This is a genomic window from Microcoleus sp. PH2017_05_CCC_O_A (assembly GCF_020738785.1).
In the GTDB taxonomy this organism is placed as follows: domain Bacteria; phylum Cyanobacteriota; class Cyanobacteriia; order Cyanobacteriales; family Microcoleaceae; genus Microcoleus.
The window spans coordinates 1-42761 of the sequence record NZ_JAEQCB010000028.1 but is presented as its reverse complement, the minus strand read 5'-3'; the positions used below and the strand labels follow the sequence as shown (position 1 = coordinate 42761).

The 42761-nt window shown below is 45.3% G+C and carries 34 protein-coding genes and 1 CRISPR repeat array; of the genes, 18 read left to right on the top strand and 16 right to left on the bottom strand.

The features are described from left to right. Positions 1 to 113 precede the first annotated feature (113 nt). Complete coding sequence (locus tag JGK20_RS08785) at positions 114 to 965, top strand: M48 family metallopeptidase (RefSeq protein WP_293230107.1); 852 nt, start codon at positions 114 to 116, stop codon at positions 963 to 965. Positions 966 to 1318: 353 nt separating this feature from the next. After that, positions 1319 to 2914: direct repeats of the CRISPR family, unit length 36 nt; unit sequence GTTTCAATCCCCTTGCGGGGAAGTCGTTTGGGAAAG. A gap of 103 nt (positions 2915 to 3017) precedes the next feature. Next, positions 3018 to 3170: a hypothetical protein gene (locus JGK20_RS08780; protein ID WP_293230104.1), complete on the top strand. Its 153-nt coding sequence runs from the start codon at positions 3018 to 3020 to the stop codon at positions 3168 to 3170. 135 nt (positions 3171 to 3305) lie between these two features. Here the strand turns inward: JGK20_RS08780 and JGK20_RS08775 are convergent, their stop codons facing one another. The 6 genes from JGK20_RS08775 to rfbF all read right to left on the bottom strand — a co-directional run bounded on the left by JGK20_RS08775 (position 3306) and on the right by rfbF (position 8750). Next, the gene (locus JGK20_RS08775; protein WP_293230101.1) at positions 3306 to 4085 is read right to left on the bottom strand and encodes a metallophosphoesterase family protein; all 780 of its coding nucleotides are present in this window, start codon (positions 4083 to 4085) and stop codon (positions 3306 to 3308) included. 528 nt (positions 4086 to 4613) lie between these two features. Next, the gene (locus JGK20_RS08770) at positions 4614 to 5360 is read right to left on the bottom strand and encodes a DUF1995 family protein (RefSeq protein ID WP_293189677.1); all 747 of its coding nucleotides are present in this window, start codon (positions 5358 to 5360) and stop codon (positions 4614 to 4616) included. A 147-nt stretch (positions 5361 to 5507) separates the two neighbouring features. Next, positions 5508 to 6251 (bottom strand): cyclase family protein, encoded by a 744-nt coding sequence (locus JGK20_RS08765; RefSeq protein ID WP_293230098.1) that lies wholly within the window; start codon positions 6249 to 6251, stop codon positions 5508 to 5510. Further along, positions 6235 to 6399 carry a hypothetical protein gene (locus JGK20_RS08760; protein ID WP_293174698.1) on the bottom strand — a complete coding sequence of 55 codons (165 nt, stop codon included), beginning with the start codon at positions 6397 to 6399 and terminating at the stop codon, positions 6235 to 6237. Before JGK20_RS08760 ends, JGK20_RS08765 begins: the two co-directional genes overlap by 17 nt. Positions 6400 to 6440: 41 nt before the next feature. Beyond that, complete coding sequence (locus JGK20_RS08755; RefSeq protein ID WP_293230095.1) at positions 6441 to 7523, bottom strand: acyl-CoA dehydrogenase family protein; 1083 nt, start codon at positions 7521 to 7523, stop codon at positions 6441 to 6443. 450 nt (positions 7524 to 7973) lie between these two features. Then, entirely contained in the window at positions 7974 to 8750 is a 777-nt protein-coding gene (rfbF, locus tag JGK20_RS08750) for a glucose-1-phosphate cytidylyltransferase (protein ID WP_293174692.1), read from the bottom strand. 498 nt (positions 8751 to 9248) lie between these two features. On the opposite strand from rfbF, the gene JGK20_RS08745 reads away from it, so the two are divergent. Further along, complete coding sequence (locus tag JGK20_RS08745; protein ID WP_293174689.1) at positions 9249 to 9788, top strand: RNase A-like domain-containing protein; 540 nt, start codon at positions 9249 to 9251, stop codon at positions 9786 to 9788. Continuing rightward, entirely contained in the window at positions 9785 to 10084 is a 300-nt protein-coding gene (locus tag JGK20_RS08740) for a contact-dependent growth inhibition system immunity protein (RefSeq protein WP_293174686.1), read from the top strand. Before JGK20_RS08745 ends, JGK20_RS08740 begins: the two co-directional genes overlap by 4 nt. A 285-nt stretch (positions 10085 to 10369) precedes the next feature. Here JGK20_RS08740 and JGK20_RS08735 read toward each other — a convergent pair whose 3' ends face one another. Beyond that, entirely contained in the window at positions 10370 to 11698 is a 1329-nt protein-coding gene (locus tag JGK20_RS08735) for a beta-xylosidase (RefSeq protein ID WP_293174683.1), read from the bottom strand. 207 nt (positions 11699 to 11905) lie between these two features. After that, positions 11906 to 15430: a glycosyltransferase gene (locus JGK20_RS08730; protein ID WP_293230092.1), complete on the bottom strand. Its 3525-nt coding sequence runs from the start codon at positions 15428 to 15430 to the stop codon at positions 11906 to 11908. Positions 15431 to 15885: 455 nt separating this feature from the next. On the opposite strand from JGK20_RS08730, the gene JGK20_RS08725 reads away from it, so the two are divergent. From JGK20_RS08725 to JGK20_RS08715, 3 genes are all read left to right on the top strand, one after another. After that, entirely contained in the window at positions 15886 to 18204 is a 2319-nt protein-coding gene (locus JGK20_RS08725; protein WP_293230090.1) for a tetratricopeptide repeat protein, read from the top strand. A 582-nt stretch (positions 18205 to 18786) separates the two neighbouring features. Beyond that, entirely contained in the window at positions 18787 to 20079 is a 1293-nt protein-coding gene (locus JGK20_RS08720) for an ATP-binding protein (RefSeq protein ID WP_293174674.1), read from the top strand. Between the two features lie 578 nt (positions 20080 to 20657). Beyond that, on the top strand, positions 20658 to 25850 hold the full coding sequence (locus JGK20_RS08715; RefSeq protein ID WP_293216357.1) for a PAS domain S-box protein: 5193 nt from the start codon (positions 20658 to 20660) through the stop codon (positions 25848 to 25850). Between the two features lie 150 nt (positions 25851 to 26000). Here the strand turns inward: JGK20_RS08715 and JGK20_RS08710 are convergent, their stop codons facing one another. Next, positions 26001 to 26564 carry a Uma2 family endonuclease gene (locus JGK20_RS08710; protein ID WP_293174668.1) on the bottom strand — a complete coding sequence of 188 codons (564 nt, stop codon included), beginning with the start codon at positions 26562 to 26564 and terminating at the stop codon, positions 26001 to 26003. Between the two features lie 164 nt (positions 26565 to 26728). Here JGK20_RS08710 and JGK20_RS08705 point away from each other — a divergent pair, with 164 nt between their 5' ends. Beyond that, positions 26729 to 28123 carry a lipid-A-disaccharide synthase-related protein gene (locus JGK20_RS08705; protein ID WP_293174665.1) on the top strand — a complete coding sequence of 465 codons (1395 nt, stop codon included), beginning with the start codon at positions 26729 to 26731 and terminating at the stop codon, positions 28121 to 28123. 474 nt (positions 28124 to 28597) lie between these two features. On the opposite strand, the gene JGK20_RS08700 is transcribed toward JGK20_RS08705, so the two are convergent. Then, positions 28598 to 29347: a 2-phosphosulfolactate phosphatase family protein gene (locus JGK20_RS08700; protein ID WP_293174662.1), complete on the bottom strand. Its 750-nt coding sequence runs from the start codon at positions 29345 to 29347 to the stop codon at positions 28598 to 28600. Between the two features lie 222 nt (positions 29348 to 29569). Here JGK20_RS08700 and JGK20_RS08695 point away from each other — a divergent pair, with 222 nt between their 5' ends. Beyond that, on the top strand, positions 29570 to 30463 hold the full coding sequence (locus tag JGK20_RS08695) for an EI24 domain-containing protein (RefSeq protein WP_293174659.1): 894 nt from the start codon (positions 29570 to 29572) through the stop codon (positions 30461 to 30463). Between the two features lie 131 nt (positions 30464 to 30594). Here the strand turns inward: JGK20_RS08695 and JGK20_RS08690 are convergent, their stop codons facing one another. Next, positions 30595 to 30870, bottom strand: a complete 276-nt coding sequence (locus JGK20_RS08690; RefSeq protein ID WP_293174656.1) for a hypothetical protein — start codon at positions 30868 to 30870, stop codon at positions 30595 to 30597. A gap of 546 nt (positions 30871 to 31416) precedes the next feature. Here JGK20_RS08690 and JGK20_RS08685 point away from each other — a divergent pair. The 4 genes from JGK20_RS08685 (at position 31417) to JGK20_RS08670 (ending at position 36189) form a co-directional block, all read left to right on the top strand. Continuing rightward, positions 31417 to 32928 carry an MBOAT family O-acyltransferase gene (locus JGK20_RS08685; protein WP_293230087.1) on the top strand — a complete coding sequence of 504 codons (1512 nt, stop codon included), beginning with the start codon at positions 31417 to 31419 and terminating at the stop codon, positions 32926 to 32928. 10 nt (positions 32929 to 32938) lie between these two features. Further along, positions 32939 to 33841 carry a hypothetical protein gene (locus tag JGK20_RS08680; RefSeq protein WP_293230084.1) on the top strand — a complete coding sequence of 301 codons (903 nt, stop codon included), beginning with the start codon at positions 32939 to 32941 and terminating at the stop codon, positions 33839 to 33841. 216 nt (positions 33842 to 34057) lie between these two features. Beyond that, positions 34058 to 34789, top strand: a complete 732-nt coding sequence (locus tag JGK20_RS08675) for a hypothetical protein (RefSeq protein ID WP_293189697.1) — start codon at positions 34058 to 34060, stop codon at positions 34787 to 34789. A gap of 461 nt (positions 34790 to 35250) precedes the next feature. Then, entirely contained in the window at positions 35251 to 36189 is a 939-nt protein-coding gene (locus JGK20_RS08670) for a serine/threonine-protein kinase (protein WP_293230081.1), read from the top strand. On the opposite strand, the gene JGK20_RS08665 is transcribed toward JGK20_RS08670, so the two are convergent. The 5 genes from JGK20_RS08665 to JGK20_RS08645 form a co-directional block, all read right to left on the bottom strand. Next, on the bottom strand, positions 36167 to 36406 hold the full coding sequence (locus tag JGK20_RS08665) for a hypothetical protein (RefSeq protein ID WP_293174641.1): 240 nt from the start codon (positions 36404 to 36406) through the stop codon (positions 36167 to 36169). The genes JGK20_RS08670 and JGK20_RS08665 overlap by 23 nt on opposite strands. 78 nt (positions 36407 to 36484) lie before the next feature. Next, complete coding sequence (locus JGK20_RS08660) at positions 36485 to 36742, bottom strand: hypothetical protein (RefSeq protein WP_293230078.1); 258 nt, start codon at positions 36740 to 36742, stop codon at positions 36485 to 36487. After that, the gene (locus JGK20_RS08655; RefSeq protein WP_293230076.1) at positions 36711 to 37337 is read right to left on the bottom strand and encodes a DnaJ domain-containing protein; all 627 of its coding nucleotides are present in this window, start codon (positions 37335 to 37337) and stop codon (positions 36711 to 36713) included. The genes JGK20_RS08660 and JGK20_RS08655 overlap by 32 nt, the downstream gene beginning before the upstream one ends. 252 nt (positions 37338 to 37589) lie before the next feature. Next, positions 37590 to 38183: an ATP-dependent Clp protease proteolytic subunit gene (locus JGK20_RS08650; RefSeq protein WP_293174632.1), complete on the bottom strand. Its 594-nt coding sequence runs from the start codon at positions 38181 to 38183 to the stop codon at positions 37590 to 37592. Positions 38184 to 38398: 215 nt separating this feature from the next. Continuing rightward, positions 38399 to 39058: an ATP-dependent Clp protease proteolytic subunit gene (locus tag JGK20_RS08645; RefSeq protein ID WP_293174629.1), complete on the bottom strand. Its 660-nt coding sequence runs from the start codon at positions 39056 to 39058 to the stop codon at positions 38399 to 38401. A gap of 223 nt (positions 39059 to 39281) precedes the next feature. Here JGK20_RS08645 and JGK20_RS08640 point away from each other — a divergent pair, with 223 nt between their 5' ends. The 5 genes from JGK20_RS08640 to JGK20_RS08620 form a co-directional block, all read left to right on the top strand. Continuing rightward, positions 39282 to 40517, top strand: a complete 1236-nt coding sequence (locus JGK20_RS08640) for a VWA domain-containing protein (protein WP_293230073.1) — start codon at positions 39282 to 39284, stop codon at positions 40515 to 40517. Positions 40518 to 40659: 142 nt separating this feature from the next. Further along, complete coding sequence (locus JGK20_RS08635) at positions 40660 to 41226, top strand: Uma2 family endonuclease (RefSeq protein ID WP_293174623.1); 567 nt, start codon at positions 40660 to 40662, stop codon at positions 41224 to 41226. A gap of 4 nt (positions 41227 to 41230) precedes the next feature. After that, positions 41231 to 41707, top strand: a complete 477-nt coding sequence (locus JGK20_RS08630; protein WP_293174618.1) for a tetratricopeptide repeat protein — start codon at positions 41231 to 41233, stop codon at positions 41705 to 41707. Positions 41708 to 41817: 110 nt separating this feature from the next. After that, on the top strand, positions 41818 to 42198 hold the full coding sequence (locus JGK20_RS08625) for a Uma2 family endonuclease (protein WP_366038676.1): 381 nt from the start codon (positions 41818 to 41820) through the stop codon (positions 42196 to 42198). Positions 42199 to 42287: 89 nt separating this feature from the next. Further along, on the top strand, positions 42288 to 42761 hold a 474-nt coding region (locus tag JGK20_RS08620; RefSeq protein WP_293230070.1), incomplete at its 3' end, for a homoserine kinase.

Below are 42761 nucleotides of genomic sequence, written 5' to 3'. Positions count from 1 at the left end.
CTTCTTCCTTCTTCCTTCTTCCTTCTTCCTTCTTCCTTCTTCCTTCTTCCTTCTTCCTTCTTCCTTCTTCCTTCTTCCTTCTTCCTTCTTCCTTCTTCTAGGGCGTATAAATCATGTTAAAAGGTTTTTGGTTAACTTGTCGGCATAGTTGTGGCCGGGGGATTTATCTATTTCTGTCGGTGATTGTGGCTGCGGGTATCTGCGTGATTTCCCCACAACCGACTCAAGCATTTTCTTTGCCGGAACTGATTTTGCGGGGGATTCAAGTTATTCAATTGTCGAATATGTCCGATCGCCAGGAGGTGACTGTTGGCCGACAAATCAATCAGCAGTTGACGAGTAGGGAGTTTAAGATCGATCGCGATCGGGCTACTACAGCATACATCAACCGCATCGGTCAGCGGCTGGCCCAAGAAAGCGATCGCCCGGATATTCCTTATACTTTTCAGGTGATTGACGATAACAATATTAATGCTTTTGCGACGATGGGCGGTTTTGTTTATGTGAATAAGGGTTTGATGGCGGCGGCGGATAATGAGGCGGAATTAGCAAGTGTGATCGCGCACGAAATCGGGCATATTAGTGCTCGCCATTCGATTAAGCAAATGCGTCAAATGGCGATCGCCTCTGGTGTAGCTTCGGCGACTGGGCTGGATGGTTCTAAGGCGGTTCAGATTGGGGTGGAGTTGGCTTTGCGTCGCCCTCACAGCCGTCAAGCTGAGTATGAGGCGGATCAGTTGGGTTTGCAAACTATGGGGCGATCGGGCTACGCTCAATCTGGGATGGTTGATTTTATGAAAAAGTTGCTAAATAAGCCTTCTCCACCGAGTATTTTGAGCACTCACCCGGCGACTAGCGATCGAATTGCTGCGATTTCCCAGGCGATCGATCCGGATCTGGCTAGCGGTGAGGGTTTGAATAATGCGGCTTATAAGCTGGAAATGCGTCGGTTGTTGCGATCGTAGTTTTTGGTAGGGTGGGTGAGTTGCGTTGAAGTGCGATCGAACCCAAGCTGACGCATTCTATACAACCCATTTGAGATCTATTTTGCGTAAATCTGAGAAACCGGGTTTCTTTCTATATTTCTCGTCACCCAACCGAAAAACTCGTAGAAACCCGGTTTCTTGCCCCTTGCCTAAATCTGAGAAACCGGGTTTCTTTCTATATGTCTCGTCACCCAACCGAAAAACTCGTAGAAACCCGGTTTCTTGCCCCTTGCCTAAATCTGAGAAACCGGGTTTCTCTCTATATTTCTCGTCACCCAACCGAAAAACTCGTAGAAACCCGGTTTCTTGCCCCTTGCAAGAGGACAAATACCGTTTCAATCCCCTTGCGGGGAAGTCGTTTGGGAAAGAAACCGAACCCCTCCGAAGGTAAAGGTTTTGGGTTTCAATCCCCTTGCGGGGAAGTCGTTTGGGAAAGTAGATGAAATAGACCATTACCGAGCAATCGGTTGGTGGTTTCAATCCCCTTGCGGGGAAGTCGTTTGGGAAAGCCAAGTCGAACCCTTGCCGTTTTTGCACCAAAGTTTCAATCCCCTTGCGGGGAAGTCGTTTGGGAAAGGAGATTTTTCCCTACCAGGAGGTAGCGACGGCAGTGAAAGTTTCAATCCCCTTGCGGGGAAGTCGTTTGGGAAAGACACCGGTACCTCTGGTCGCTGGATTGTTTGACTTCGGGTTTCAATCCCCTTGCGGGGAAGTCGTTTGGGAAAGAAAAACTGGCGAGACAGTCTGTCCGCCAAAAAGTGGTTTCAATCCCCTTGCGGGGAAGTTGTTTGGGAAAGATGGAGTTTCCATTATTGTCTTTGACCTTCTTAGAAAGGTTTCAATCCCCTTGCGGGGAAGTTGTTTGGGAAAGAATTTTAGGGTAAAAAACATGGCTAATTGCAGTAAAGGCCGTTTCAATCCCCTTGCGGGGAAGTTGTTTGGGAAAGGCTAAGCCTCACTTCTACGATGAACAATCAAGAAAGCGTTTCAATCCCCTTGCGGGGAAGTCGTTTGGGAAAGTTGCCCAACCTGCAACGGAAAGGGTACCGTTCCCCAGATAGTTTCAATCCCCTTGCGGGGAAGTCGTTTGGGAAAGAATGCCATTTCTACAAGTTTTAAGAGTTTTGGTCACCCTAAGTTTCAATCCCCTTGCGGGGAAGTCGTTTGGGAAAGTTTGACAGAATACCTAACGATAAACGGAGTATTTACGTTTCAATCCCCTTGCGGGGAAGTCGTTTGGGAAAGCAATATCTATGCCTGAGTGCAAGATAGTACCTTTCCCGTTTCAATCCCCTTGCGGGGAAGTCGTTTGGGAAAGGGTGGTGGATAGTGGGCTACAACTCGTCTTCTGGAACCGGCAAAAGTTTCAATCCCCTTGCGGGGAAGTCGTTTGGGAAAGTGGGAAGATTGAGCTTGGATTAGTGTGTGTTTTTTGAACACATGTCATGGTTTCAATCCCCTTGCGGGGAAGTCGTTTGGGAAAGTTATCATGAAGATGAAGAAACAGTTGTCCATTTTGTGTTTCAATCCCCTTGCGGGGAAGTCGTTTGGGAAAGCCTGGATCGTATGATCTAGACCCGAGAAAGGGCCCAAAAATGTTTCAATCCCCTTGCGGGGAAGTCGTTTGGGAAAGTGTGGTGGTTTTTCCACCAGTGGCACCGCCGCCAACAGCGTTTCAATCCCCTTGCGGGGAAGTCGTTTGGGAAAGAATTACTCTAGGAGAATTTATGAAGTCACTGAAGAAAGACGTTTCAATCCCCTTGCGGGGAAGTCGTTTGGGAAAGTCTATATTTTAAAGGTTTGAAATTTAATTTTGTAATGTTTCAATCCCCTTGCGGGGAAGTCGTTTGGGAAAGCCTAGTGATACGCCTGATGAAAACGTCGTAGTTGAGGTTTCAATCCCCTTGCGGGGAAGTCTTTTGGGAAAGAGTTCGGCTACAAACCCTTACCCAGAGAGCGTTCCAGACGCCAAATCGACGCACTGTTTTTTCACTCTCAATAGATGGGGGGTCATCTTCAACAAGCATAGGATTGAAAACGCTCAACCCCAGACTACAAACACAATCGACGCACCTCAACGAAAAAATTAGGGTTTCACCGATCGCCCTAGGTGCGTCGAAATCACTTGCGGCAATGAAACCCACCGCAGCCGATCGCCACCTAGATCAAAATCGCTTGCAGTAATGAAACCAACCGCAGGCGATCGCAAAATCTATTCAATTTTCAAAGTTCCGCGTGAAAAACCCTTGCTTTCCACTACTACAAACAATAGAGACTCAAGAACAGATTGTCAAGTTTTTCCCAGCACTTCGTTAGGAATTAAGCCTCTTGTTGAACAACTGAGCTCAACTGAGCTTTCAACTGAGCTTTTGGAGGTGGAATCTGCGGCTTCAATTGTCTGACAACTTCATCAAACGGCAAAATCCGCACTTGATTGTTAAACACATTTACCTGATAAACTCTGCGATAACTCAAGTCAAATCCAGTCAGCCAGCCACTTTTTGGATGATAAGCCCCCGTGTCAATATCCAGCCACCCTTGGCCCCTGACTAATTCCCCAGGCCTCACACCCTCAAAGGTAAACGTGATCGTGTGACCGGTAATAATTAATTTATCGGGAAAATACGGTTTCGGTATCGCGTGAAATTCCTTGCGAATCCAGCACAATTGTTCGATCGACTGTTTGTCAATTGGCATAGTTGGATGCACACCCGCGTGCACCAGCCAGATATCCCCTAAGTCTAAATGCGTTGGGAGCGATCGCAACCACTCTAAGTGTTTGTACGGCATCATCCCTGTATCCTTGTAACTAGCGACAGTCGCATCCCCACCGCTGTACAGCCAAGACTGCCACGCCCGCATATCCACTGACGGCCCCGACAAAGCATCTAACATCAGTTGTTCGTGGTTTCCCAGCAGCGTTTGATACGGGCTTTGCTGCACAAAATCTAATACCTGAGCGCTTTTCGGCCCGCGATCGATTAAATCTCCTAAAAAATATACGCGATCGTCCGAACTCGGGGCAAGTGCCTCTAGCAAAAGCATTAACCCGTCGTAATGCCCGTGTACGTCCCCAATAACAATGCGCCGCTGGTTCACTGTATTTATCCGCTTTCCTGAATCGAAACCTTAATTACTCGCTTATAGCATCTGATTTAGCTGCTATTTCCTCCGATCTTTCGCTGAGGAGGGGTGTCACCCATTATACTACTTTTATAAACTTTTGGTAAAGTTCACAATTTTATTTGCGTAGTTACAGATCGCAACACTGAGAAGTTATCCCAGCTTTCGGTATAAGTGAAGTACAAAGATACCCTAGAAACACGGGAGTGCCCTCTCCTGCAAGTCTTTCAGAGAATTGATAACCGCTGTTAATTCTGCTGTGGCAATTACTACTATCGAGTCAGTCGATTTTAGATTGACTCAACAATGATTTCACCGAATAGCATGGGTTTGAAGCCCCAGCATGAAGGCAGATTGTGATAATAGCGGAGTTTAAATCTCCGTTCTTATCACTTCGCTGTCAACTGTCAACTGTCAACTGTCAACTGTTTAAGGTGCAGGATGCGCCAGCGATGAGTCGATCGAGCAAATCGAAAATAACTCTAGCTAACGCACTCTACAATACTACTGAGTCAAAGCCTTGAGGAAAGTCTGCATTTCTGCTAACAAACCTTTCTTTTTTAGCGGTTTTGCCGGTGCAGTCGAATCCGGATCGGCGACTCCCATAGCTTTCGCTAAAATCCGTTCTAAATCGTCTCCCACAGGTTTTTGGGCAGTTTCCGAAATTAATTTGTATTCGTCGTTTATTTCCAGCCAGACTTGCCACGGTTGCGGATAGCAGCGGAATAAAGCTGCCGTATCTAGCGGCCTGATGTAATAGCAAGATTCGATTTTGCTCAGGAATCGATCGCGCAACTGACGGCCTGCATACCCTATACCTATAGTAGCAACATCTTCCAGGCGCGGGTTGAGCAAGATCACAGGGCGGCCCGCCGCAGCCATATAAAGTTTTTCGACTTGCGATACCTCTACCGCCGCCGGATTCACCAGCAAAAACAGTTCATCTTCCGGTGCTATATTATCTTCAACAGGAGTGCGGCTGCTGCCCAAATCACTTATTTTAAAAGGTACTTCTCCCCAATCGCGGCGGGCGAGGGCGGCTGCACCAGCATCGGGAAAAAAGACTTTCATCCCGGAGTGGCTTTCCTCAAATTCTGGTAAGAATTGTTGCGTGATCGACTGTGCTTGCAGGGCGATTTCGGGAAAGACTAATTCGACTTGCAGGAGATTCATGCCATCCGAGAGGGCGGCGGCGGTGGCTATGCGCGATTGGGCGATCGCATCATTGAGATCGTTAGGCAGTTCTGTCATTAATCTTATTATTCGTACTCGACTTCTCTCAATCCAATTTTACCGCATTAAGCTAATCAAAATTTAAATTAGACTTAATAAATAATCAAAATCTTGTGGGGTGGGCTTCCAGCCCGCCCGAAATATGCAATTCAAATATGCCACAGCTTAAGCTACAAAAGCTAACACGGACACGGGCGAACCGCAACCTCCCAAAAGGTGCAATATTCCGATCGCCAAAGTGAAGTCTGCCGCAGGTAAAAAGTGGAGATTTGCCAGATTTTCCAGCACAATTCGCTGCTGTTGCAATACCATTTTATTCACAGCAAAACTTTCATCTTGTCCAGGATCGACTCCGTGAGTGTCAATACCAATTCCCGCAATCGATCGCTCTTCCAGCAAAAATTGAGTTGCAGCTTGACCAAATCCCGGAAAGTGGCAAACTCCGCCATCGTCAGGATTGAAAAATGCTCGCTCATCATTCCATTTAGCTTGCCATCCAGTATATAATAGAACTAGATTTTCCGGTTCAATAAATTTGTGCTGGCGTTCCCAATTCAATATATCATCTATCGTTAAAGTGTAATCGGGATTGGCAAGACATTGCTCCCGAAGGTCGATCGCAATTCCGGGCAAAACTAGAGACTGCGGCGCATAACTATCAACACTCGCGCCTGCTGGATCGAAGGTATTCGGTGCGTTGATGTGAGTGCCGCTGTGTTCTCCCATGGAGAATTTTCGCAGGAAATAGCCGTTTTTGTCTATTTCAGATACTATTTCAAATTCCGGCGCTGGATCGCCCCGCCAGATGGGAATCTGTGGATGAATTGCATGGGTTAAGTCTATAATGTCGCGGTAGGCGATCGTTTTTAAATTATTTGAGTTACTGTTTGAGTTAAAGTTGTTTGTCATCGACACAAAAACTCAGGTTAGCTGATATACCTACAATATTAGGACGGGCAAGATGCCCATCCCACATTTTTTTTTCTTCTTGTGGAATGGGCATCTTGCCCCTTCCAGATGCCCATCCCACATTTTTTTCTTCTTGTGGAATGGGCATCTTGCCCGTTCCAGATTCAAATCAAAATCAACCTAGCTGAATCACTCTAGAATGCGATCGAGCGTCGCTGCCATCACATCCTTTGTTTGCCCGGAAACAGTATACACCAAAGCCTCTCGATAAACTCTTCCAGCCGGGTGCAGCCTACCGTTAGCCGCACCGCTGGAAACCACCACCGCAGCGTGCCCGCACCGCACCGCCAAATCAATAGCTTCCGCTCGGAGCGCTAATTGTTCGGCTTTTGAGCTATGTTGAGATTGTAGGAAATGCTGTTTTAGCCGATCGAGCTTCTGTTCCAATTTTGTGCAAGCCGCCACAATCGCAGGCGAATCTTTAACTATCGCCGCCGCTACAATTACATCCAATCCCGCGCGAATACAGCCAAAAGTAACCGGCACAAAATTCAGGATATTTTTGCTGTCATTTTCCGCAATCCAACCGACAGCTTTAACCGAAATTATTTCCGATTCATGCAACAACCAATTATTAAGACTTGCTGTCACAGTATTAGTCGAGTTCATCGCGATTAACGGCATGATTTCGCTGACAGCTATTTTACCAGATTCCCGTTCAATATTAGCAAAAGGCAGCAAACCAAAAACCGCGCGATTGTCTGGAAGTACCGCAGCCACAATAAACTTTTCAAACAAGCCAAAACCAGTAATCCAAGGAACATTCCCCGACAGTAGATAGCCATCTTTTACGGGAGTTGCGGTGACTGCCGGATTGCCCGTTAGCGAAGCCCTCGAAGAGGATCGCCTCAAATGCGAAAACCCAACACCCAAGCGTAACTCTTTTTGGGCGATCGCGCGCAAGTATCTGCCTTTGAGCATTTCATTGTCACTGCTAGCAATCATCGCAGTTGCGCTGTGGTGCTGAGTTTGCAGGAAAGACAAAGCCCCAGAATATCGCGCCGTCAATTCCTGATATTGGTAAAAAAGCTCCGGTGGAATGTCCGCACCGCCCCATTTTTGGGGAATTCGCAGCGCCAAGAGCGATCGATTTTCCAATCCTAAAAGTGCTGTTTTCAGCGCTTCCGAGTCACTGTCGATAATTTCCGCGCGGGGTGCAACGCACTCTTTTAGGTAACTTTCCGCGCTGTTTAGAATATATTGAAAATCCATTTTTTATGATGATTTTATAGAAGACTGGGCGGTTGAAACCGCGTCTATAGAAACAAAACCCACCTCCGTGGGTTGAATCTTCAGACTCGGCGGTTGAAACCGCGTCTACACAAACAAAACCCACCTCCGTGGGTTGAATCTTCAGAAACGGCGGTTGAAACCGCGTCTATAGAAACAAAACCCACCTCCGTGGGTTGAATCTTCAGACTCGGCGGTTGAAACCGCGTCTATAGAAACAAAACCCACCTCCGTGGGTTGAAGACAATGCGATTAAAATTATATTAGCTTCTTCAGTCTGCGGAGGCAGACTTCCTTTGTGTAGACGCGGTTTAAACCGCCGTTTCTTCAGTCTGCGGAGGCAGACTTCCTTTGTGTAGACGCGGTTTAAACCGCCGTTTTCCTGGTTTAAACCGCCGTTTTCCTGGTTTAAACCGCCATCTTAATTAATCATTATTCCCAAACTTTCCAAGGAGCCTTCCCTTCATCCCAAAGCTCGTTTAAATACTTATATTCCCGATAAGTATCCATCGCATAAAAGAAGCCTTCATGGCGGTAAGCCATCAACTGTCCATCTGCTGCCAAACGCTGCATTGGCTCCTGTTCTAAAACACAATCATCCTCACCCAAATACTCAAATATCCGGCGGTTAAATATAATATATCCAACACTAATCCAGCCGTCTATTTGAGGTTTTTCAGCAAATTCTCGTACTTGACCTTCACTGTCAACATCCAAAATCCCAAAACGTGAAATCGGGCGAAATGTAGTTACAGTTGCCAGCTTACCGTGAGACTTGTGAAACTCCATCAATTTATCGATATTGACATCAGCAACTCCATCACCATAAGTCACCATGAAATTCTCGCCATCGATATATTTTTCGATCCGTTTTACCCGCCCTCCCGTCATGCTTTCTGCACCAGTATCAGCCAGCGTTACATGAAAATTTTGTTCGCGATGTTCCTGCTGATAAGTGATGGTATTTTTCCGTCCCAGACATATCGTAAAGTCATTGTTCATGGCTTCATAATTCAGGAAATATTCTTTAATCATGTTGCCGCGATAGCCCAAGCAGACAATGAAGTTTTGGAAGCCGTAGTGGGCGTATATTTTCATGATGTGCCAAATAATCGGGCGCCCGCCGACATCAACTAAAGGCTTGGGGCGAAATTCTGTTTCTTCTCTCAGACGAGTACCAAGACCGCCCGCTAGGATGACTACTTGCATTTTTTCACCTTTTGAAAACTTATCAATTAATCTATCATCAATTATCTGGGATTTTTTCAAAGAATTATTAATAATTTCTCAGATTGAGTGAAGCTTTGTAAACCCTAAAAAAATCCTATTCTAAATACAATGTAGGGTGCGGACTGTGCATCGCGCACTTAAATGCTGCGTGCAATTCCTAACTCACTCAGTCCCGGACGCATCAACCTCAAAAAAACCTGGTTTTTAACCTAATTTGTGGGTGAGAGCGGGGTGCATCTCAATTTTGAAGAGGGCGAAGCATGACCGCATATAAGTTATTAGTTATAATCCTATATTGACTACGGTCATGCTTCGCCCCTACAAACATATTTTCCTTGCGTGAGATGCACCCTGAGAGCGCATAATTTTCGTAAAAAATTTGGTTTCTAGGCACCTGTGCGTCCAGGACTATCACTAATGCTAAACTAGGAAACAGACAAAAACATTAGACAACTATACTGAACATCAAAAACAACAATGAAAAGTCAACTCGATCGCCTAAAAAGATTTTTAGGTATAATCTGCGCGATCGCCTCAATCACAATCTTATTGCACTCGGCAATATCCGCTGTTGGTGGCGCTGTTTTTGCAGGGGAAATCTCAAATATACCACAAACCACCATAGCCTTTGTCCCTAAGATACCGGGCGGCGGATTGGATGTTCACGAAGCCGCAGGAGGACACACTTTAGAGAGACACGTTGGTAAAACAGAAGGAGAATTAGCACAGCGACTCGGACGAGAAATGGAAATTGCTGCTGCATCTTCCTTTGCTAACCGTTCCGTCGCTGAAGCGGCGATTGCGGAAGCAATGTCCAAAAATCAAAGTGCGATCGCCTCCTGGGTAAAAAAAGGAGGCAATCGTTATACGATCGACTACAACGCCAACAGAACAATTGGCATTACTCTGCGCCGCCGCTCATCCAAAGCAACTCCAGTCTCTCGCCTGAAAATCGTCCTCCAGCGCAGCAATAAATTACCTCCCGGATACTTTATTCTCACAGCTTATCCCCAATGATCGATCAATTTCCTAATTTAACCCAATTTTTCAGTTCCTACTTTCACCAAGAGTGGGCGCTAGAAGCTGACACTCCCAGTGATGTAGTCAATAACTACCTGAACAGCGAACCCCCCGCAAGTATTGAAGCTGCATCGCAAGAACTTAGTCAACTGCTAGAAATGTCGATTTCCGAACCAGATTTAGAAACCTTCGTCCTGGATGAATTAGGCTGTTACTATGACCCACAATCGAAAAATCAAACTGTCAGAGAATGGCTGGAATCCGTGCAGCAATCGTTGATAAATCTCCGATGATTCGGCGGTTGGAAACCGCTACTACACAAGCCAAGTCTGCCTCCGCAGACTAAGAGATAGAGGAGTATTTAAGCCTGATTTTTTTGTAGATACTGCCTACTATTTAGTCTCGCGTTGCGCGGACTTCGTTTGTGTAGTCGCGGTTTCCAACCCCCGGGTTTCTAACCACCTCGGATTTAAAATTAGATCGCACATTTCTCTCAAATCCCATCCATATTTCTTCGTCCGCGGAGGCGGACATCGTTTGTGTAGTCGCGGTTTCCAACCGCCGACTCTTGAGTGATTTTACTTGGTAATAGTCAACAAATAACCTTCATGAACTTTGACATTAGGAACAACATAAGTCAAATTATTTCCACCAACCGAAATACTTTCTTCTTTAACCGTAACCAGCTTTTGCACAGCGCCTTCGAGATTGTTAGGAATCTTCTCTAATTTGAGACTAACTTTTTGACCGTTTTTAATCCCAAGCTGCTGCAAATTTACAAGATTCAAGGTAACGGTTGTGGCTGACGAATAATTGCGATCGAAATAACCCAAAAGTACCTGTGCTTTACCTTCGGGATTTGACTTGCTAGCTAAGGCCACAAGACGATCGCTATCCGATCGACTCAGCACCCGCGAATTCACTCCATCAGCATAAGCTTTGTAAGTCCACCAAGCAGCCCTCGGCTCAAAAGTATTCGGCGTAACCATCCCAGTCAGCGTATTGTTGAAGCAATTACTAACTTTTTTACCTACTGTTGTATCCCAACAAGCTCTGCAAGCACCATCAGCTCTTGCATACTCCAAGTTAGACAAATAACCTAAAATTTCCCCCGGCTGATACTGCGCTAATTCTCCGACAATTTCGTTGACATAAATCTTTTGCAATTTTAGTTCCTTGTAAAAGGGACTTTGTTGGAAATTGCGTTTAGCATCAAATACGTGATCGTCAACAAATAAAATTATGGTATCATTGAGTTCGTGCCAAGCTAGGAAATTTACTTCCAGTTTGTTCGCTTTGCAGTAATCCAAAAAAGCGGCGAGATATTCTTTGTTGTAAGTGCTGATGCTCGGCCCGCCAATCATCGCTGACGGCCCCAATTCTTGCCGCAAGATTTTGTAAGCCCTTTTGTAAGTTTCAAAGAATTGTTCTCTGCTTCCCTTCCAAAACGGATTTACTAAATCTGGTTCGTTCCAGATATCCCAAATAATTTTTTTGCCCTTATTCTGTTGGGCTAACTGTCGGATGAAGGCTTCCCATGCGGGGTAATTTTGATAGGGCCAGCCTTTGGGGTTGCTGCCGTAGCCCCAGAGGTCGCTAACTAATAGTTGAAATTCGGCTCCGCTGGCGATTACTCGATCGTAAATATCGAGTCTTCCGGCGCGCCACAGCTTGGGCTGCAAGGGCTTAATGGAGCTATCGGGGGGCTTGCTGGGGTCGATTCCGTGCAAGAAGCCGCTCATGGAGGTGATACCGGTGGCTGGCTGTCCAAAATCGACTGTGACGTTCGATCGCATTTGGGCAATTGTTGGCTGCTGCCCAAAATACGCGATTAACAGGATTGTTACCAAAGCTAAGCAAATTGGCAGCAGCTTATTAATAGGTTTGAACTTGAAGGTGAATTGCATATTGTATGTGGTTGCAAACAGAAAAAGACTTCAATTCAATCAAGGTATGTAGTTGCGCTTCAGCGCTCTTTGTTTATATATTGAAAGAGCGCTTTCATCGCAACAACGTACCTTAAAATGAGTTCTTTCCAAGGTATGTAGTTGCGCTTCAGCGCTCTTTGTTTATATATGAAAGAGCGCTTTCATCGCAACAACGTACCTTAAAATTTAACGAGACAAGGCGAGTTCAAAACCCTGTACTAATTCCATCAATTCTTGCCAAGCTTCGGAATTAATCAGCGCACAAGTATCGAATTGCTCCCCTTTCTCTGAAGATAAGGCAACAAAATTTACAATCCAACTCAAGATAGTTTCGCTTGTCAACAATGGCGTGCATTTCCAAGCTGACTGCAACTTCTCCACCATCCCGGACATATCCCCGCGCTCCCAAGCTTGCCAAGCCTGCCATACTAGATAATAGTAATGGAGCATACTGTCAACTTTTTCAATCTGCTTTTGGACTTTGGGCGCGATCCTCTTCGAGGGCTTCGCTAACGCAAATTTGTCTCGATTCCCACTAGCAGACAAGACTTCGGCGACAACTTCTGAGTATTCCAACAGCATCCGTTCTTCCTTAAAAAGCTCTTGGGCTCGCAGTTTGCAAGCTTGTCCTGCAAGCCTCCGCAATTCGGGATTTTGGGCCCATAGTTCTACCGTTGCGGCTAACTCTTGTGCTGTCTGTTGCGCGTCAATTGTCGGATCGGCGATTAACTTTCCGGTATCTCCCAACTCTTCGGGAATCCCGCTGACTGCTGTAGCAATTACGGGTAATCCCTTCGCCATTGCTTCCATTACTGCTAGCGGCATTCCCTCTGCTTTGGATGATAAAATAAAGATGTCGCTGGCATCCAACCAATCGGCAATATCCCACCGCTGGCCGATGAATTTAACTTGTTCGGTGACTCCTAATTGGCTGACAGTTGCTCTCAATTCCGGTTCCATGTTGTCGTGAGTGGTGGAACCGGGGCCGGCCCAAACGAAATATAGCTGGGGCCAAATAGGCAGATTTTTCAGTTTGGCGATCGCCTGCAATTGATACTGATATCCTTTAATTGGAGTCAGTCTCGCCGCCGTGAAACAAACCACAGCCTCTTCGGGAATGCCTTGTTCTTGGCGCAGGCGTTGGCGGGTTGAGAGATTGGGCGGTTCAAAGTAATTGTTCGGCCTGCCGTAATAAATTACTTTCCCCCATTCCCGAGGCATTTTGAACAAACTCTTGAACAAGTTTAAATTCTCGTGGGAAACAGCTATCACCGCTTTAGCTAAATTGTACTGATAGGCCACTGCATCGAAATAGGGAACCTGATCTCCACGGTTAAAAGTCTTATAAGTGCGATCGATATAACCCAGAGTAATTACATAAGGTATGTTCTGTTTGAGTGCAACTTGTTTCGCAGCAAAATTTGCCATCGGCCAGCCATCGCTAAATATAATTAAATCCGGTTTAGCTTCCGCGTAAATTCTTTCAGCATCGCTACAATTGTAGGCAATTCGCAAAAACTCCCTCATCGTATCGAACTCCAGCCAAATATGCTCGATACCTAGTTGTTGCTGTTCGGTAATTAAAGGATTAGAAGCTTTAGTTTGCACGCTAGTAACTCGGTAGCCGTCGGCTGCTAATTTGGAAAGTAGCGAGTGGTTGAACTGCGCCAAACCGCCGATTCCGTGGTCTTCTGCATAGACGAGTACGTGCGGTGCAAGCTGGCGGCCAATTGAACTAGGCTCTGATTTAAATTGATAGGTATTGTTGACTGCCTCCGCCACCATGTCTTGCCATTCTTTTAAATTGGTTAAGGCATAAGCATCAAAGTTGTTCGTGTATTTTTCCGAAGAAACTCTAAAAGTTTCCAACCATTTAAAAACTGTTTCTGTGCCATTATAAGGAGTATAGTACAGGGATTTTCTCAAACACTCGACCATCTCTGGCAAATATCCGTCGCGGTACATCCGCCACGCTATCCACACTAAAGACTTGTAACGTTCTGCCTTTTGTAATTGGCGTATGCGATCGGGCAAATTGGGTTGGGCGAAGAATTGCTCCATTACAATTTCCATGCTTTTCATCACTTTTTCCCCACCGGACATGAGATTGCTATCGTGCTGGCGGTAGCAGGTTAATATCTCTTTTAACCACGCACATTTGCAGCCTTTTAAACCCAAACGCAAAGCAAAATCTAAATCTTCTGTTGGCGGAAAGCGATGGTCAAAACCGCCCAGACGTTCCCACCACTCGCGCCGCACCATCATTGCACTGGGACGCACGCTTTTGTGCAGGACAAAGCTTTCTAAATCTAAGTTGGGCGTGTCTTCCCAAGGCATGACTGGGTAGATGTCTTTTCCGGTTTCATCAACCATCAACCAGCCGTTTTGTACCATCCCTAAAGTGGGGTCAGCTTCAAAACAAGCAATTTGTTTGGCGAGTTTTTCTGGCAGGAAAAAGTCGTCGGCATCCAGAAATGCTAAAAATTCGCCTTTGGCCATTTCGCAAGCGCGGTTTCGAGCTTTTGCTGCTCCTTGATTTTCTTGATATACGTACTGAATCACATCGCGGTACGGCTCTAAAGTTTGCCTCGTATTGTCTGTAGAACCATCATCTACGACGATAATTTCCCAGTTTTGGTAAGTTTGATTTACAGCGCTCTCCACAGCTCTAGTAATGTAGTGTTCGCAGTTGTATGCCGGGATAATTACGCTGACTCGCGGTGTTTTTGAGGTAGGTATGCTAGCCATTATTTTTTTCCATTCTGGTAAGTTTCTTAACGATTGAAAATCGATTGTAACTCCGTAAGTTTGAGCGATCGCACTCAGACGCTTCTGCCAATCGGTGACTGTTGGCCTTAGAGGATAAGGACTGTACTGGATAGATTTTTGGAAAAATTCAACCGCCTCTACTGGATGGTTACTATAGTACAATTGCCAAGCCATCCAAGTCAATGCTTCGTAAAAAGCCGGATTTTCTAACTCGCGGATGTGCTGCGGTAAATCTGGTTTGGCGAAAAATTGCTGTTTTAAGGTAATAAAAAGATTGGCTTGTTTGAGAGCTTTTTTTATTGATACATTTTGATCGTGCTGGCGGTAGGATACTGTCACTTGAGGCAGCCATGCTGCTTCGCAACCCAAGAGGGCTAAACGCAGAACTAAATCTGAATCGTCTACTGAATCAAATTCTGAATTAAATCCGCCTGCAAGTTCCAGCCACTGACGTGAAAACATCATGGCGCTGGGAAGTACGGGCATTTGTACTATCCAAGTTTCTAAGTTCAATTTTGGGAAATATTCCCAAGCTTTGATATCGGAAATTTTGTCGCCTTGCTGGTTGACAATGCGCCAGCCGCTGTTAACAATTCCTAAGGAGAGTTGCTGGCGAAATAGGGATATTTGTGCTGCTAATTTATCTGGCAAAAAGAAGTCATCTTGATCTAAAAAAGCGATGAATTCGCCTTTGGATTCCTGAATTCCTCGGTTGCGGGCTGCTGCTACTCCGGCATTTTCTTGATATACGTAGCGAATTCTGTCGAAATAAGGCTGCAATACCTGATGTGTCTCATCTGTCGAACCGTCGTCTACAACGATTATTTCTAAATCTGTAAAAGTTTGGCACAACACGCTTTCTACCGCTTGTACGATGTAGCGAGATCCGTTGTATGCTGCTATAATTACGCTGACTTGCGGTGTGCGTGTGGCTGCTGACATTGTTTACCTGGTTGTTCAGTAGAAGGAAGAGGGAAGAGGGAAGAGGGAAGAGGGAAAAAGATATACACAACAAGCTTAAGCGCGAGCCGTATTTTGAGTTTTATTAGGTGGGTTTACTTAACTGGTTGCTATCTTAGTTTAATCGAAATATGTGTTTGCTCGACTTGCGTACAAATTAACTTAAACAGTCCTCGACGCACTCCGACAAAGAAACCGGGTTTTTTCCCAAATTTGCGAATCACAGCGCGTCTTCTCAGCAAAAACCCGGTTTCTGGCAACCTGTGCGTAAGTCCTATTAAAGTTCGTTAGCGTAGCCCTCGATGACGATCGCATAAATGCCATCCAGGTACTCGGTATTTACAGTCAGGCTGATGTCGGTGCACGATCTGGAGGATATTAGAGAGGTTTTGCTCTACAATTACACAGGGAATTATTACTAAACAGGAACGTTAAAAGTGAATTCAGAAACAGCCGCGGTTGATTTGCAACAACAGGCAGAAATATATTTAGCTTTAGGGAAGTTGGATCGGACGATCGCACTTTGCCACCAAATTCTCGAATCCCACCCCGATTCCGCCGAGACTTGCAAAACCTTAGGAAAGGCGCTGCAAGCTCAGGGTAAGCTAGAAGACGCTCGGTATTGGTATAAAGTTGCGATCGCCCACAAACCGGATTTTGCCGAAGCTTTTGCTAACCTCGGCACCCTCTGCGCTAGTTTGCAACAATGGCAAGAAGCGATCGACTGTTACCAAAAAGCGATCGCCCTACAACCAGACTTTGCAGGATTTTACCGCAATTTGAGCCGGATATTTACCGAAGTCGGTCAACCTGAGCCAGCAGCCGACTGTTGGTATCAATCACTCAGCGTGGAACCGATCGACATACCGGAAGAATATCTAGATTTGGGCAATACTTTGTTGGCGCAAAACAAGCCACAAAAAGCTCTAGTTTGTTACCACCGCGCTATTTATTTAAACCCTAGTTGTTGTGAAGCTTACACCAAATTAGCCGAAGCTGCTAGCGCCCTAAAACAGTGGGACGAAGCTATTGTTAACTACCGCAAAGCTATCAAGCTGCAACCGGATATTTCGGAGTTTCATTACAAATTAGGCAATGTTTTGCAAGCCAATAAACTCTGGCGCCAAGCCGAAGCTGCCTACCGCGAAAGTATTGAGCTGAATCTGAATTCTTTTTGGTCTTACTACAATTTAGGCAGCGTTCTGCTCGAATTAGAACAATGGCAAGAAGCTATTATTGTCTACCGCACGGCTGTGGCAATTGACCCAAATTTTTCTTGGTCTTACTACAGCCTCGGTGAAGCTTACGGTAAATTAGAAAAATGGTCGGAGTCCGCCGCAGCATACCAGCAAGCTGTTGACTTAGATCCGAATTTTTCTGGTTCTTGTCACAAGTTGGGAGATGCGCTTTTTCAATTAGAAAACTGGTCGGAAGCTGCGACAGCTTACCAGCGGGCGATCGCTCTTAATTCAGATTTTTTTTGGTCTCATTATAATTTAGCATTAACTTTAGTTAAACTCCAGGATTGGTTGGCAGCAATCTTGGCATACCAGCGGGCGATCGAACTCAATCGAGACTTTTCTTGGGCTTACCACAATTTAGGAGAACCGCTGTTAAAAACCGATCAGTGGAAAGCAGCAGCTACTGCTTATCAGCGCGCTATTGAACTCAACCCCAATTTTTCTTGGTCTTATTATAATTTAGGCGATGCTTTGACTGAGATCCACAACTGGAACGAAGCTGTTTCTGCTTACCTTTGTGCGCTGCAAATCGAACCGGATCTCCCCAACATTTACGCCAAGTTAGGCGATGCTCTCATCAAAAGAGTGCCGTCAGGTTTAGATCCGGCAACGAGTTACTATCACCACGAATTGCAGCCGCTGCACGCTCCTGAATTTTACTGCGAAACAGCCCAAAAGTTTGCCGAGAGCGATCGCCCCGACGCAGCTACAGTCTTGTACTTGATGGCGTTAGAAATTCGGCCGCAAGATGCCGCAATATCCGGGAAATTGGCGGAAATTTTGCAGAAAAAGGACTTGGCGGGCGATCGCAGTATATTATCAGAGTTGGAGAATGACGATATTCGCGATCGCTACATTGCCCGAGTCGTCAAAAATCAGACTTTTGCAGAAGTCGGGGGATTGTGGGGCACAGTCAACGAAAAAGTATCCGTAGCAAGCAAATACGGTGCAGTTTCTCTGACAATGATTGATGTCACGCCGGCATCCGCACACATTTGGGATGATTTTCGCGATCGCATGGCAAGTTTAAATATTGCTAATTATAATTGTATCAGTCAAGATATAACTCAGATTCAGCTTGCAGAAATTGGTGAGCCTTACGATGTCGTCCACTGTGCAGGAGTTTTGTACCATCACCCCCACCCTTTGCAAATTTTAATGAGCTTGCGTCAAATAACAGGGCAGTATTTAATCTTAACTTCAGCAATTACCCAAGAACTTATAGAAAACGAGCGGGGACGCTACGAAATTCCAGCTTCTGGGGTAATCTTCATTCCCGCTTTGGGCGAAGCAGAACGAGCTATCTTAACAGCTTACTGGCAGCAGTACACCTACGGCACACCAATTCTCGGAGTAATTGATAAAGCCGTTTTTGACATCAACGACTTTGGCCCTTGGTGGTGGCTGCCTACAGCTTATGCTTTAGAATCTATGTGTAAAGTAGCTGGCTTTAAGGTTTTAGATAAAGGATTGACTTGGTACAATAACGCTCTGACTCTATTGCTGGAGATTTAAAGATTGTTCATTCAGTTGACAGTTGACAGTTGACAGTTGACAGTTGACAGTTGACAGCTTGAGGGCGACCTCTACCTAGAAGGAAGAGGATTGGAGTAATGAATCGTCTAATTTTAATTTCTTCCAAAAGGGAGAGGATTTAAACCAATTCTTTCTGGTAAACGAACAATTCCAAAAAATCCGCACAAACAAATGATAGAAAATTCTATGTCTGAGATGATTCCTAGTTCTATTTCCCCAATATTCCTACTAGAACCCAGTCTGTTTTTAATTACGAAATAAAATATACGAACCGCACCCGAGGGTTAGGATTTTATTAATTACCGAAATCCTTGCTTTATTGCTTCTGACTTCTCTTCTACATATAGCGGTTCTCAAAAAAGTGAGGTATGCGCTATGCGCTATGCCCTATGCCCTATGCCCTATGCCCTATGCCCTATGCCCTATGCCCTATGCCCTATGCCCAGTCGTACCTCATCTTTCTCAGAAAAGCTATAACTAAGCCTTATTCCATCCGTTACATCTTGTGTTACATAATCCATTGCCGAACTTCCTTCTTCCTTTATATTGGGAAAACACTCAATGAACAATCAGCAACCAGAGACGCCATTAGGAAACATTTTAGTAGTAGACGATACGCCAGAAAATCTGCGCCTGTTGTCTACAATGTTGACTCATCGGGGGTACGCGCCCCGCTGCGTGATTAATGGGCAAATGGCTCTGAGAGCCTGCAATTCTAATCCGCCCGATTTGATTTTACTCGACATAATGATGCCGGAAATGAACGGCTACGAAGTGTGTCAGCATCTAAAATCTGAACCTAAAACTCGCGAAATTCCGGTAATTTTTATCAGCGCTAAAGATGAAGTTTTCGACAAAGTAAACGCATTTGCAGTAGGAGCAGTTGACTACATCAGCAAGCCATTTCAGTTTGAAGAAGTGCTCGCCCGCATCGAAAGTCACCTTACCCTGCGGAACTTACAAAAACAGCTAAAAGAACAAAATGTGCTGCTTCTAGAAGAAATCACCAGCCGTTTAGCCGTTGAAAAAACTCTTTACGAAAAAAACCAGATTTTGCAAGAAGAAATCAGCAACCGCCTCGCCGTTGAAAAAGCCTTGCAAGAGCAAAATTTGCTCCTCCAACAAGAGATATCGAACCGCAAGCGCGCTGAATCTGCCCTCTTAAAATCTAACCAAGAATTGGCGCGGTCGAATGCCGAACTAGAACAATTTGCTTATGTAGCTTCTCACGACTTGCAAGCGCCTTTAGCAACTATTGCCAGCTACGCTCAACTTTTAGAAAAACGCTACAAAGACCAACTCGACAGCCAAGCTATTAAGTTTATCACCAATATCGTTCAGGGCTGCACGAGAATGCAAACTTTAATTGACGATTTGCTCGAATATTCGCGAGTTGGTCGCAGTCAGAAACCCTTTGAATTGGCAGATTGCAATCATGTAGTCCAGCAAGCAATTGCCAACCTGCAAGGGGCTATCCGCAACGATCAAGCAGTTGTTACCTACAGTGAATTGCCAGAGATAATGGGAGATATTTCTCAACTGGTACAGCTTTTTCAGAATTTACTCAGCAATGCAATTAAATATCGCCACGATGCACCGCCTACGGTTCATATTACCGCTTCCAAACAGGAGGAGAACTGGTTGTTTTCTGTGTCAGATAATGGGATTGGGATTGCTCCACAGCATCAAGAACGCATCTTTCAAATTTTCCAGCGCTTGCACACTCAAAGAGAATATTCTGGAACAGGTATTGGTTTAGCAATTTGTCAAAAGATTGTGGAACGTCACGGTGGATCTATGTGGGTGGAGTCGGAACCTGGTCAAGGTTCAACTTTTCACTTTACTCTCCCTTAATCGAGACATCAGGCACGCACTTATAGCGGTTATCGGAAAGATGAGGTATTGACCAATTCATTAACAATTCCCCAATTCCGCAATCCCCGAATCCTCGAATCCTCGAATCTCCTAATCTCAAATCTCAAATCTCAAATCAAATTTGTACCTCATCTTTCGCTCGAAAGGCTATATAGCGGTTCTCAAAAAAGTGAAGTATTCCCGATGCCCTCTTTGCCCCATGCCCGATGCCCTATGCCCTATTCCCGATGCCCTATGCCCTATGCCCATGAGTACCTCATATTTTTGAGAAAGGCTATATCCAGAAGCTAGATGGCAGGAGAAGCTGAATTAAATCCTATATTTTCAGGGCGAAGCTTGAAGGTAGCAGTTAAATTGCAAGTTAGAATAAAACATATTTCGCGTTGACAGCCGAGTGAATTTGTGATATAATTATAACTCTTAAACACAAGTTTTGTAGCGTTCAGTCACACCGCAATCCGATCGCCGATGTATGTGTAGGTGCAATTCGATAACTCCCCCGGAAATAAAAGATAAAATCCAAGTTAGCTTGAGACAACTTTTAATTAATAAATATTATGAAAGCAGTTTTTAACTTAGCTGTACCTCCTACGTGCTTCAAGGTTCTGTTAGTAGAAGACCACCCTCAGGAAGCTGAGCTTATTGAAGATTTGCTGTCAGGAATTAGCGGTCGGCAGTATATATTGCTGACGAAAGTAGAGTGCCTCAGCGAAGCGCAGCAGCGATTGAATCAAGAAAGTTTTGACATAATTTTATTAGACCTTTCACTACCAGACAGTCAGGGCATCGAGACGGTGGCTCGGATACAAGAGTATGGGGTAAATGTGCCGATCGTAGTTTTGACTGCCCAAAACGACGAAGAGCTGGCGCTGCGGTTGATTTCGGTGGGCGTACAGGATTATTTAGTCAAAAGAAAAATCGACGGCGAACTGTTAGTGCGATCGCTCCGTTACGCCATAGAACGCCAGAACAGTCAAGATGCTTTGCGAAAAAGCGAAGAAAAATATCGCTCGGTGGTGGAAAATTCCCTGATCGGAATTGCCATCGTCGCTCCAATTATTGACCCCGCAATTGCTGAAAATTGCAATTGGATTGAAGTTAACGACGCTCTGTGCGATTTGCTCTTATACGATCGCGACGAACTCGTGCACAAGCATTGCCTGGAGCTTACTCATCCAGAGGATTTTGAGGCCAATTTTGAAAAATTTTCTCAGATGTTAGCAGGTAAAACCGACGGTTACATCTCAGATAAAAGGTGGTTTAGAAAAGATGGCGAAATAGTTTACACGCGAGTTTCGCTGCGCTGCATCCGCGGCCTAGATGGATCTATTGACCGGATAATTGAAGTGGTGTTGGACGTGAGCGATCGCTACCGCTACGAAGCACAACTGAAAGCATCTGAAGAATTTTTAAACCACACTCTAAATGCGACCCCAGATCCAATTTTTGTCAAAGATGACCAGAACCGGTGGATGATATTAAATGATGCTTTTTGTCAGTTGATAGGGAAATCTCGACAAGAACTGATCGGCAAATCAGAATATGACTTTCTTCCAAAATCAGAAGCGGATGTTTTTTGCAGAAAAGATGAAGAATTATTGGCAAAAGATATCTGTTTGGAAACAGAAGATAAATTCACCGACACTGCGGGAAAAGAATGGATAATTTCTACCAAGAAAAGCGTTTTTAAAAGAGCTGATAACAGTAAAGTAATAGTTGGCACAATCAGAAATTTTACCGAATACAGACGGCAGCAAATAGCTCTGGAACAAAGCGAAGCTCGATTTCAAAAACTCGTAGCCAACCTGCCCGGAGTAATTTATCAATTCCGACTCTCAGCTAGCGGAGAAAAATATTTTCCTTACGTTTCTTCAGGCAGTCGGGAACTTTACGAATTAGAGCCAGAAGCAATAGAGCAAAATGCAGAATTGATTTTCAGCCGAATTCATGCAGACGATCGCTTAGATTTAGAAGCATCGATCGCAATTTCAGCCGCTATGCTGGAACCTTGGCGGCAGCAGTGGCGGCAGATTATGCCATCCGGAAAAGTTAAGTGGCTGCAAGGAGCATCCAGACCGGAAAGGCTCACCAATCAGAGCAAATCTGGGAGCAAAGGCGATATTCTCTGGGACGGTTTAGTGATGGATATCACTGAGTTAAAGCAGGCACAGACAGAGCGCGATCGCTTTTTTACTATATCCTTAGACTTGCTTTGTATTGCTGGTTTCGACGGCTATTTTAAACGATTAAACCCTGCTTGGTCAAATGCTCTGGGCTACAGCAGCGCCGAACTGCTCGCCAAACCATTAATCGAATTTATTCATCCAGACGATCGAGTAGCCACTCTAATCGAAGCGGAAAAGCTAATAAGTGGCACGCCCAGTATTTACTTTGAAAACCGCTATATTTGCCAAGACGGTTCTTACAAATGGTTGCTGTGGACGGCATCGCCTTTTAGCGAAGAAGGTTTGATTTATGCAGTGGCTCGCGATATTACTTCTCGCAAAAAAGCTGAGTCGGAACTTCAGCGACAAGCAGTCGCTATGGGCGCTGCTCATGACGGCATTGCTATTTTTAACGAGCGTAAAGAATGTATTTATTCAAACGACGCTTATCTTAAAATGTACGGCTTGGCTAGCGCTAGCGAACTGTATGGGAAGAAATGGAAAATGCTCTACAGCCGTGCTGAAATTCAATATCTTGAACGTGAAATAATCCCGGTGCTCCAGGAAAAAGGGTACTGCAATATAGAAGCGATCGGTCAGCGGCGCGACGGTACTAAGTTCCCTCAAGAATTGTCGCTGACAATGCTTGCAGGGGGCGAGATAATTTCGATCTTCCGCGATATCACCAAAAGAAAACAAGCAGAATCAGAACTGCAATCTAGCCAGCGCCGCTATCAAACTTTGGCAGAAGCATCGCCGGTTTGCATATTTCACAGTGATGCGTTTGGTAATTGTCTTTATGTGAATCAGCGGTGGAGCGAAATCACGGGATTAAATGCAGAATTAGCAGCCGAAACTGGCTGGATGAATGCCCTACATCCCGATGATGCGGATCGGGTGAAGAATGAATGGTATGGAGCAATTATTCACAAAATTCCTTTTAAATCAGAATACCGCTTTCTGCGTCCAGACGGTCGGGTAATTTGGGCGATCGCTCAGGCGATCGCCGAAATCGGAGACAAGCACGAAGTTAAAGGCTATATCGGCAGCATTACTGATATTAGCGATCGCAAACAAGCTGAATTAGACCTACTGCGGGTGACTCAAGCCGTAGAAAGCACCAGCGATGCGATCGGCATTGCTGACTTGACAGGGCGATCGATCTACCACAATCAAGCCTTTATTCAGCGGTACGGCTACACAGCAGAAGAACTGAACGCAGCGGGTGGAGCAACGGCAATTTATCCGCAAAATTCAGTGCTGCAAGAAATGTTTAAAACGATTCGTAAAGGCAAATCTTGGCAAGGCGAACTCAAAATCAAAACTAAAAGCAAGGAACTGGTAACAACCTTATTTCGCGCTGACTGTATTAAAGATGAAACTGATAATTTAATCGGGTTTGTGGGAGTAATTACCGACATCACAGACCGCAAACAAGCTGAGATGGCGCTGCTAAAGCAATTAAGGCGAGAACGCCTGGTAGTTGCCATGCTCGATCGCATTCGCTCTTCCCTCAATTTAGAAGAAGTCCTCACCGCTGCTGTCGATCAAGTGCGGCAATTATTGCAAACAGACCGCACAGTTATTTACCGCTTTAATCCCGACTGGAGCGGCACTGTAGTTGTCGAATCCGTGGCAAAGAATCGAATTTCTCTCCGAGGTTTTAACAATCTTGACCCCTGTTTTAAAGATAAATTTGTTGCTATTTACCAGCAAGGCTGTATTCGAGCTATCGAAGATATTTATGGTGAAAATCTGAGCGAATGCTACATTAAAATTCTTGAAAATTTTGAAGTTAGAGCTAACTTAATAGTGCCAATTTTACAAGCACGAGAAAGCATTTACCCTGCCCAACCCACCGCAGAAAATCAACTTTGGGGACTGCTGATCGCCCACGATTGCAGCGGCCCCCGTGTCTGGGATTCCTCAGAAATAGAATCCCTGCGGCAATTGTGCGTGCAATTGGCGATCGCGATCCAGCAATCGACACTATTTGAACAAGCACAAACCGAAATAGCCGATCGCAAACAAGCAGAAGCAGCCCTAAAATTAGCTAAAGAAGCCGCCGAAACCGCCAACCGCGCCAAAAGCGAATTTCTCGCCAACATGAGCCACGAACTCCGCACGCCTTTAAACGGGGTTTTAGGTTACGCTCAAATCCTCAAAACCGACAGAGACTTAAGCTGCGATCAACAAGAAAGTCTCAGCAATATTCAACAGTGCGGTCAACACCTGCTGATGTTAATCAACGATGTTTTAGACCTTTCTAAAATCGAAGCTAGAAAAATGGAACTCTACCCGGAAGAGTTAAATTTTCTAAATTTTACGAAAAACATTGCGGATCTGTTTCAGATGCGGGCAGATCAAAAAGGAATTTGTTTCAATTACGAACAAGTATCGCCCCTGCCCACCTGCGTCCAAGTCGATCAAAAAAGATTGCGCCAAGTTCTGATAAATTTACTCAGCAATGCCGTTAAATTTACTAACAGCGGCGGAGTAACTTTCAAAGTCGGCTATGTCGGCACAGAGGCCTGGAGTCGCAGCCAAGGAGAAACATACGAATTCTCGCTTTTGAGTTCAGAACTCAAAGAAACTTATCTGCGCTTTTCCCACAATGCGATCGCAGCTAAACACGCTTTAAAAATCCGATTTCAAGTCGAGGATACCGGGACAGGAATAGACAAAAGCAAGTTAGAAGAAATATTTTTGCCGTTCCACCAAGTAGGAGGCAATACCTTTGTTGAAGGTACGGGTCTCGGACTCTCGATCAGCCAGAAATTAGCTAAACTGATGGGCAGCAAAATTCGCGTCAACAGCACTTTCGGAAAAGGCAGCACTTTCTGGCTAGATTTAGAATTGCCCGCAGCCAAACGCTACTTAGAGGTGTCTCCTTTGCGGGAAAAACGCTGGCTGGTCGGTTTTGTGGGCAATAAGCGGAAAGTGCTAATCGTGGACGACAATCAACTAAATCGCGATTTGTTGTGCAGGATGCTGGGGCGTTTGGGATTTGAAGTTGCAGAGGCACAAAATGGTCAAGAATGCCTCTACAAAGCAGTCAAATTTCAACCTGATGTGATTTTAATGGACTTGCAAATGCCTGTAATGGATGGCTTAGAAACTACAAGGAGACTGCGGCAGTTGCCGGAATTAAAAGATGTCGTGTTAATCGCTTTGTCAGCTAGCGTTTTCGAGTCGGCGCAGCAAGAGAGCATCCTTGCAGGGTGCGATGATTTTCTTCCCAAGCCGATCGAAGCAAATCACTTTTTGGAACAGTTGCGCGTGCATTTGGGACTAGAATGGATTTACGAGGAATCTCCGGAAAACCAAAATTGTAAAACTCCCAGTTTGTCACCAGCATCTGATTTTCCTGCTTATGCTGCTCTGTTACCTGCGGCTTCTGAGTCGGTAGCAAAAATTGTGAAACTTGCGGCTATGGGCGACATTGAAGAAATTTTTGAGGAGAGTGCTAAGCTGGAAAGTTTGGAACCAAAATTAGTGCCGTTTGCCACGAAGCTCCGCCAACTTGCTAAGGGATTTCAGCTCAAACAAATTCGGAATATTTTACAGCAGTATATCGATGGTTAGTAGTTATTAGTTATTGGTTATTAGTTATTGGTTATTAGTTATTGGTTGTCAGATCCAATCCCTCCGCTACGCTGGGCCCAATCCCTCCGCTTCGCTTCGCCCAATGCGTAACTCATGTTAGTGAGAAAGGCTATATAATATTCTGTTGTTTCACTGTAACAGCCAACCAAATAAATCTCCTACTGTCAGTTGCAATTCCCTGGCAAAAGATGGCACGGGCAATAACTGTTCCGGTTCGTCAAACACCTCGGTTGATTGAGCCGGCCGATATACAAAAACCGATCGCTCTTCTGGATCGATTAACCAACCCATTTGAGTTCCGTGTTTGAGAGAATGTAAAATATTTTTAGTAACTTTAGTTTGGCTTTGGTCAGGGGAGAGGATTTCAATTGTCCAATCCGGGGCGATCGCAAACACATTTGCCACACCGCCATTTTCGTTACGGGGAATGCGCTCCCAAGTGAATACAGTCACGTCGGGAACGATCGCGCGACCGCCAAAAACACACCGCAGTTCGGGAAATGCTCGCGCCACCTTTTGAGGTTTGAGAGCAGCATTAGCAGCACTTGTCAACTCGCCTTGAATTACACTATGTTCTCCTTGAGGCATGGGTTTTTGAATGATTTTACCGTCAATGTACTCGCTGGCTGGTTTGGTTTCTGACAACTTCAGAAACTCTTCGAGTGTCAAAGATTTTGGCAGGGTTTGTAGCATCCGATTTTACCTCTAAAATAGGAGTTTCATCCGCTATTTTACCAAAAAGGGCCCGACTCGCGCGGGTCTACTTACTTCATTTTTTCTGCTATATAGTAGTTCTCAAAAAAGTGACGTATGCCCAATGCCCTGTTTGGCCGATGCCCTGTTTGCCCGATGATAATATGAGAGACAGTTTTTTGAGAGATTTGGGATTGAAAATACTTTGCCTCAGTAACGGCCACGGAGAAGATGCGATCGCCCTTCGCATCTTGCGAGAACTGCAACAGCACCCGCATCCCCCAGAAATAGCCGTGTTTCCGCTAGTGGGCGAAGGGCAAGCTTTCGCTCAACTAGAAAACGCCTGCATCATCGGCCCGGTGCAGCGGATGCCTTCGGGTGGCTTTATCTACATGGACGGAAGGGAATTTTTGCGCGATGTCAAAGGCGGGTTGCTTCAGTTGACCCTAGCTCAGTTTAAAGCTATCCGCGCTTGGGTGCGATCGCCACAACAGTCTGGAAATCACAAGCCAGCAATCTTAGCTTGCGGAGATATTGTACCGCTGCTGTTTGCTTGGCTGGGCGCCGCGCCCTATGCCTTTGTCGGCACGGCTAAGTCGGAGTATCACGTGCGGGACGAGCAGGGGCCTCTGGCTGGCAAATCCCGCCCGTGGGCTTGGAAGATTTGGTCGCGATCGGTTTATTTCCCTTGGGAGCGCTGGTTGATGACTAGAAAGCTCTGTAAAGCCGTTTTTGTCCGGGACGCCCTCACCGCCGAGACTTTAGAAAAGCTGGGAATTCCCGCCTACAATCTCGGCAATCCCATGATGGACGGACTCGAACCGGAAAACCCCGCCCGTTTTTACGGCCCTGATGCAGAGTTTCGGGAAATGGAGCGATCGCTCGTCATCACCTTACTGCCCGGTTCCCGAGCGCCGGAAGCCTATGCTAATTGGCTGCTAATAGTAGAGGCTGTAGCCGGAATTTTGTCTCTGTTTGGCGATCGCAAATTGTTATTTTTCGGAGCTATTTCTCCCGAGTTAAACTTAGAAGCTTTGCGACCTAGTTTAGAATTTTTCGGCTGGCGTCAAGACGGCGAAACTAAAACCCAGCGGCGAGAAGGCAGTATTTTGCGACCTCCTGTTTCTAGCGCTCAAGAAATTAGGAAAGAATCTCCTAATTTGCTATTGCCCTTGACTTTTGTGCAAAGAAAAGCCACGATGATTTTAACTCAGCAAAGTTTTAACGATTGTTTGTACCAAGCCGATTTAGCGATCGCAATGGCCGGAACCGCTACAGAACAATTTGTCGGTTTAGGAAAACCGGCGATCGCCATTCCCGGAAGCGGCCCGCAATTTACTCCCGCTTTTGCCGAAGCTCAAAGTCGCCTCTTAGGCCCCTCATTAATTTTAGTCAAACATCCCGCCGAAGTTGCCGGCACCATCCAGTCTTTGCTTCGCGATCCCGACAGGTTGCAGCTAATCGCTGAAAATGGCTGGCGCCGCATGGGAGAAGGCGGTGCATCAGCCAGAATTGCCGAGTGTTTAATTCAACGGTTCGGCGAATCCAACAATTCTTAATTGTCTGGAATACACTAGGAATACAACAATATTGTCTCCCTACTCAATATCTTTAATTGCACTTTATTGAAAAAATATTGTTCGCTAATTACTAACTTCCGTCGTTCGTAGTGAGGACTTCAGTCCTCCGATTGGATGCGGACTCGCAGGGAGCATCTCATTTTGGTAAAAAGCATTTTTTCTTTGAGTGCGAGCTTAAGAGCTCGCGAGTATAATACCCGCGAGCTCTTAAGCTCGCACTACAAATGCAAAACTGAGATGCTCCGGGAGCATCGGGAGCATCTCAGTTTTGTAAAAAGCATTTTTTTTATTGTAGTGCGAGCTTAAGAGCTCGCGTATTGTACAATACGCGAGCTCTTAAGCTCGCACTGTTGTAAATGCAAAACTGAGATGCTCCCAGCGTACCTACCAATACTGCACTCGCAGACAATTTCAATTCGCCGTTTCTTCCGAAGATAAAACCCAGAAATCAGCCTAAGAAATTTTAAAATCCGACTTCACCAACACACCCGGTTCTCGCTGCATAGGAAGCACATCTAAAGTATCTAATTGCGCGCAATATTTTAAATCTTCAATCACACCCAAACCCAGGAGGCGCTGGCCGTGACTGGCTTTTTCCAACAATTCATGCAGCCGATCTTGCCAGTGCAGATAAAGAGCGATCGCCCCAAACACTTCATCGTTACCAGCAAAATCGATCGCAGGAATACCGCTTTCTGCTAAAAGACTTTGGGCGATCGCACCAGCACACACCGTATCCTCCAACGAATAACTCCCTTCCCAACCAGAACCCACAATCCAAATACTTTCCGGCTTTTTGCTTAACAGAAACTGCACCACAGATTTGCGGTTGTTCAAAGCCGCCGTCAACACCGTAGCAGCATCTTGCACTCGTTGCAGAGCCCGAGTACCGTTAGTTGTGCTGATAAAAATTCGCTTTCCAGTCACCTTTTCTGGCGGGCAGTCCAGCGGCGAATTCCCCATGTCAAAACCGTCAACTTTCGCGCCACCGCGCTCTCCGGCGCGAATCCGCTTGTCTCCAGGCCATTTTTCGCTCTCGGCCATCAGCTTATCTAAGTCGCTGAAAACTTGCACAGCTTCCGCCCCATTATTCAAGGCCGTCGCCATCGTCGTAGTCGCCCGCAGTACATCAACTGCGATCGCGCAAGCCGGCATCTTGTCTGCTGGCGTAAGTTCCGGGGTATGGTAAATAAAAAGCTTCACTTTTGGGGCTACCTGCAATAAATCCTCATACGTAATAATAATAGAATTTGTACCCTGAGCGTAGTCGAAGGGCTTTCTTCCTTCTTCCTTCTTCCTTCACCGAATAGCCGGGTTTGAAGCCCTTACTCATGAAGGCAGATTGTGATAAAAACGGAGTTTAAATCTCCGTTCTTATCAATTCGCTGTCAACTGTCAACTGTCAACTGTCAACTGTTTAACCATATGTCAAAACAGCTCAATTCAAATCCCGCCCCCGCAGCCATTACCGCTCCCCTTGGACTTTTGGTAGGTTTCACCTATCCTTTTCGAGCTTTCACGCTGATTTTGCAAACTCCCAAGCTGTGGACTTATGTATTAATTCCCGTCGTCCTAAATTTTTTAATTGGTATCGGTCTTTATTTAAGCTTGCTATTTCCTAGTTTGGCAGGCATAGACGTTTTAGTTGCCGATTTGTCAGTCAAATTTAATGATTTAATTGCGAGTTTGCCAGCTTGGCTGAGCTTTCTTGGCGTCTTAACAATCGGTTTCGGCTGGCTGCTGCGCGTACTTTTGGTTTCAGGACTTTTGTTAATAATCGGGTTTTTATTAGTCCAGTTTGGCGTGATTTTAGGTTCGCCCTGGTACGGCAAATTATCCGAACAATTGGAACTTCTGCGGAACGGTCAATTGCCCGCAGAAGCACCAATGAACTTGGCGAGTATTTTTCGGGATCTACAAATGGCGATCGGCTTTGAAATCCGAAAACTACAACTTTTGTTCAGCATCGGGATACCGCTCCTGCTGCTGAATTTTCTCCCCGGCCCCGGCTCTATTCTTAGCAGTTTAGGAGGCGTAGCTTTGGGCGCGACTATTGTCTGTTTGGACTTTTTAAATGCACCTTTGGAGCGGCGGAAGCTACCTTTTCAGGATAAATTTGAGATAATTCGGGCGAGTTTGCCGGCTAGCGGGAGTTTTGGTTTGGTTTGTTTGGGTTTGGTGAGCATTCCCCTGTTGAATCTGTTGGCGATTCCACTGTGTATGACGGCGGGGACTTTGTTTTTTTGCGATCGCATTTGGCCCGCCCGCTTCGCCACAGAAGAAACCAACAGCCCGACCGAATCTAACATAACAACTTAGGATCGCAAATTAAATAATTTACACTCTTGAAAGTGGGATGGGCGTCCCGCCCGTCCTTTCTGGACGGGCGGGACGCCCATCCCACAAGAACAATAAAGATTGTAAGTTATTTAATTCTCATTCCTTAAAAACTAGCGAGATGCTTCTACTTTCTGCCGAATGCCTTCTACCTTCCGCTGACTCTGGGAGTTAGAACTCAGAAACGGGCTTAAAAAAATCCAACTAACGAAAAAGAAGGAAGCTGTAAATAGCTGGACAATATCGATCGCGGACAGGTATCCGTCAGACAATAGTGCAATGCTTCTATCTGTCAGCCCGAATATCCAAGACAGAATCCCAAACAGCCAAATGCCTTTTTGGAGCATTGGCAAAAATGCTGAAACTTCGGAGTTTTGCTGCTTGTTCATTGATTTAGCCCTTGTTTGCGAAGAATCTGGTTAACCGAGCACCCCAAGGGCTTAAGGATTTTTGGTCTCCTCGGATTCCCTTTGTTATCTATATGTTAAGAAATGTTTCCCAATATTGCAATTTGCCCCTGGAGGTATTTGCACATCTATCTCAGGAGGTAGTCGCAGCGTGAAAAATAGGTAAACTTTGCTACACTTTTGCAGGAAGCGCGATCGACCTCTCACCACGAGTCCGCTCTTGGCATTAGTGCCACTCCTTGATATAGTGAGTGATAACTTTTTCGATTTTCGATTTTCGCTTTTTGCATAGAAAATCAAAAAGTTGGAAATGACTTACTATGTATGGGTTTAAAGCTTGCCAACAGTTGCATTATTTTAGGAAAATGGTGTCACAACTTAGGTAAAAAACTCTGAGACGCAGAAACTGGGTTTTTTCACAAAAATCCCACCAGACAACGCGAGGGATATCGGTTGAAAAACCGATGAAAAACCAAAGTAATCAACCCGCTGTCCGTTAGACTTATCAAAGACCGAAATCAAAAGAATATGTTATTTAACAGTATTGAATTTCTAGTATTTTTTGCAATTGTTTTCACCATATATTATTTCCCTCCCTTACAAAAACTGCAAGTTCCCATCCTCATAATTGCCAGCTTCATATTTTACAGTTGGAACGCTCCCGCACTGCTGTCAATCCTGCTCCTCTCAATTGCGATCAACGCTACAGCCAGCTTTCAAATTGCCAGAATTTCAGACAAGAAACAGCGTTTTTTTTGGGCCTTATTAGGAGTATTTCTGAATGTATTAATTTTGAGCTTGTTTAAATACGCCGGTTTGCTCACTAACTTTGTTGCAGATGTTTTTAATATTGCTCGAACCGAAGGCAGTATTGCTTATTTATTCTTAAAATTACCTCTGCCAATCGGTATTTCTTTCTACACCTTTGAAGGCATAAGTTTAGTGGTAGATGTACTGAGTCAAAAAGATAAAAGCGAAAGCGAAACAGAATCCCACGCTTACGTATCACCCAAATTTAGCCAACACCTGCTCAATACTTCATTTTTTATTAGCTTTTTTCCCAATTTACTCTCAGGCCCTATTTTAAAATCCAAGACATTCTATCCCCAGATTGAGCCTAAATATTTAAAAGACATTTCTTTCAATTTCATTTTTAGATCGCTCACAGTCGGCTACTTCCTAAAAATGGTCGTCGCCGACAACTTAAAAGACTATACCTTCTGGATCAGCTTTCCCTACTACCAAGGATTTGGAACTATTACCAACCTGACGCTGCTGTTCGGCTACTCAATCCAAATCTTCGCCGATTTTGCCGGTTACTCCTTAATTGCGATCGGTTTAGCAGCGGCTTTGGGCTACGCAATTCCCGACAACTTCAACTTTCCCTACATCTCCCGTTCCCTCTCCGAATTCTGGAGAAGGTGGCACATTTCCCTATCAACTTGGCTCAGAGATTATCTATACTTTCCCCTAGGAGGAAACCGTAAAGGAAAAATCAGAACTTATCTTAACTTAATGACAGTAATGACTTTAGGCGGATTGTGGCACGGTGCTGCTTGGAGTTATGCAGTTTGGGGAATTTATCACGGATTTGGTTTAGCAGTAGAACGCTTTTTTGGGTTCGACAAATCCAAAAATAAATCCCCAGAACCCAATTCAGCAGAAACCAAACCAATCTGGCAGCAATTATTATTTGACAGCGTTAGCGTTGTAGGAATTTTCTCTTTTGTTTCCTTCGGATGGCTGCTTTTCAAACTCCCACGATTTGAAGAAGCAGTTGACTTCGCAGTTACTTTAGTTCGCAACTATAAAGTCAAGCCTGGTTGGACTCACATTATTCCGACGCTAACTTTTTCCCTACCAGTAGTAATTTATCACATTCCTCATTTTCCCACTTGGCAAAATCTGATGAAACATGATTCACTTAAAAAAAATCAAAAATTCTGGAGTATTTATCAAGATGTAGCTTTAGGAATTATGCTAGCAATGATATTCCTCAACAGTGGCAGCTCGAAACAATTTATTTATTTCCAATTCTAGAAGGTGTTCAATGTTTATAAAATACAAGTTGCGATCTATTCTGCGCCCGGTACTAATTTTCCTGTTTGTAATAAGTTTTTATCAAGTTCTCGTCAGTGGCGGAGTGTTGCCAGCTTCTGACGGAGTTAGCCTGATTCAAAATAATATTGTCAAAGCTCAAAGGTATGTATATGATGATTCCGATCTGAAAATTGTCATGGTGGGTAGTTCTCTATCTGCCAACCTTCATGTTACAGACATTGGAAAGGGCGTAAATAGCATAGCTTTGGGGGGAGGATCGAGCCAGACGGGTTTAGAAATAGTTAAAAAAAGTAATAGCAACCCTCCGATTATTTTGGTAGAAATTAACGATACTATTAGTCGCACAATAGATAGGGATTTAGTTGAATCTTTGTACAATCCTGTTTTTTATTGGATGCGCCAGTATTTGCCAATACTGAGAGAAGAATATCGTCCAGTTAGTATTTTTATACATTCGTTAAAAAAACGCTCTAAACAAAATCAAAAAGCAACAAAAGAGGCACTAGATAGCGGAGAGGCTCGCAATCTTACTCCGGAATTATCGCAAAAAGCTATCCAAACAACAGTTGACATTCAAAGCCAACCTTTGTCTAAAAAAGATGCAGAAGATATCAAAAAAGAAGCTGCTGTAATTAGAGCTCAAATCGCTGAAATCAATAAAAATAGCGGGGCAAAAATAATTTTATTTGACATTCCTCAAGAGTCGCGAGTTGACGCTGCAATCAGGAGAAAACAAGTCCGAGAATTGACTAAAAAGCTGTTTCCGTCCGATCGCTTTGAGTGGTTGCCCCCCCCGCCCCCGCGAGAATGGCGCACCAATGACGGCATTCACTTGATCCGCAGCGATGCTAGGGATTTTGCCAAGTTTTTGAGTCATAAATTGTTGGGCTAGTCAGGGCGGGGACTCTTGGCATGGCCCCTGCAAAGGAAAGCTTGTCATTCTCTTTGAAGTATGTCATACTACAAATGTCTGTGATGTCAGCTTAAAAATCGTAAGGTTTGCAGCCAGGACTTCAGTCCTCAAAGCCCTAAAAGCCACACGAGAAAGAGTTTGACGATCGCCCTGCAACCATACTTGACATGAGTTCAGCATCAATAATTTAGAACAATGGCACGATTAAATCAGATTATCGCGATCGAGAAAGGCATCAAAAGCCGATCGATCCAAGAACTAGCAGAAGCCCAAAAAGCCCTCCAAAAGCCCGCCGTGCTTTCGGGAATCTCCCGCACGTACCGCCCCAAAGACGAAGAAGGCGAACAACTGCCACCCGAGTCCAAAAAAGTCGAAGTCAAAGCCGAAGAGATTATCCGCAAAACAACAGAAGTTTTGACCAAACTCTTCGACGTAACCGCAACCAAAGACTGGACAAATTGCAGAGCCCGTGCCGACGTAACTGTAGACGGAAACGTGCTTTTGAGCCAAGTGCCAGTCAGCTATTTACTATTCATTGAAAAGCAACTGTCAGAGTTGCAAGCATTTATCAAAAAACTTCCTGTTTTAGATGCTTCCGAGACTTGGAACTTTGATGCTTCAGCCGACTGTTGGGCAACAGAACCGGTGCAAACTCTCAAGACTTTTAAAACTCCGCGCAATCACGTGAAAGCTGAAGCTACGGAACACCATCCGGCTCAAGTCGATGTTTATTACGAAGATATTACGATCGGCTACTGGCGCACTGTCAAGTTTTCTGGAGCTTTACCAGCGCAGCGGATCAATGAGTTGCTGCAAAGGGTGGAAATATTGCAGAAAGCTGTGATGTTTTCCCGCGAAGAAGCTAACAATTCTGAAGTTGAAGAACAGAGAGTAGGAGAGCGAATTTTTCAATTTATTTTCCGCTAATAGCTTGCTTTTTTGATAGTTATGGTTTAAGATATAAACAGAGTACAAGCTCAATCTCAAACTTTAATTTAAACCGTACAACTGTGACAGTACAGGTTCGACTCCTGTCCCTTCAACCTAATAATGAGGGGTAGCCCAAATTGGCAGAGGCAGCGTTGCGTACAAATTCAATAGCAAATTATTACTCTAAACTCAGCATTCACCGCCGATCGCCAAAACGAATGTCAGGAACAATCAGGTCATCGAGGTTGCTGGTTCAATTCCAGCCTCCCCAACCAAACACTGGGGAGTAGCTCAATCGGTAGAGCGCGATGATATTAATCTTAAATCCTTGACTTAAATGTGGTAGCGTGTAAAATGGCCGGTAATAGAAACCCAGTAGTAAGGTCAGAACTACTGGGTTTCGCGCTAATAATTGAATCAATCCGTTAAATCCGTCAGTCCAGGACGCATCAAGACAGATGAGTTACTGTATCAATCCTCAATGCGAACAACGGGAAAATACTGCTGCTACTCAAAATTGTCAGGCTTGTGGCACGGCTTTACTAATTGCCGATCGCTATCGTATCATCAAGCCAGTGCGATCGCCCAATCCCGCACGCCCCACAGACATCTTTGAAGTCCAAGATTGGGGAACCGGGGACAATGAATGGGGAACACTCAAGGTGTTAAAAGTCTTGAAACATACACACAATCCCGATTTACTTCGTTTGTTTCAACAAGAAGCGCGGGCATTAATTTGGCTAGCGGGAAAGGGAAGAGTTCCCCAAGTCGAACCAGACGGTTATTTCCAGCTTAAATTCCCCCATAACTCGCAGCAATTGTCTTGTTTGGTGATGGAAAAAATTATTGGCGAAAACTTGGCAGAATTTCTAACTAAACATCAGTACATTTCTCAAACATTAGCTGTTGATTGGCTGCAACAAATGCTCTATATTTTGGAGGCAATTCACAAATATCATTTAGTGCATCGGGATATTAAGCCATCCAACTTGATGCTTGCAGCCGATGGGAAATTGAGATTAATTGACTTTGGGGCTGCAACAGAAGCAGGGATTGATACAACGCCTGTAGGTTCTGCTGGATACTCTGCGCCCGAACAAATTGCAGGTAAAGCTGAAGTGCGATCCTCTTCGAGGGCTTCGCTAACGGACTTTTTTGCTTTGGGCCGTACTTTTGTACATTTATTAACGGGTTTGCAGCCGATCGACTTTCCCGTCAATGTAAAAACTGGTAAAATAAATTGGAGAAATCAAGCTGTAGGCGTTGACGAGTTGTTCGTAAGCTTGATCGACGAATTGATGGAACCGATACCAGAAAACCGACCTGAAAATACCCAAGTTATTTTAGAAAAACTTAAAAATATAGAGCTTTTAATTACCGGCGCAGAACCGAAGTAACAATCACCGTGATAGTGGCACTAGCAATCAGAGTAAAAGCAAGCTGCACAACCCACTGAGTCGCTTGCTGGTAGTTGGAAAATCGATCGTTGAACTTCTCGACATCAGTCGCTAGGTTGTCAACACGAGTTGATAGGTGGTCAACACGGGTTGATAGGCTGTCTAATTTTTCGATTACATCTGTCAGTGTTGGTTCGGTGGATGGTGTGTCAATCATCTCTGGTTTCTCAACTCAATAATTCTATGATACCAGATCGGAATTGCCGAGCGTAAAAAATAGTAAGGTGCGCCCCATCTACAATCTGCAAATTTCATCGAACATTTCATAGTGACGCACCCTACAAGTTGATACAACACAGTATAGTCTTTCGATTACCTGCACAGAACCAATGCCCAATTCCCAATGCCCAATTCCCAATGCCCTTCCCAATTCCCAATTCCCAATTCCCAATTCCCAATTCCCAATTCCCAATTCCCAATTCCCAATTCCCAATTCCCAATTCCCAATTCCCAATTCCCAATCAATAAATCTCTTCCAACCGGCGAAAATCACGCTCAACTTCCGCCCACAAAGCCCGATTGTGAGGGTCAGTTTTCACCGCCTTTTTCAAATAAATTCTCGCCTTATCCACCTGCTTTTCCCCGATCAAATGCCGTCCCCAGCGCTGATAGGCGATCGCCTGCCACTGTCGCACCTCCCGATCTTCGGGCATCCGCTGGGCCAAACCCTCAATTAGGGCGATCGCCCGCGGGAACCTCTGATATTTCAGCAACTGTTGCAGTTCAAAATAAGCATCTTTTTTTAACTTGTCTTCCGCCGCCGACAGATCCTGCTTATCTTCAGTGGGTTGCTGTTTCCGAGTCACCTTAACTGCTTGCGGTTGAGCTTTCACCGCCTCCGCTGGCGCTGTGGGAGTCGGCGGTACAGTTGAATTGGCAACTTTCGATTCCGCAACATCGGCGGGTGCAATATTCACCAGGAACTTATAAGCCTCAGTAATAGCAATAAACTTATTCTTAGCCTGTTCGTTTCCCGGATTCACATCCGGGTGATACTGTCTGGCTAACTTTCGATAAGAGGCCTTAACTTGCGATAAACTCGCACCAGATCTTAGCCCTAACTGTCGGTAATAATCTGCAATATCCATTTAGCATGAATCAAGTTTTCTAATACCATTAAATATGGCAGAATCCTTAAATGTAAAGATTCTGCCAAAATTTACCGCGAACTATGGTAGTGCGAGGGTTGCCCGCACTACTACACTATCAAAACCACTTACCAGAAAGAATTGGTTTAAAGCCTCTCCCTTAAGCGGGAGAAATTAAAACAAGACTATTCATTACTCAAATCCTCGGACTTGCAGGTCAACTGTCAACTGTCAACTGTCAACTGTCAACTGTCAAGGACGATCTTCTACCACTTTGTCGATCAAGCCGTATTCCTTGGCTTCCTCGGCGGACATGAAATAGTCGCGATCCATGTCTTTCTCGATTTTCTCGATCGGCTTTCCGGTATTTTTAGCATAGATACCGTTGAGTTGGTGGCGCAAGCGCAGAATCTCCTTCGCCTCAATCTGAATATCCGTTGCTTGTCCCCGCGTCCCCCCAGAAGGCTGGTGAATCATGATCCGCGAGTGAGGCAAAGCCAACCGTTTGCCCTTCGTACCCGCAGCCAGCAGGAAAGAACCCATCGAAGCAGCCAAGCCCACACAAATCGTCACCACGTCAGATTTAATGTGCTGCATGGTATCAAAAATAGCCATGCCTGCCGACACCATCCCCCCGGGGGAATTGATGTACAAAATAATATCTTTGCCCGAATCTTCCGAATCGAGATACAGCATCACCGCGATGATTTGATTGGCAATTTCATCGTCAATGTCCTTGCCCAAGAAAATAATCCGTTCCCGGTAAAGGCGATCGTAGATATTAATCCACTGAGTATCATAACCACCCGGCATTTTGTAGGGAACTTTTGGCACACCTATAGGCATAATTCGGAACTCCGTTTAGTTGGTAATTGGTAATTGGGAATTGGGAATTGGGAATTGGGAATCGGTAATTGGGAATCGGTAATTGGGAATTGTTAGTCATAAAAAAACTATTGAATAACTAATTCAGGGTAGAAACTACTAGCCATTAACCCTTAATTTTTACTCATGCCACATTCCCCATTCCCCATTCCCCATTCCCCATTCCCCATTCCCAGTTATACGACGGCCGCAGAAAGGGCTTTCGGCAATTCTTCCGAACTTTCAAGAACGCGATCGATCAAACCGTATTCTTTCGCTTCATAGGGCGTCAGGTACAGCAACCGATCCATATCTTTAGTAATTTTGTCGATCGGTTGGCCAGTACAGCTTGCAAAAATATCGAGCATCGTCGCCTTATTTGCCAGCACTTCCTTCGCCCGAATTTGAATGTCGCTGGCTTGACCTCGCGTGTAAGCCTTGGGTTGGTGCAATACAATCGAAGCGTGGGGCAAACTCGCCCGAAAGCCCTTTGTACCGGCCGCTAATAGCATCGCAGCCATCCCCATTGCCGAACCGAGACAAATAGTCTGCACGGGCGGCTTAATGTACCTGATCGTGTCGCAGATAGCGAAGGCTTCGGTTTCAAAGCCGACGGGTTCGCCACTGTAACCAGAAGTGCCGGTCGAGTTGATATAGATTTTGATCGGCTTATCCGGGTCTTCGTACTGCAAGAACAGCAGTTCAGCGATAATCAGTTCTGTTACCGCAGGCACCAGAGGCATACCCAGATAAACGATCCGCTCCTTCAGCAACAGGGAAGGTAAATCGGGAGGGGGAGTTCGAGAGTTGCCCTCTCCGTAGTATTGCGATTGCACGGCTTTAATGGGTGTGTTCATGTTTGTTTTTGCCTGGGGACACCCACCATACTTCGGCTACGGCTCGCTTGAGCTAAGTCGAAGGGCTCAGCACAAGTATCTGTACTCAGCTTGGTGGGACGAAGAAAGGAGGGCAGAGTATGTGCCTTTCCTCAAAAGAATGGGGTTGTTGACAACCGAAATGTTGCCTGAACTCATGGAGTTATTCTTAAAGAAATAGTAACGCAATCTTTAGGTATCCCGCATGAAAGTTAGTTTGCTCCCGGTCTTGAACGACCCCAACCTTGATGCTGCTGCGCCATCAACCCAGCGCCAGCTAGCCGTTTCAGTGTCGGCGACGGCAAGCGCGATCGACGAGAGCGTACCTTTAAACCTGTGCCTGATTCTCGACCACAGCGGCTCGATGGGCGGGCGTCCCTTGGAAACCGTCAAACAAGCCGCCGGACGGTTGCTGGACAGGTTAAAACCTGGGGATCGCTTTTGTGCGGTGGCTTTCGATCACAAAGCCAAAGTTCTCGTCCCCAATCAAGTTGTGGGAGATCCCGCCAGCATTAAACGGCAAATCGAGCAATTGCGCCCCGCTGGCGGCACGGCAATTGATGAAGGGATTAAGTTAGGTATTGAAGAGTTGGGGAAAGGCAAAAAAGAAGCAATATCTCAGGCGTTTCTGCTGACTGACGGCGAAAACGAACACGGCGACAATAACCGCTGTTTGAAGTTGGCGAAACTGGCCGCTGAGTACAACATGACTTTGAATTCTCTGGGATTTGGGGATAACTGGAACCAGGATATTTTGGAAAAGATTGCTGATGCTGGCGGCGGTGCTCTGGCTCATATTCAGCGGCCGGAAGATGCGGTTGATGAGTTTGGCAAGTTGTTTACTCGCATCCAAGGTGTAGGTTTGACTAATGCTTATTTGCTATTTTCGCTGATGCCAAAAGTGCGGTTAGCCGAACTCAAACCGATCGCGCAAGTTGCCCCGGATACGATCGAATTACCGGTGCAGCAGGATGGCGATCGCTTTATGGTGCGTTTGGGAGATTTAATGAAGGATGTAGAGCGAGTAGTTTTGGCTAATATTTATATTGGACAGTTGCCGGAAGGTACGCAGGCGATCGGGCAATTACAAATTCGCTATGACGATCCGACAGTCGGTGAAGGTTTGCTTTCCGATCCTGTTGCAGTTTCGGCTAATGTCCTAAAAGTTTATCAGCCTGCACTTAACCCGATGGTGCAGCAGCACATTTTAGCTTTGGCTAAGTACCGCCAAACTCAACTCGCAGAAACTAGGTTACAACAGGGCGATCGCGCTGGTGCGGCCACGATGCTACAAACGGCTGCTAAAACTGCTCTGCAAATGGGCGATAAAAGTGCCGCAACTGTGCTGCAAACCTCTGCTACTCGTTTGCAGTCTGGTGCAGAATTGACGGAAGCCGATCGCAAGAAAACTCGCATTGCTTCTAAAACTGTATTGAAGTAATATTATTTTCGCTTAATTGCGATCGGCAGCATTGTTCGTAGTAAGGAATGCAAGTCCTAATTTACTAAAAGCCTTAGAGAGGACTAAAGTCCTTACTACGAACCGGTTTATAATGTTTGTACCACCTATCGAGAGTGCTTGTATGAGCCAGACAATATCTGATAAAGTACGCTGGACTACCGCCGATTTAGAACTCTTACCCGATAACGGCGATCGTTATGAACTTATTGATGGAGAGTTATTTGTGACTAGAGCACCGCATTGGGGTCATCAACAGACTTGTGGCAGATTTTTCTCTGTGCTTGATACTTGGTCGATGTCTGCTGGTTTAGGACGAGCTGCAATCAATCCAGGGCTGATTTTCACAGAGGCCGATAACGTCATTCCTGATGTAGTTTGGGCGAGCAATGAACGCTTGGCCCTCTTGCTAGACGAAGCCGGTCATTTAACCGCCGCTCCTGAGTTAGTGGTTGAAGTATTATCTGCTGGTACAGATAATGAAAGAAGGGATAGAGATTTGAAACTCCGACTTTATTCAGTGCGGGGAGTACAAGAATACTGGATTGCTAATTGGCGGTTGCAGCAAATAGAGGTTTATCGCAGGGAACAAGCAAGTTTAAGATTAGTTGCTACGCTGTTGAGAAACGATCAACTTACTTCACCTTTGTTACCTGGTTTTAGTTGCTCTGTAGCTCAGGTTTTTGCTTAGACTTATGAAATATTTGTACAGAGCGATCGCACTTTGCGGATTTGTTACCGTTTTGGGCGGAATATCCCCTGCCATTTCTATTCAATCCCCACCAATATTCATCGTTCAAAATGCGGCTGAAGACTTATTCAACAGCGCTTTAGCCAAGTCAGAGGCTGGAGATATCCCAGGGGCGATCGCAGATTACACCGCAGCTATTGCCATCAACCCCAACTACGCCAAAGCTTATAACAAACGCGGCATCATTCACGGCCGCTATCTCAAGGACTATCCAGCAGCCAAAGCCGACTTCGATCGCGCCATTGAAATTAACCCGAAGTATGCCGATGCTTACTACAACCGTGCGAAAGTCCGCTATTTATTAAAAGACAAACCGGGCGCGATCGCTGACTATCAAAAAGCCGCCGATTTTTATCAAAAAGACGGCAAGACAGAAGATTATCAAGATGCAATAAAACACCTGCACAGGCTGCTATTATAAATGTTTTGGGAAACAGGGTATAATATAACCACAGCTTTAAAATTGACTATTTAGAAGGGGAAAAATTTAGCCCGATCAAACACGAATACAGACAAGGAGAAATCTACGCAATGGCGGGAGCAAGCGATGCCCATGAAACAATTTGCATCAACCTCGTCAACTTGCTCACAACTCACGTTAGAGGTAGAGGTTGTCGCATCTATGCAGGAAACATGAAAGCCAGAATTGAAGAGGCAGATGTATTTTACTATCCCGACATCATGGTTACTTGCGATGAAAGAGATAGAAGCCTTCAATACTTCAAACGCTACCCGCGCTTAATCGTAGAAGTTTTATCTCCGACAACAGCAGCATTCGATCGCGGAAATAAATTTGCCGACTACCGCACCATCGAAACTTTACAAGAATACGTGGTTATCAATCAAGAAAAGTTCGCTTGGATAGCGCAGATTTTGAATGCTCGATCGCCTCAATTTACGAAGATGTTTTAGAAATCGGTTAAAATAGTCGATCGCACAAACACCAAACATTCATCTGCGTCCATCTGCGGTTGAACACTCCAAATTCACCCCGTCAAAAAATGTCTGCAACCTCCACCGTCACCGTCAGCGTACCCGCCACAACCGCCAACCTCGGCCCCGGTTTTGACTGCATCGGCGCCGCTTTAAGCCTCCACAACTCCTTCCAATTCTCTCTCCTCGAACCCCCAGCAACCGAGAAATTGCAAATTACAGTTACGGGTGCGGAAGCAGCCAAAGTCAAGACAGACGACAGCAATCTCGCTTACCAAGCCTTTGTCAAGTTATACGAATACCTGCGTCAATCCCCCCCACCAGTCGCGATACATATAGATATGCAAGTACCGCTGGCGAGGGGTTTGGGGAGCTCCGCTACCGCTATTGTCGGCGGGTTGGTAGGGGCGAATTGTTTAGCCGGCAAGCCTTTGAGTCAGGTGGATGTGATGCAGTTGGCGATCGAACTTGAGGGACATCCCGACAACGTTGTCCCCGCTTTACTCGGAGGATGTCGCCTTGCTGCTAGCAATACACCCCCC

Bases quoted from the DNA above. Each gene is read 5' to 3' on its own strand.
- JGK20_RS08785 (WP_293230107.1), top strand. From the start codon at position 114: ATGTTAAAAGGTTTTTGGTTAACTTGTCGGCATAGTTGTGGCCGGGGG.
- JGK20_RS08770 (WP_293189677.1), bottom strand. From the start codon at position 5,360: ATGACAGAACTGCCTAACGATCTCAATGATGCGATCGCCCAATCGCGC.
- JGK20_RS08765 (WP_293230098.1), bottom strand. From the start codon at position 6,251: ATGACAAACAACTTTAACTCAAACAGTAACTCAAATAATTTAAAAACG.
- JGK20_RS08760 (WP_293174698.1), bottom strand. From the start codon at position 6,399: ATGCCCATTCCACAAGAAGAAAAAAATGTGGGATGGGCATCTGGAAGG.
- JGK20_RS08755 (WP_293230095.1), bottom strand. From the start codon at position 7,523: ATGGATTTTCAATATATTCTAAACAGCGCGGAAAGTTACCTAAAAGAG.
- rfbF (WP_293174692.1), bottom strand. From the start codon at position 8,750: ATGCAAGTAGTCATCCTAGCGGGCGGTCTTGGTACTCGTCTGAGAGAA.
- JGK20_RS08745 (WP_293174689.1), top strand. From the start codon at position 9,249: ATGAAAAGTCAACTCGATCGCCTAAAAAGATTTTTAGGTATAATCTGC.
- JGK20_RS08740 (WP_293174686.1), top strand. From the start codon at position 9,785: ATGATCGATCAATTTCCTAATTTAACCCAATTTTTCAGTTCCTACTTT.
- JGK20_RS08735 (WP_293174683.1), bottom strand. From the start codon at position 11,698: ATGCAATTCACCTTCAAGTTCAAACCTATTAATAAGCTGCTGCCAATT.
- JGK20_RS08730 (WP_293230092.1), bottom strand. From the start codon at position 15,430: ATGTCAGCAGCCACACGCACACCGCAAGTCAGCGTAATTATAGCAGCA.
- JGK20_RS08720 (WP_293174674.1), top strand. From the start codon at position 18,787: ATGAACAATCAGCAACCAGAGACGCCATTAGGAAACATTTTAGTAGTA.
- JGK20_RS08715 (WP_293216357.1), top strand. From the start codon at position 20,658: ATGAAAGCAGTTTTTAACTTAGCTGTACCTCCTACGTGCTTCAAGGTT.
- JGK20_RS08710 (WP_293174668.1), bottom strand. From the start codon at position 26,564: ATGCTACAAACCCTGCCAAAATCTTTGACACTCGAAGAGTTTCTGAAG.
- JGK20_RS08705 (WP_293174665.1), top strand. From the start codon at position 26,729: ATGAGAGACAGTTTTTTGAGAGATTTGGGATTGAAAATACTTTGCCTC.
- JGK20_RS08695 (WP_293174659.1), top strand. From the start codon at position 29,570: ATGTCAAAACAGCTCAATTCAAATCCCGCCCCCGCAGCCATTACCGCT.
- JGK20_RS08690 (WP_293174656.1), bottom strand. From the start codon at position 30,870: ATGAACAAGCAGCAAAACTCCGAAGTTTCAGCATTTTTGCCAATGCTC.
- JGK20_RS08685 (WP_293230087.1), top strand. From the start codon at position 31,417: ATGTTATTTAACAGTATTGAATTTCTAGTATTTTTTGCAATTGTTTTC.
- JGK20_RS08680 (WP_293230084.1), top strand. From the start codon at position 32,939: ATGTTTATAAAATACAAGTTGCGATCTATTCTGCGCCCGGTACTAATT.
- JGK20_RS08675 (WP_293189697.1), top strand. From the start codon at position 34,058: ATGGCACGATTAAATCAGATTATCGCGATCGAGAAAGGCATCAAAAGC.
- JGK20_RS08670 (WP_293230081.1), top strand. From the start codon at position 35,251: ATGAGTTACTGTATCAATCCTCAATGCGAACAACGGGAAAATACTGCT.
- JGK20_RS08665 (WP_293174641.1), bottom strand. From the start codon at position 36,406: ATGATTGACACACCATCCACCGAACCAACACTGACAGATGTAATCGAA.
- JGK20_RS08655 (WP_293230076.1), bottom strand. From the start codon at position 37,337: ATGGATATTGCAGATTATTACCGACAGTTAGGGCTAAGATCTGGTGCG.
- JGK20_RS08650 (WP_293174632.1), bottom strand. From the start codon at position 38,183: ATGCCTATAGGTGTGCCAAAAGTTCCCTACAAAATGCCGGGTGGTTAT.
- JGK20_RS08645 (WP_293174629.1), bottom strand. From the start codon at position 39,058: ATGAACACACCCATTAAAGCCGTGCAATCGCAATACTACGGAGAGGGC.
- JGK20_RS08640 (WP_293230073.1), top strand. From the start codon at position 39,282: ATGAAAGTTAGTTTGCTCCCGGTCTTGAACGACCCCAACCTTGATGCT.
- JGK20_RS08635 (WP_293174623.1), top strand. From the start codon at position 40,660: ATGAGCCAGACAATATCTGATAAAGTACGCTGGACTACCGCCGATTTA.
- JGK20_RS08630 (WP_293174618.1), top strand. From the start codon at position 41,231: ATGAAATATTTGTACAGAGCGATCGCACTTTGCGGATTTGTTACCGTT.
- JGK20_RS08625 (WP_366038676.1), top strand. From the start codon at position 41,818: ATGGCGGGAGCAAGCGATGCCCATGAAACAATTTGCATCAACCTCGTC.